The organism is Ochrobactrum sp. C6C9 (assembly GCF_022627935.1).
GTDB lineage: Bacteria > Pseudomonadota > Alphaproteobacteria > Rhizobiales > Rhizobiaceae > Brucella > Brucella teleogrylli.
Genome location: NZ_JABXGB010000012.1, coordinates 57672 through 114048, shown reverse-complemented (window position 1 = coordinate 114048; position 56377 = coordinate 57672). Strand labels below are relative to the sequence as shown.

Below are 56377 nucleotides of genomic sequence, written 5' to 3'. Positions count from 1 at the left end.
CGATCTTGCCCACCAGCACCGTGCAGGCGCCGCAATCGCCTTCGGCGCAGCCTTCCTTGGTGCCGCGCAGCTTGCACGACAGGCGCAGATAATCGAGCAGCGTTTCCGTTGGCGAAACCCGGTCGAGTTCAACCCGTTCGCTGTTGAGAAGAAAGCATATCCTGTTTCTCACAGACTGAACCATAATGCTCAGCTCCCGCGATAGGTCGAATAGGAAAAAGGCGAAACCAGAAGCGGCACATGATAATGCGCCTTTTCATCGGAAACACCAAAGCGCAAAGGCACGACGTCAAGGAACGGCACGCCGTCTTCGTCCTTGCCAAAATATTCGCCGACATGAAACAGGAGCTCATAGGAGCCGCGTTGCAGGTCGCCATTGGCCAGCAGCGGCTCACCGCTGCGCCCGTCCTGATTGGTGCGGATTTCCTTGACGCTGTGCGGCGTGTGATTCTCGATCCGGCGCAATTCGATACGCAATCCCGCAGCAGGCTTGCCGCTGACCGTATCGAGAACATGTGTCGTCAAACGACCTGTTCTGCCCTCATCGCCGTGATGTCCCTGACCCATTTGCACTCCTGACCGCTTGCGTGATTCTCCGGCCATTAACAGCCGAACCGCCGCAAGTTGCTGATTTTACTCGGTTTGCCAGTGCTGTTTTTGCAATGAAAGCACATTTTTATGGCAGACCGGCGGCGTTCCCGCTTTTGTTCCCATCGTGAAGTATTCCGCCTTATGCGGCATTAAGAAAGAGCTTTCTCATTGGATGTCTTTCAAAATTTTGAAGGGGAATTCGGTGCGCAAATCTTTATTATCATGGACCAAATAACAGAACCCAAAGGGATGTTTGGAAGGGGATGTATGGCATGAGCTATCCACGTAATCTGATCGGCTATGGCCGCAACACGCCAGATCCGCGCTGGCCCGGCGGGGCCAATATAGCCGTCCAATTCGTGGTCAATTATGAAGAGGGTGCGGAAAACTGCATTCTCGACGGCGATGCATCCTCCGAATGCCTGCTGTCGGAAATCGTCGGTGCACAGGCCTGGAACGGCCAGCGCAACCTGAACATGGAATCCATCTACGAATACGGTGCGCGTTCCGGTTTCTGGCGTCTGTGGCGCGCCTTCACGCGGCGCAACATGCCCGTCACTGTCTATGGCGTGACGCTGGCCATGGCGCGCAATCCCGAAGCAGTCGCTGCCATGAAGGAAGCCGACTGGGAAATCGCCAGCCACGGCCTGCGCTGGTGGGAATATAAGGACGTGCCGGAAGAAGTGGAGCGCGAGCATATTCGCGAAGCCGTGCGCCTGCACACGGAAGTGACTGGCTCGCGTCCGCTCGGCATTTATCAGGGCAAGCCGTCCGACAACACGCTGAAACTGGTGATGGAAGAAGGCGGCTTCGTCTATTCAGCCGATTCCTATGCGGACGAGCTGCCCTATTGGGTCAAGGGCCCGAAAGGCCCGCATCTGATTGTGCCCTATACGCTCGATGCCAACGACATGCGTTTTGCAACGCCGCAAGGCTTCAATTCCGGTGACCAGTTCTACACCTATCTGAAGGACGCCTTCGACGTGCTCTACCGCGAAGGCGCAGAAGGCGCGCCCAAGATGCTCTCCATCGGCCTGCATTGCCGTCTGGTTGGACGTCCGGGTCGGGCAGCCGCCCTTGAACGTTTCCTCGACTATGTCCAGAGCCACGACAAGGTCTGGGTTGCCAAGCGCATCGACATTGCCAATCACTGGCACGAACACCATAAGCCAAAAGTGGCCGATGTAGTGCCATCCCAAGCCAGCAAAGCCGATTTCGTGGCCCGTTACGGCAGCATTTTCGAGCATTCGCCGTGGATCGCCGAGCGCGCCTATGATGCCGGCTTCGGTGCCGCTGAGGACACGGCCTCCGGTCTTGCCGCTGCGATGACGAGAATCTTCCGCGCCGCCTCGCCCGAGGAGCGGCTTGGCGTTTTGAATGCCCACCCGGATCTCGCCGGCAAGCTGGCGCAGGCCAAACGCCTGACGGCGGAATCCACCGCCGAACAGGCCGGTGCCGGGCTCGATGCACTGACCGATGCGGAAAAGCAGACTTTCACCGAACTGAACGACGCCTATACGCAGAAATTCGGCTTTCCCTTCATCATTGCCGTGAAGGGGCGCAACAAACAGGAAATCCTCGGCACGTTCCAGCGCCGCGTCGCCAATGACCGCGATACGGAATTCGCCACCGCTTGCGCGCAAGTCGAGCGTATCGCCCTTCTCCGGCTGAAAGATATTCTGCCAGAAACGCTTTATTGATCAGGAACAGACAATGACCCGCACTTATTTCGCACCGACCGGTGGGTTGCCACCGCAGACGCAGCTTCTGACCGACCGCGCCATGTTCACGGAAGCCTATGCGGTTATTCCGAAAGGCACGTTCAGCGATATCGTGACGAGCTTCCTGCCTTTCTGGGAAAAGACGCGTCTATGGGTGATAGCCCGCCCTATGTCGGGTTTTGCCGAAACCTTCTCGCAATATATCATGGAAGTGCAGCCCGGCGGCGGCAGCGACCGCGCCGAGCTTGATGACACGGCGCAAGGCGTGTTGTTCGTGGTCGAAGGCGAAGTCACCGTCACCGTCGCGGGCAAGACCCACACGCTGACCGAAGGCGGCTATGCCTATCTGCCGCCGAAAAGCGGCTGGAGCCTGCGCAACACGGCCAGCGCGACCGCGCGTTTCCACTGGGTCCGCAAGGCCTATGACTATGTGGACGGGCTTAATGTGCCGGAGCCGCTCTTCCTCAACGAAAACGACATCGCCCCCTCGCCCATGCCCGACACCAATGGCGTTTGGGCAACGACGCGCTTTGTCGATCCGAACGATCTGCGCCACGACATGCATGTCACCATCGTGACGCTAGAACCGGGCGGCGTGATCCCCTTTGCCGAAACCCATGTCATGGAGCACGGCCTCTATGTGCTGGAAGGCAAGGCGGTCTACCGGCTCAATCAGGACTGGGTGGAAGTGGAAGCCGGTGATTTCATGTGGCTGCGCGCTTTCTGCCCGCAGGCCTGCTATGCAGGCGGTCCGGGCAAGTTCCGCTATCTGCTTTACAAGGATGTGAACCGTCATATGAAACTGTCGCGATAAGCGTAAACCGCAACAGGTATCCGGCCAAAGCTGGCTGGATACCTGCTCACTGCAACGCCCAACCCGCTATTTTCAAGCAAACGTTGCAGTGAAGACTATATTAGACTTCGATAACCTTTTAAGATTATTCGAGCAAACAAGATATTTTGATGGGATTGCAGTTGAACGCCCTCCTGATTTATGCTCAATAAATCTCCAAAGCCGCCTCTTTTGAGCAGCAGGCTTCGGATGATTGTTTTTTAGAGAGAAATATATTTATGAAAAACCATCGCGCGCTCGGCCTTGCTTGCACGCTGTCAGCACTTCTCGCAGCCCCTGCCTTTGCAGCCCCCCTTCCGGGCGGTGCAAACAGCTTGCAGGAAACCTATCAGGACTGGACCGTCTCCTGCCAGACGCAGAAGGACGCGTCCACCTGTGCTATCCGCCAGGAGCAGAACAGCTCTCAGACCGGCCAGCGCGTCTTGACCGTCGAGCTGCGCAATGTGGCGGGCGGAAAGGTCGACGGCGTCATCCTGATGCCGTTCGGCCTTGATATCGGCAAAGGCGCAACCATCAAGGTTGATGAGGCCGCTGGTCCGAATCTGGCATTTTCCACCTGCCTTCCGCAGGGTTGCCTTGCACCGGTCAGCTTCGACCCCAAACAGGTTGCGGCCATCAAGGCGGGTGCCAATATCAACGTGACCGCGACGGCGCTCAGCCCAAGCCAGCCGGTCGCCTTCAAGATTTCCCTGAAGGGTTTCGGCAGCGCGCTTGATCGCATTATTGCTCTGACGAAGTAATCGCAAAAGCGAGAACGCGGATACGGTATGATATCCGCAGCATGCAACTATGCCGCACGACCTTCAGGCCGTGCGGCATTTTTGTTTTATGCCAGTGTTCTGGAAATATGGGCCAGATGCCTGCGCCAGCGCAGGGTCATCATCACCGCAACGATGCCAAGCCCGGCGGCAAGGCCGAGCCAAATGCCCTGACCGCCCATGCCGACCTTGAAGGCGAGCAGCGCGCCAAGCGGCAGGCCGACGCCCCAATAGCCAAGCAGCGCCAGAAACATCGGAACGCGCGTGTCGCGCATGCCGCGCAACATGCCCGCCGCGACCGCTTGCGCGCCATCGACCGTCTGAAACAGGGCGGCCAGCGCAAGAAAGCTGACGGCCAGTTCCATCACGGGCAGATTTTCCGGATCGTGCAGATCGAGAAACACGCCGATGAACAGACGCGGGATCAGGATCATCAGAAGGCCCATGATCATCATGAAGCCGACGCCCAGCGCATAGGCGCTCCAGCCTGCATAGGCGACGGCTTTAGGATTGCCCGCGCCATAAGCGCGCCCCACCCGCACGGTCGCCACCTGCCCGAAACCGAGCGGCACCATGAAGCTCAGCGATGCGATCTGGATCGCCACCGCATGCGCCGCCATGGCGGTCGGGCTGATCCGGCCCATCATGACCACCGCCGCATAGAAGATCGAGGTTTCAAACACGAAGGTCAGCGCCATCGGAAAGCCAATGCGCCACAGCTCGCGCAGACGCGGCCAGTCAGGACGCCAGAAGCGACCGAACAGGTGATAGCGCCGGAAGCGGCGATGACGCAGCGCGATCACCGCCATGCCGAGAAACATCATCAGGCTGGAAAGTGTCGTCGCAATACCTGCGCCATGCAGCTCCATGCGCGGAAAGCCGAAATGACCGAAGATCAGCGTCCATCCGGCAAGCGCGTTGAAGCCGATCGCAGCACCTGCAATCAGCAGCGTCCACATGGGCTTTTCCATCGCCGCGAAGAACGAGCGCAGCACGATGTAGAACAGATAGGGCAACAGCGCCCATTGCAGCGTGTGCATGAAATCGGTCGAGCGTGCGGCAATATCCGGCTGCTGGCCGAGGAACAGGAATATCTCCTCGCAATGCCACAGCACGACCCAGATCGGGATCGAGATGATGATCGCCGTCCAGAAGCCCTGACGGACCGTGCGGCGCACATCGCGCACCGAATGGCGGTTCTTGCCAAGCGCGATGGCGATCATCGGCATGACCGCGGAAACCAGCCCCATCGAGAAGATGACCAGCGTGTGGTAGAAGCTCGTGGCGAGCAACGCCGAGGCGAGCGTATCCTTGCCGAGACGCCCGATGAAGATCACGTCGGTTGCCGTCAATGCGGCTTGCGAAACATTGGTCAGGATCAGCGGCCAGCCGAGCTTCAGCGCCGCCGAAAGTTCCCTGCCCCAGCGTTGAACGCTGTTCTGATTGGGCTCATGAAAGCCCGCATTGGTTGTACTGCTCACATTCCACTCCCCTGAATCATCCGAGGAGCCGTCACTCCGCCGGACAATTCAAAACCTGAAAACCACGCGCCGAGACATCAAAGACTCAGAGACCGGGTCAATCTGAGGAGAGAGTGGCGTCGCGATACGATCATCGACCGTCCCATGCCGGCTAAGAGCCGCGCGTTGCTTTTCAAAACAACGGCGCCCCAGCTTTTCGGGTTGTTCAATTTCAATGGGGAACGTTTTGCATGTTCCTGAAACTGATCCGGAGCCAAGCGGGTTGCGCATCGATCTGCACAATTTAGCAGCACATGGATATCAGACCCGCTTAAAAGAGCAACACATCTTGGGAAGTAAATTCCAACTTCGCGGCATGCCTCGAAACCAGTTTTCAAAACTGTCGCGAATGAGCCATCCATCGTCCGATAAATGATTGACCGGCACAGCGTCTGGATAGGAATATACGTGTTGTATTTTGCGAGGTTCCCATGCGCAGCACCAAGGTCATCCATATCGTCGGCTGTCATGCGGAGGGCGAAGTCGGCGATGTCATCGTCGGTGGTGTCGCGCCGCCTCCGGGCGAAACAGTGTGGGAACAGTCGCGCTTCATCGCCAGCGATGAGACCTTGCGCAATTTCGTGCTGAACGAACCGCGCGGCGGAGTGTTTCGCCATGTCAATCTGCTGGTGCCGCCGAAAGATCCGCGCGCGCAGATGGGCTTCATCATCATGGAACCTGCCGATACGCCGCCTATGTCGGGTTCGAACTCGATCTGCGTTTCAACAGTGCTGCTTGATAGCGGCATCATCCCGATGCAGGAACCGGTAACGCGCATGGTGCTCGAAGCGCCGGGCGGGCTTATCGAGGTGGAAGCGGAGTGTCGCAACGGCAAGGCCGAGCGTATCAGCGTGCGCAACGTGCCGTCTTTCGCTGACCGGCTGGATGCTGCGCTTGAAGTCGAAGGACTAGGCACCCTCACCGTCGATACGGCCTATGGTGGCGACAGCTTTGTCATTATCGATGCGGCTGAGATCGGCATGAAGATCGAGCCGGGTCAGGCGCGGGAACTGGCAGAGATCGGCGTGAGGATCACCAAGGCCGCCAATGAGCAGCTCGGCTTTCGTCACCCGGAAAAGGACTGGAACCACATTTCGTTTTGCCAGATCACCGAGCCGGTCACGCGCGACGGCGATGTGCTGACCGGCGTGAACACGGTAGCTATCCGTCCGGCCAAGCTGGACCGCTCGCCGACCGGGACGGGATGTTCGGCGCGAATGGCTGTGCTGCACGCCAAGGGCCAGATGAAAGTGGGTGAGCGCTTCATCGGCAAATCCGTACTGGGTACGGAATTTCATTGCCGGTTGGACAGAGCGCTGGAACTTGGCGGCAAGCCCGCCATCAGCCCGATCATTTCCGGTCGCGCATGGGTGACCGGCACCGCGCAGCTGATGCTCGATCCGAGCGATCCGTTTCCCGGGGGGTATCGGTTGTCGGACACCTGGCCCCGGGGCGAATAGCCGGATTCGTTCGAATAGAGCGGTACTGGTTTAGCGCCGAGGTCCACAATTCCAGCATGGCAATACGTGGAAAGGACTAGACAGACCTTTGGCCTGCCCGCCGGCCCAGGATGCGCCCATGGCGCCACCCAGAATTCCTGTCAGGACCGATAAGGCTATCACTGTATTTTTCATCGAAGACCTCCTCTGTTGTAAACACAGTGGAGTTGAACACAGATCGGATTCTCCCACATCCCCAACTCTATGCCGCCGAAATTCAGGGTTCCAGAATATCCTCGATCCTTCGAGACGGCCCTACGGGCCTCCTCAGGATGAGGATCGAAGGAGACAGTGCAAAGCATGAAGCACGCAATAAAAAACCCCGCCAAAGCGGGGTTTTTTATTGTGTAAAGCTATAACCTCACGCGAAGTCCAGCGCGCGGTCGCCATTCTCATCCTTGATACGGGATGGCAGGCCGATATGGTTCAGGATGTTGAGGAAAGGCTTCGGGTTCAGCTCTTCCACATTGACCATTTTCTTCACATCCCATTCGCCGGAAGCGATCAGGATTGCGGCAGCCACAGGGGGAACGCCAGCCGTGTAGGAAATGCCCTGCGAACCCACTTCGTTGTAAGCGTCCTTATGATCGGCAACGTTGTAGATGAAGACTTCCTTTTCCTTGCCGTCCTTGGTGCCCTTGACGAAATCGCCAATGCAGGTCTTGCCGGTATAATCCGGCGCCAGCGACGACGGATCGGGCAGCACAGCCTTGACCACCTTGAGCGGCACGACTTCCAGGCCTTCAGCAGTCTTGACCGGCTGTTCGGACAAGAGACCAAGATTGTTCAGCACAGTGAAGACGTTGATGTAGTGATCGCCAAAGCCCATCCAGAAGCGGACATCCGCTTTCGGGTAGTTCTTGGACAGCGAATGCACTTCGTCATGGCCGGTCATGTAAGCCTTGCTCGGGCCGACGACAGGCAGGTCGAAGGTGTGGCCAACTTCGAACATCTTGTTCGACTGCCACGCGCCCTTCTGCCAGGAATAGACCGTGCCGGTGAATTCGCGGAAATTGATTTCCGGATCGAAATTGGTCGAGAACCAGCGACCATGCGAACCGGCATTGATGTCGACGATATCGATCGACGTCACATCATCCAGATAATCGTCAGCGGCCAGACGCGCATAGGCATTGACCACGCCCGGGTCGAAGCCGATGCCGAGAATGGCTGTGATGCCCTTCTCTTCGCACTCCTTGAGGTGCTTCCATTCGTAATTCCCATACCATGGCGGCGTCTCGCAGATCTTCTTCGGATCTTCGTGAATGGCCGTGTCCATATAGGCAACGCCCGTATCGATACAGGCGCGAAGGACCGACATATTGAGGAAGGCCGAGCCGACATTGATGACGATCTGAACACCCGTCTTCTGGATCAGAGCCTTGGTGGCTTCAACTTCCAGAGCATCCAGCGCATGCGCTTCCAGCTTCACCTCGGTCTTGAGGCTCTTCTTTTCATGCACGCTATCGATAATCTTGCGGCATTTCTCAACCGTGCGGGACGCAATATGGATATCGCCCAAAATGTCAGAGTTTTGCGCACATTTATGTGCAACAACCTGTGCCACGCCCCCGGCGCCGATAATGAGAACGTTCTTCTTCATTTTCTGTCGATGCTTCCTCTTCCAGCGGTTTCCCGCCATCTATTGACCGTCCCGATTGCCTTCTCATTCGGAACACATGAGTTCGTTGCAGCCTGAAGCCGCAACCGGATCTTTACGAAAGCGACCCTTCAAAATCCGCGAAGGTGAATTCGCGGACAACATTGACCGTGCCGTCCAATTCGCGCACGGCAATCGCAGGCATTTTCACGCCATTGAACCAGTTTTTCTTGACCATCGTATAACCGGCGGCATCCGCAAAAGAGAGACGGTCGCCAACTTTCAGTTCATGGCCGAAATTGAACTCGCCGAAAACATCGCCCGCCAGGCACGACTTGCCGCAGACCATGTAACGGTGGTTGCCCTCATTCGGCTCCATCTTCGCGGTTTCGCGATAGATCAAAAGATCGAGCATATGGGCTTCGATGGAGCTATCCACGATGGCGAGGTTCTTGCCGTTGAACAGCGTGTCGAGAACCGTCACTTCCAGCGTCGTGGTCTTGGTGATCGAGGCTTCGCCCGGTTCCAGATAGACCTGCACGCCAAACTTTTCCGAAAACGCCTTCAGGCGCGTGCAGAATTCATCGACGGGATAATTCTCGCCGGTGAAATGAATGCCGCCGCCAAGGCTGACCCATTCAACCCGGCGCAGAAGTGAGCCGAACTTGTCTTCGATCTCCGTCAGCATCTTGTCGAACAGACCGAAATCGGAATTTTCGCAATTGTTGTGAATCATGAAGCCAGTCACGCGGTCCATGACCTTCTCGACCTTCGCCACATCCCACTCGCCAAGACGGCTGAACGGACGCGCCGGATCGGCAAGATCGAAGCTCGATGACGACACGCCCGGATTGAGACGCAGGCCGCGCTTGATATGCGCCGCCTTATCGGCAAAGCGATCCAACTGGCCGATGGAATTGAAGATGATCTTGTCGGCATTGGCGATGACTTCATCGATCTCGTGATCGGCATAGGCAACGCTATAGGCGTGGGTTTCGCCGCCGAATTTCTCGTGGCCAAGACGCACTTCGTTGAGCGAGGACGAGGTGGTGCCGTCCATATACTGGCTCATGAAATCAAACACAGACCATGTCGCGAAGCATTTCAGCGCCAGCAAAGCCTTCGCGCCGGACTTCTCGCGCACATAGGCGATCTTTTCCATGTTGCGCTTCAGCTTGGTCTTGTCGATCAGGTAATAAGGCGTCTGGATCATGGCTCTTCGTCTTCGGGTCGTCCAATGGGGAAATCTGGCCTGTCCAGCAAGGCTGGTCGCCACGTTGGGAAGAAGCGTCAGACGCTTCTTCTGGAATTATTCAAAGGCTTATAGGAAGCTTGTGACAGAAACACAAATCCGCCACAGCACCACGGGGAAAAATTTCCCCACAAGCTGTCGCGGATCGCTTCCATCTTGGCTATCAGCCTTCAACGGTTGGCCCTGATATAGAGCTTTTCGCCAGAATTTGAACCCCTTACACGCTTCTCCCTTGTTTTGATTGAAAGTCTTTGTGCGCTGGCCCGGCTTCCTGCGCGTGATTGACCGCTCTATCATCGCCCGAAATATTTCCCTGATAATTAAACAAGCATCTTCTTGACAAATTAAAGGGGCGGGCGTAGCGATTGGCATGCAGTTCGGACAGATGGGCATTTTGGGGCCTCCATGTCCGGTTATTCAGTTGTGTAAGGGAAAAATCATGCAGGACCAAACATCCGCTAGCGGCCAGACCGCCGGTTGGGGAGACCTGTTTGCCGGTAAGAACGCCATCCGGTCGCTCACGCTTGTCGGCGGTGTCGCATTGCACGCCATCAACGTGTTCATCGCCACCACCATCCTGCCCACGGTCGTCGCCGATATTGGCGGCATGGATTATTACGCCTGGAACACGGCGCTGTTCGTGACGGCCTCCATTCTCGGCTCTGCGCTCGTTCCGCGCCTGCTCTCGCAGGCAGGTCCGCGCAGCGCCTATCTGTTGGCGGCAATAATTTTCGCCGCCGGGACGCTCGCCTGCGGTCTCGCGCCATCCATGCCGGTCATGCTGGCCGGGCGTTCGGTGCAGGGCCTTGGCGGCGGCATGATGCTGGCGCTTTCCTATGCGATGATCCGCATCGTTTTCCCTGAAAACCTCTGGCCCCGCGCCATCGGTCTCGTCTCCGGCATGTGGGGCGTTGCAACCCTCGTCGGTCCCGCGATCGGCGGCATATTCGCCGAGCTTGGCATCTGGCGCGCTGCCTTCTGGTCGCTGGCACCGGTGATCGGCATCTTCGCCATTATGGCCATGGTCGTGCTGCCGCGCGCCTCCGGCGATGCAGGCAGCCGCGCACCACTGGCCTGGCCGCAGCTCATTTTGCTGACGGCGGCTGTCCTTGCCGTCTCCGCCGCCAGCATTTCGGTCAATGCCGTCATGAATGCGGCAGGCGTCGCGCTGGCTATCGTGCTGTTGGTCCTGCTCTTCGTGATCGAACGCAATTCGTCACGGCGCATTCTGCCCAAGGGGTCTTTCAGTCTCCGCCGGCTCGGCGCGCTTTATCTGACGCTCGCCTTCCTCAGCGCCTCGGTCACCAGCGCCGAAGTGTTCGTGCCACTGTTCTTTCAGGTGCTGCATAACCAGTCGCCCTTAGTCGCCGGTTATCTGGCCGCCATCATGGGCGGAAGCTGGACGCTCGGTTCCATCGGATCTTCGGGCGTCTCGTCAGGCCGGGTTGACCGGGTGATCATCGCCGCGCCGCTGATGGGCATAGCGGGCATGGTCACGCTCGCCACGCTGGTTCCCGTCGGCAGCGACGGTCAATGGGCAAGCCTGTTGCCAATCTGTCTGGCGCTGGCGGTCATCGGCTTTGGCGTGGGCATGACATGGCCGCATCTTCTGACGCGCATTTTCAAGCGCGCCGATGCGGATGACCAGAATCTAGCGTCGGCATCCGTCACGACTGTCCAGCTTTTCACCACGGCGCTCGGCGCCGCGCTGGCGGGCATGGTCGCCAATATGGCTGGCCTCAGCAATCCCGGCGGCTTTGCAGGCACCGCCAATGCCGCCATGTGGCTGTTTTCCGGCTTTGCCATCATGTCGGCGCTGGCATTCCTGTCCGCGCTGGCTTTGGTGCGCAGCGCAAGACAGCCGCAAGTGGCATCGTGCTGATCAGGAAAGACTGGCCGGGGTAAAAACATAGGCGCAGCGCCGCGCCCCGGCCAGAATATGCTCGGTACGGGCAACCGAAACATCGGGACCCAGAACCGCTTCAAACACCTGAAGCTCGGCCCGGCAAAAGCCCTGACAGGCATCGGCGGCGGCACAGATCGGACAATGGTTCTCGACAAAAAGCCAAGAACCATCCGCCCGCCGCTCGGCATCGGCCATATAGCCCTCGGTCGAGCGAATATCTGCAAGCGCCTTGACGCGCTCGTCGAACTCCATGTCCTTGAGGCGCGCATGATACTGGCGGCGGGTTTCCGTCTCGCGATGCGCAACCAGCGTTTCCAGCGCGTCTTCACCAAGGATGGTGCGCACGGAATGCAGAAGCTGCACGGTCAGATCGGCATGGGTATCGGGAAAGCGCTTATTGCCGGTTTCCGTCAGATCCCAGAACTGCGACGGGCGGCCAACGCCCTGCGAAACGGAATGCGGCGCGACGAGACCTTCCTCGGCCAGCCGCACCAACTGCTGGCGCACCGCCTCGCCGGTGGTGCCGAGATGTTCACCGATTGCGGCAGCCGTCTGCGCACCGCGCATCTTCAGCGCCAGCATCACGCGTTCTGCGGGTGAACGTGCTCCCGAAACGTCCGTATTTAGAAAGTCATTCCTTGACATATTGCCTGTTTTCGATTTAAAGAAGCATTATCTTGTTAAATTAAGCGAACCGCCCGGAATTATCAAGATCGTTCTGTATGAAGGAGTCCAAAATGAGCTTTACCCTGCCTCCGCTTCCCTATGCGACCAACGCTCTTGAAGGCGTCGGCATGGGCACCGAAACGCTTGAGTTGCACCATGGCAAGCACCATCAGGCTTATGTAACGGCGCTCAATGGCTTCGTTGAGAAGAACGATGCGCTCAAGGGCAAGTCGCTTGAGGAAATCGTGCTCTTTGCCAAGGACAAGGCCGATCTCGCTCCGGTCTTCAACAATGCCGGTCAGCATTGGAACCATGATCTATTCTGGCAGAACCTGTCGGCAAATGGCGGACGCCTTCCCGGCGCGCTGGAAAAGAAGATCGTTGAAGACTTTGGCGGCGTCGACCAGTTCAAGGAAGCCTTCAAGACGGCGGCTGTCGGCCAGTTCGGGTCGGGCTGGGCGTGGCTGGTTCTGGCCAATGACGGCAAGCTGAAGGTCACCAAGACGCCAAATGGCTCCAATCCGCTGGCAACCGGCGAAGGCAAGGCGCTATTAGGGCTTGATGTCTGGGAGCATAGCTATTATCTCGATTTCCGTAATCGTCGGCCTGACTATGTAACGAACTTCCTCGACAAGCTGGCCAACTACGAATTCGCGGAAGCCACCCTGAAGGCAGCCTGACGCGCTTATATTGATTGCGATCAAAGCGGCCTGCCTGCTCAGGATGCAAACTCCACGGAGTTGCATCCATGCGGGCGGGCCGCAGCAATGACCGATAAAGACCAAACCAACCGACCCAATCCTGAAGGCGCCGTCCTCCCAAGCGTGGTGCCGGAGAACAACAGAGACAGTTCCGAAGATGAGCAGCAACTTTAATCAGGAAACCGTCACCGATATCCATCACTGGACCGACACGCTGTTTTCCTTCCGCACGACGCGTGATCCGGGCTTCCGCTTCCAGAGCGGCCAGTTCATCATGATGGGCCTCGAAGTGAACGGCAAGCCGCTCACCCGTGCCTATTCCATTGCCTCGAGCCTCTACGAAGACGGGCTGGAATTCTTCTCGATCAAGGTGCCGAACGGTCCGCTGACTTCCAAGCTCCAGCATTTGAAAGTTGGCGACCAGATCATCCTGTCCAAGAAGCCGGTCGGCACGCTGCTCTATGACAATCTCAAGCCCGGCAAGAATCTGTGGCTGCTCTCGACCGGCACCGGCCTTGCGCCATTCCTGTCGATCATCCGCGATCTGGAAGCCTATGAGCGCTATGAGAAGATCATTCTCGTTCATGGCGTGCGTCAGGTGGCGGAACTGGCCTATACGGATTTCATTTCCAACGAATTGCCGCAGGACGAATTCCTCGGCGAGATGGCGGCAAAGCAGCTCATCTATTACCCGACCGTCACCCGCGAGCCTTACAAGAACCGCGGACGCCTCACCGACCTCATTCGCTCGGGCCAGATTTTCACCGATATCGACATGCCGGAACTCAATCTGGAAGACGATCGCGTGATGCTGTGCGGCAGCCCGGAAATGCTGGCTGAAACCAAGCAGCTCCTCGAAGAGCGCGGTTTCAAGGAAGGCAGCCAGAGCGAAGCCGGTCATTTCGTGATCGAAAAGGCTTTTGTCGAAAAATAAGTTTCGCAGCCATGCAGACGAAAAAAGGGAGGCGATTGCCTCCCATTTTCATTTCAGCTCTTCGAAATCGAGCCCGATATCGAGGTTCGGCGCGCTGTGCGTGGTCCAGCCGACCGAAATCAGCTCAACGCCGCTGGCAGCCACCGCCGCCACCGTTTCCGGCGTGATCCCGCCGGACGCTTCCGAAATCGCGCGCCCGTCGATCACCGACACCGCCTCGCGCAATTGCGCAGGCGACATATTGTCGAGCAGCACCGCATCCACGCCGACAGCCATCGCCTCATCAAGCTGTTGCAGCGTATCGACCTCGACTTCGATCTTGACCATGTGACCGGCCCCGGCCTTGGCACGTTCGATGGCCTCACGCACACCGCCAGCAACTGCGATGTGATTGTCCTTGATCAGCACCGCATCATAAAGCGCGAAACGGTGGTTCATGCCGCCGCCTGCCCTCACTGCATATTTCTGCAAGGCGCGCAGCCCCGGTGTTGTCTTGCGCGTGCAGACGATGGAGGCCCTGGTGCCTTGGACCGCCTGCACCAAGCCGGCGGTGGCTGTGGCGATACCGGAGAGGTGACCGAGGAAATTCAGCGCCGTGCGCTCCCCCGCCAGAATGGAACGGGACGAGCCGGAAACGCGGGCAACATCCGCCCCCTTCTCAAGAGACTGACCGTCCCGCGCCAAACGTTCGAATTTGACATCCGGATCGACCAGACGAAACGCCATTTCGGCCACATCCAGCCCGGCAATGACGCCCGGCTGGCGCAGGCTGAAAAGCATGGCCGAACGGTGATCCTCCGGCACCACCGCATTGCTGGTGATATCGCCAGCGAGCCCCAGATCTTCCAGAAGTGCGGCGCGCACCAGCGGTTCGACGACAAGCGGAGACAAGCGCGGCAGGTTCATCATGCAGTCCTTGTAACAGGGTGAGGCGCGGCGATTTCGCAAGCCAGTGCGAAAGCGACCGGAAAGGTGAAAAAGCTGCGGCCTGAATCCGTGCTTTTGGTGGGATAGTCGGTGCGGGCATGGCTGCCGCGCGACTCGCACCGGTCAAATGCCGCAACCGCAGCGACCAGCGCCACGGCTGCGGCATCGTCGGTCTCCGCGAGGGGGAGAAGGGTGGTGATTGCAGAGCGCAAACCTTCTTCATCACGCAGCAGGCCAAGATGGCGGGAAACAATGTGCCGCACGGGTTCAGCGTCCGCGCTCTGCGGCAGGCTGACCGGCACGGGATGCCGCACGGCGACCGCCTCTTCACAGCCAATCGCGCGGGCGGCGCGCAACCCCATGGCGGCGGCTTCAAGCAGTGAATTGCTGGCAAGCCGGTTGGCGCCATGCAGGCCGGTGCAGGCAGCCTCGCCCACAGCCCAGAGACCGGGCAAGCTGGTGCGACCGTCAGCGTCGGTCTTGACGCCGCCCATGTGATAATGCGTGGCGGGTCTGACCGGGATCATATCGCGGGACGGATCGACGCCATGTTGTTTGCAAAGCGTATCGATACCGGGAAACCGGGTTGCAAAACGCGCGCCCAGAGCTGTACGCGCATCGAGATAGACCTTGCGCCCTTGCGCGATCTCGCTGCCGATGGCGCGCGCCACTACATCGCGGGGCGCAAGCTCGCGGCCCGGAATATCCGCCATGAAGCGCTCGCCACGATCATTGACGAGATTGGCGCCCTCCCCGCGCACCGCTTCGCTGATCAGCGGCAGACGCGGCGCGGAAACGGCTAGCGCGGTCGGGTGGAATTGCACAAATTCCATATCGGCCAGCACAGCGCCTGCACGGCCTGCCAGAGCGGCCCCTTGGCCGAGATTGCCGAGCGGCGTGGTCGTTGCGTTATAAAGTCCGCCGATCCCGCCCGTCGCCAGCACCACGGCGCGCGCTGCAACCGGACCGACATTTTCAAGACAAGCGCCGGCGACACGGCCATCCTGCCGGATGAGCCGCAAGGCGCGGGTGTTTTCCATGACGTTGATCGAAGGCGTCGCCAGCACTTTCGCAATCAAGGCGCGCATAATGCCAGCGCCGGTCCCATCGCCATCCACATGCACAATGCGATAGCGACTATGGGCGGCTTCCAGCCCGAGCGAAAATGAACCGTCCGCCGTGCGGTCGAAGTGTACGCCATGGGCTTCCAGCGCGGCAACCACGTCCGCGCCTGCCGCGATAATTTCTGCCGCCACGCCTGCGTCACACAGGCCGTCGCCCGCCGCAATCGTATCGGCCAGATGCAGCGCCGCGCTGTCATCCGCGCCAAGGCTCGCGGCAATGCCGCCTTGTGCCAGCGTGCTGGATCCGGAAAGGCCGAGGGTTCCCGCCGTCACCAGCAACACAGGCTGCGGCGACAAGGTCAGCGCCGTCATCAGACCGGCAAGGCCGCTGCCAATGACGAGGACCGGGGCCGTATTCATACCGCCAGCATCCGCTCGACGGCACGCCGGGCAGGCTCCATCAATGCTGCATCGACGGTCACTTCATGACGGTTGTTTTCCAGCGCGTCGCGAATATTGGCGAGCGTGATCCGCTTCATATGCGGGCAGAGATTGCACGGGCGGATGAACTCCACATCCGGGTGATCGACGGCGACATTGTCGCTCATCGAGCATTCGGTCAAAAGCACGACACGCTGCGGCTTCTTCTCGCCGACATAGTCCGACATGACCGCTGTGGAACCGGCAAAATCGGCGACCGCCACCACTTCCGGCGGGCATTCGGGATGGGCCAGAACCACCACGCCGGGATGGCTTTCACGCAATTCACGGATATCGTCGGGCGTGAACCGCTCATGTACCTCGCAATGGCCATGCCAGGCGAGAATTTCGACATTGGTTTCGCGCGCCACATTCTGCGCCAGAAACTCGTCGGGGATCATCAGCACACGCGGCACGCCAAGCGACTCCACCACTTTCTTGGCATTCCCGGAAGTGCAGCAAATGTCGGACGCCGCCTTCACGGCAGCAGATGTATTGACATAGGTGATGATTGGCACGCCCGGATGCGCCTGCCGCAACAACGCCACATCTTCCGGCGTGATGCTGTCGGCCAGTGAACAGCCCGCGCCCATATCGGGGATCAGCACCGTCTTGCCGGGATTAAGCAGCTTCGCCGTCTCGGCCATGAAATGCACACCCGCCAGCACGATCACATCGGCATCGACCTCCGCAGCCTTGCGGGCCAGCGCCAGACTGTCGCCGACAATATCAGCCACGCAATGGAAGATTTCAGGCGTCTGGTAATTATGCGCAAGGATCACCGCATTGCGTTTTTTCTTCAATTCGAGAATGGCTGCGACATCGTCTTCGAAGCCCAGCCACTCCGCCTTGGGTAGCACCTTGGCCACGCGGTCATAGAGTTGCGAAACGGAAACATGATCGTTCATGGTTGGGCCTCCCGAGCCTACCCATTATACTCAATCTGAGCATTTCATGTTTATGAACTTATACTCGATTCGAGTATATTGTCAATCGCGGGAGATTGGCAGCTTGGCTCCAGCCAGATGGCGCTCGGAAAGGGCGCGTTCCTCGACAATCGAGTAACGGAAACGGAAGAGTTTTGCCGGGCGACCGCCGGTTTCGCTATCGCTTTCGCCGGTTTCCTCGACCAGATCCTGCTGCTCGATCAGGCGGCGGAAATTCTGCTTGTGCAGGCGCAGACCGGCCAGCGCTTCGACCGTGCGCTGCAATTGCAGAAGCGTAAAACTGTCCGGCATCAATTCGAACACCACCGGGCGATATTTGATCTTGGCGCGCAGTCGCGCAATGGCCGTGGCAAGGATGCGGCGATGATCGGCAAACATGGAGCGACCGTTCTCGTCTTCCTTCATCCCAGCTTCCGCCACCAGACCGGCTTCGAACAGCAGTTCATAGCGTTGCAGCACGAGGTCTTCGTTCCAGCGCCCGCCCCACTCGCCATTTTCAAAGCCGAAGGTGAAGGCGATACGCCGCATGCGCTGCGCGGTCAGTTCCGGCGTTTCGGCCCGATAGGCCCAGACAAGGAGCGCATTGTTGAGATGCTCCATGATGGCCGGTTCGCCCTGACGGTGATCTTCCCACGGCAGATAATCATACCAGCCGCGCCAGCCGGCCTGCCCTGCCGCCGCATCGCTCTCACGCACAAGGCCGAGATAGCTGATCGAAATGATGCGTTCGCCCTGTGCGTGACGGTCACGGTCGGCAAAAGTGTAGAGCTGCTCCAGATAACCGACCGGATGTGCGGTTTCCGACTGCACCCAGGCGCGCAGACCGGATTGCAACGAACGATGCTCGCTTTCGAACGGGCCAGAGGGAAGAGCCTGCCCCTGCCGCACGGTCATGACGCGCGGCTGTTCGCTGGTCACGGCGGCCAGCACGGCAATCAGTTCGGTATGGGCAATATCGTCGGTCACGGCAACTCCGGAAAACAGTTCCGACATTGAACGCGATTGACCAACGAATACAAGGCGCTGTGCGTTACCGGCCACAGCTTTCAGCGCCTACGCCTTGCTCTTGGCCCCGAAAACATGCTCCGGCCCCGGAAATGTGCGCGCGCGCACCTCCTCGGCATAGGCTTTTGCGGCATCGGACACCTGCGGCGCCAGTTGCGCAAAGCGCTTCACGAAGCGCGGCGTGAAATCCTGAAACAGCCCCAGCATATCGTCGGAGACGAGTATCTGCCCGTCGCAAGCCGCCGACGCACCGATGCCGACGGTCGGAATGGCAAGGGCACCGGTGATCTCGCGCGCCAGCGGCTCCACCGTGCCTTCAATCACCAGCGCAAACACGCCGGCATCGGCAATGGCCTGCGCGTCACGGCGGATGCGGTCGGCTTCCTCGTCGCCGCGTCCGAGCGAGCGAAAACCGCCGACCGTGTTGACCTGTTGCGGCATCAAACCGACATGGCCGAAGACCGGAATGCCGCGCCGCACCAGAAAATCGACCGTTTCGGCCATTTCTTCGCCGCCTTCGAGCTTGACGCCATCACAGCCAGTTTCCTGCATCACGCGAACGGCGTTGCGAAACGCCTGTTCCTTCGATTCCTGATAGGAACCGAACGGCATATCGACGATGACGCAGGCCGTCTCGGCTCCGCGCATCACCGCCTGCCCATGGGCGACCATCATGTCGAGCGTCACGGCAAGGGTGGAATCCATGCCGTAAAGCACCATGCCGAGCGAATCCCCCACCAGCAGCAGGTCGCAATGCGGATCGAGCAGACGCGCAATCGGTGTCGTATAAGCGGTGAGGCTGACAATCGGGCGCTCGCCCTTCAGGGCTGAAATGGCCTTGGGCGTCAGTCGCTTCTGTTTGACGGGTGCGCTCATGTCAGGCCGCCTGTTCCTGCGCGACATGCGCAATGACACGATTATCGAGGAGCCGCGTCGTGCCAAGCCGCACGAACAGCGCAAGCAGCACCGGACGCCCCTGCACCACCGTCAGGCGCTCCAGCGTTTCGGGGTCGCGCAGCGCCACTACTTCCGGCGTCGCCAGCGGCTCCGTGGCGATATAGGCGCGAATTGCCGCTTCCAGCGCATCGGGATCATCCACACCGGAGCGATAAAGCCGCTCAGCCTCATCAAGCGCCTTCGGCACGATGATGGCGGCAGCACGCTCAGCGGGCGTCAGATAGACATTGCGCGACGAACAGGCGAGCCCGTCATCCTCCCGCACCGTCTCCACGCCGACGACGCGCACCGGAATGGCCATATCCTCCACCATGCGGCGGATGATGACGAGTTGCTGAAAATCCTTTTCGCCGAAATAGGCGGCATCGGGACCGACGATATTGAAGAGCTTGCTCACCACCGTCGCGACCCCGGCGAAGTGGCCGGGACGCGCCTCGCCTTCCATCTGATTGCCGAGCGTCGGCACATCCACCACCGTCTGCATCGGGCGCGGATACATGTCGCTGACGGCTGGTGCGAAGAGGTAATCGACCTCTGCCCCGCGCAACAGAGCCGCATCGCGCTCCAGATCGCGCGGATATTTGTCGAGATCTTCATTCGCGCCAAATTGCAGCGGATTGACGAAGATCGACACGATGGTCAAGTCATTGTCGGCGCGGGAACGATGTACAAGTTCCAGATGGCCTTTGTGAAGATAGCCCATGGTCGGCACGAAGCCGATGCGCTTGCCCGCACGACGCGCAGGCGCCAGAACCTGCCGCAATTCCTCGATGGTGCGGATAATCTGCATACGCGTTCCTCCTCGCGGGCCGATCTTCTGATGGCCGCGAGTCCTACAGCGTCAACTCAAATATGACAACAGCGAAGGCAAGGCGCACCAAGCCGCTTATTGCGTCGGGGTCGCCACCGCTCCCACCGTATTGCCGACAGCGCGACCAAAACGGTCGATCTGCTCGTCATAGGTCTTGCGGGTTTTCGGATCGAACACGGCAATCGGCGCTGTGACCACGAGAGAGGCCGCCGTACCGACGCCTTGCGCCGTGCCGATGGCCACGGCGCCCAGACGATCACCGAGACCGATCTGCGAATCCGTGATGGTCTGGCCTGCAACAAGGCGCTGGCCGATCAGCTGCACGACCTCGGGGCTTGAGGCAAACTTGCCGTGATTGAGGCGATCACCCGATTTGAGCTTGGTAAGATCGATGACGGTAATGCCCGCCTTTTCAAGCCCCGAACGATAAGGCTCTATGGACGGATCGATCTGGCCGAGGCGGTCGATATTACCGGAAATGCGCCGCGACAGTGCAAGCGCGCGGTCGTCACGCGAGGTGAACAGCGTGAAGCGCGGATGGTCCTTGCCCATCGCCAGAAACTGCTTGGCAAACACATCGACGTCGAGATCGGGTGAAGCCAGAATGACATCGGTGATCTTGGCATTCACGCGCCCGTCGCGGATCGCCATCTGGCGCAGCGCTTCAACCGTCAGCCAGCTGCCCATCGAATGGGCCATCACGGTGATGTCCTTCACCTCCGGCTCACGGGCGATGGCGCGAAGGATCTGTTCCAGCGCGTCGCGGGAATAGTTGGTGCTTTCCTTGTCGTAATTATAGTCGAACACGCTGGCGCGCGACGGCCAGGTAAAGATCACCGGCGCAACATCGGCCCCGGAATCATGCACGATCTGGGCAAAGCGGTAGACGGAATCTTCAAACGTGTTGTTGAAGCCGTGCACGAACACCATCACGCGGCGGCTCTTGGTGAGGTGCGGGCGAACCCAACCTGCCTTCTCAACATCGGTCTTGAGCGGTGTTACGCTGACGGTGGCAAAATCGGTCTGCGGATTGGGCGGCAGCTTCTTTGGCCACTGCACTTCGCCGGCCTTGCGGTTCTTTTCCGGCGGGATGGATACGACGATATCATTGATCGAGACAAGCTTGTCGCGCTCGCCGGAGAACAGAATGCCGGGATTGTCAGATGGGCGGCGGGTGGTTGCGACGAGCAGATCAACCTTGGTCGTTCCGGGCGATGTAACCTCGCCCACCGGCACAAGCACGCCTTCAGGACGACTGGCGCAACCTGCGAGCAGCGTCACCAAAACAAGCAATGCAGGCACAGCCCGACGAAACATGCTCTGCAAAACCAAGCTCCCTTTACGCCACCGCTTCGCACCGAAATCAGACCTGATTTCTGAAAGGCCAGACACGCCACGTCAATGAATTCGCGTTTCTTTTACACTGCGAATTTTGCAGGTTAATATATTCTTGACGGGCCAAGCTCTGCCAAGCCCCTTTTATCCACCACCGAACGATCAGGCCACGGCTGCGGCTTATCGGTTACACACTGTTCAGCAACCAGCACTTTTCCGGAACGCCCCAACGGACGATATAGGGACCAACAGCAAACGCAACTCCCTGAACAAAGGAGGCAATTATGGCTTTGGAACTTACCGGACTGCACCACCTGACGGCCATCACCGCCAATGCACCGGCCAACCGGCGCTTCTACACCGATACGCTCGGGCTGCGGCTCGTCAAGAAGACCGTCAATCAGGACGACACCAGCGCCTACCATCTGTTCTATGCCGATGGTCTGGCATCGCCGGGCACCGACATCACCTTCTTCGACTGGCCGGTCGAGCGCGAACGCCGCGGCACCAACAGCGTGGCCCGCACGGGCCTGCGCGTGAATGGCGTCGAAAGCCTCGACTGGTGGCGCAAGCGCCTGAACGAACAGGGCATCGAAGCCGGCGATATTTTTGAAGTGGCCGGTCGCGCCGTACTCGATTTCGAAGACCCGGAAGGCCAGCGTCTGCGGCTGACCGACGATGGCGGCGCGGGCGACGCCCATAGCTGGGACAGAAGCCCCGTACCCGCCGAGAGGCAGATTCGTGGCCTCGGCCCGATAACGCTGAGCGTCCCCGACCTCGCGCCGACCAGGATCGTGCTCGAAAAGCTGATGAACATGAGCGAGACCGGCGACTATGCCTCGCCCGATGGCGAAGGCCATGTGCATGTCTTCTCGATGGGACCGGGCGGCGCGGCTGCCGAACTTCATGTCGCCGTGCAGCCCAACCTGCCGACAGCATGGCAGGGTGCGGGAGCGGTGCACCATGTCGCCTTCCGCACGCCGGATCAGGAAAGCATGCAGGAATGGGTCGAACGCCTGCGGTCGCTCAGGGTGCCGTCCAGCGGTGAAGTCGAGCGTTACTATTTCCGTTCGCTCTATTTCCGCGAACCGAACGGTATCCTGTTCGAAATCGCAACCGACGGTCCGGGCTTTGCCGTCGATGAACCGCTGGAGAGCCTCGGCGAAAGCCTGTCGCTGCCGCCTTTCCTCGAAAGCAAGCGCGCAGCCATCGAAAAAGGCCTCAAGCCGCTGGACTAAGCAAATAAAAAGGGCCGCCGGAGAAATCCGGCGGCCCTTTTTTCGTTTGATCGACGAGGCATTCAGAGTTTCTGCTTCAGCCAATCGCCTGTGAGGCGAATATCGTCGTCGGTCAGGCCATGCCAGCCCTCGATGGCGTGAACATCGATATCGGCACCATCATCCCGCAGCGCCTTTGCCAATGCGCCCGAAGCATCGCCGAACGGATCGGCTGCGCCGTTCAATTGAAGAACGGCAGCGTCGGAGAGATCGGCGTCCGGCTGTTCCTCCAGAACTTCCGAAGGGCGCAGCAGAACCGCCTTGCGCACGATATGCGGATGAAGCCGCATGAAGGCCGCAAGCAGGTTTGCCCCGTTGGAATTGCCGATAAAGGCCAGTCGGTCCGGGTCGATGTCATAGGCCGCAATCGCGCCCTCAACGAAAGCCTCAAAGGCTTCCGCTTCGAACCGGATGTCCTTCTGATCGAACCGCTTCTGATCGAAACGGCGGAACCAGCGCTGAATGCCCTCCTCCGTGCTGCGACCGCGAACACCGATCAGCGTGGCGCGCGGCGCGGCCAGCCGGGCGAGCGGCATGAGATCATTCTCATTGCCGCCCGAACCGTGCAGCAGGATCAGCGTGCTGCCATCCGGATCTTCCGGCAGGTGAACTCGATGGACGAAGGGCAGATCGCGATAGATCACCCGCTCCTCACCCGGCAGGCCGAATTGCGGCATGCGGGCGCGGATTGCCTGGGCCTGTTTCTCATTGCCCGGCGGCACGAACAGAAGCTGCCCCAATGTTTCCACCGGCTCATCCACGGTAAAACCAGGGGCGTCGGTGGCAAATTCGAACAGGGTTCCGCCCGGCTCACGAACATAGAGCGAGGTGAAATATTTGCGGTCATGCACATTGACCTCGCTGGAATTGAGCTTGGACAGCTCCTTTTCCAGCGTCGTCACATCGTCGGTCGTGCGGGCGCGAAACGCCACATGATCGGCAATGCCGGTCCCCGGAATGCCGGGCCAGAAGCCGCTCGCATCGCGCACATCGATGGCGTCACCGGAATCGGAGACCAGCCGGTCGATGGTTTCTTCCTTCCCCTGATGGCGAAAGCCGAAATATCGCTCGATGAATGCGGCGGTCTGTTCGGGCTGCTCCGACAGGATGGTGGCGGAGCGTATCCGGCGAATGGCGAATTCAGCCGGAATGCCCTCACCGGACCACGGGTCATTGGCCGCAAGATCGCTGCCGACCAGCTTGACGATCACGCCATCGGGATCGCGCAGCCGCAAAACCGGCTCGCCAAATTCCTGCACCGGACCCTCGGACGATACGTGATAACGCAACGCGCGCTCCAGCCAGAAGCCGATGGCCGTGCGGTCGATGGAAAGCGCGATTTCGCTGACCTGCCCGTGACCGACCCGGCCCTTGGAGCCGTCTTCCCAGACCAGAAAGGTGATCAGCGAACCGGGCGTGCCGGAGCGGTCGCCATAGAACAGATGCAGCTGCTCGGCATCCTCGAAGCCGCCCGTCCGCTTGACGATACGCAGACCCAGAAAGCCCGCATAGAAATCGACATTCGCCTGCACCTTGTGCGTGATCAGCGTGAGATGATGGATGCCACTGGTCATGATTGCGATCTCCCGTCCTAATAAAGCTGCACGAGAGATAGTACAGCCAGTGCGGATTGCCCATGGGGCTATACGGTGACGGATTGTCAACGGATGGAGCGTTTGGCTTGTGCAGATTTTGGGGAGGCTCACAAAAAGAAAAAGGCCGCGCGGGAGGAGGATGCGCGGCCTGATCTTCGAATACGGCTGGGAGGAGGAGTGCCGTATTCCGGTATCGAGTTCTGGGAGGAGGAGTGAACTCGATGGCCAAGTTCTAACCCGCTGTACTTTATACAACAACGGCCAATAATGCATGTCAGTTATGCAAATTCCGCACTGCTCAAGAAAAAGGCATCTGCGGAAAATGCAAAAGCGCCCGCAAAAACGGGCGCTTCTGAAGGAAGATTTATATTTATAATCAGCGATTTAGAGGAAATGTGCAATCATCGGCGCAGCCAGTACATTCACCAGTCCAACCAGCACCATGACGAGACCGGCGATGGAACCTTCCTCGCTGCCGATCTGGTGGGCCTTTGCCACACCGGCGCCATGCGCTCCCATGCCGAACAGTGCGCCGCGCGCCAGTGCGGAGCGCAGCGGCAGCCAGTTGAGCATCACTTCGCCAAGCGCCGCGCCGAAAACACCGGTCAGCACCACGAAGATGGCAGTCAGGTCCGGCGTGCCGCCAATGTCGCCCGAAACCGTCATGGCGAACGGCGTGCTCATCGAACGCGGCATCAGGCTGAGGCTGATCGCCTCGTTCAAGCCCAGCAGATGCGCCAGCCCCCAGGCCGAAGCCATGGCCGATGAACTGCCGACCAGCACACCAGCCAGCAAAACCGGCCAGTACCGGCGGATGGTCGCGCGCTGCTGATAGATGGGAATGGCGAAGGCAACCGTTGCAGGGCCGAGCAGCGCCACCAGCCAGTGGGTGGCGCCGAAATAGCCGCGATAGTTTTCATCAAGCGCGACAACCAGCCCCATCAGCAGAAGCGGCGTGACGGCCAAAGGCGTCAGCCACCATAGGGGAAAGCGGCGATAAACGCGCTTGGCCGCGAGATAAAGCAGGATCGTGGCCGCCGACCAGAACAGCGTTGCCACGAAGGGGTTACTTGGCAGCATAACGGAGGCTCCAGCGATAGCAGAGGTCTACCGTCAATGCGGTGACGCTCATCACCGTCAGCGTGCCGAGCAGGATGACGGCCATGATCTTGAGGCCAAGCACACCGATCAGTTCGCGATGCTCAAGGATCGCCAGAACGGCGGGCACGAAGAACAGCAGCATTTCCGCCAGAAACCATTCCGCGCCGCGCTTCATGCTGAACAGGCTGACGCGCCCGCTCAACAAAAGCGCCAACACCAGCGCCATGCCGATGATGCCACCCGGCAGGGGCAGGCCAACCACGCGGACGAAAGCTTCACCCGCCAGCCAGAAGCCGACCAGCGTCGCAATCTGCATCATGCGGCTGTGGTGCAGCGCATAGCGGAAGCGGACGGCGAGAGTACGGGCATTTTTGGAGGCGTTCATTGGCTTCTTCCCGGGCGTTGACCCGTTTGAATTCGGTCTCTTGTGAACAACAATATAGGCCGTCATGGCTTATTCTAGAAATGAATTGATTTCATTGCAGCTATTCCGATATAGAATAGCTCATGAACTTGAGGAGCTTTCAGGCATTTGTGGAGGTGGTGCGGCAGGGCGGGTTTTCCGCCGCGGCCAGAGCCATTCACGCGACCCAGTCCACCGTCAGCAAGGCAGTGAAGCAGCTGGAGGAAGAGCTGGGCCTTGCCCTTCTCGACCGCGACGCTTCCCCGCCCCGCCTGACGGCTGCGGGCGAAATCGTCTATCGCCGATCTATCGCCATGCTGGCCGAGAAAGACGATATGCTGGCGGAACTGGGCGAATTGCGCGGCCTGAAACGCGGTCTGCTGCGCCTCGGCCTGCCGCCCATCGGCTCCAGCGTGCTGTTTGCGCCGGTTTTCGCCGCCTATACCAAGCTTCACCCGGATATCGACATTCAGCTGGTCGAGCATGGCAGCCGCCGCCTGGAAGAGCTGTTGCTGGCGGGTGATGTCGAGCTTGCCGCCTCGCTTCTGCCTGTTGAGGACAGTTTCGAGTGGCAGGATGTACGCTGCGAGCCGGTCGTCGCCCTGCTGCCCGCGACCCATGAGGCCGCCAAAGGCGACGGCGTGACGCTGGACCAGATCGCAGGCTTGCCTTTCATTCTTTTTGAAAGCGGCTTTGCACTCAATCATATCATCCTCGATGCCTGCCAGCAGCATGGCTTTGCCCCCAATGTCGCGGTGCGTTCCAGTCAGATCGATTTCATCGTCGAGCTGGTGGCAGCGGGCATGGGCGTCGGCTTCCTGCCCCTGATGATCGCCGAGCAACGCCATCATTCCGGCGTCCGCATTCAGAAAATCACCGATGCGGACATGAACTGGAACATGGCTCTGATCTGGCGCAAAGGCGCGTTTCTGTCCCATGCGGCGCGGGCCTGGCTGACACTTGCAAGCGGTGGAACGTCAAAAACCCCTTGAAGCGCGCGGGTCGTCGCCTATCTCAAATAGATACACCGACTTTACGCGCCATCCGGCGGCGTTCCGTCTTGATGCTTATCAGCTGAGAAGGAGGCTATGATGGAAGGTCAGGTTATATTCTACAAAGGCGACAGGATCCTCTACCGGCACCATATCGAAGTGCAGGACGACGATTATTCCAAGGGCGTCAATGACGCCTTGATCGCCTTCCAGCGCAACTATGCCGGTTTCGATCTTGCGGGCGACGATATTCACGTCCGCTTCAAGAAGCCTGGAGATGTTTAACGGCTAACATTCCACCGCGACTGGAGCCCGCGTCCGGTTTCATGCCGAACGCGATGGGCTCCTTTTGCCCGCATTGTCAGGCTGCGGCGTAAGCGGCTTCGCGCGCCACGCGGCGGATGTCGTTGCGGCTGAGGCCGAGATCGCTCAGTTCGCGGTCGCTGCAGCTTTCAAGCTCGCGCAGGTTTTCGCAATACTGCATCCAGCGATTGAATTGGGTACGAAGATTGATTGGAAGGCTCATGGCGGTATCCCCTTGTTTTTATCTTCCTCCCAAAAATGAGCTTCCGCCTTTCAAACGCGTTTGAGAAGTGCAGATACTGCATGGCTGCATTGTGATTGGGGAAATCCTGCAAATCAGCCAACATTCTTTTTATCTAAATTAGCTAATGCTTTTAAAATATAAAAATTCCGGTTAGACGGGAAGCAGAACGTCTTTCAAGTCGATTCCCGCCGGTAAAAATGAAGAAAACTCTCATTATAGTCGGTAATGCCCCTTTACCCCGCGACCTGTCGCGCGAGGTTGATGCTGCAGATTTCGTGGTGCGTTTCAACGAGCCCAAGCAATCGATCGGCATGAGCGGCACGCGGACCGACCTCCTGATACTGGCCACCTCCAGCAAGCCGATGCAGCGCCGCCTGCGCGATCCGGGCTTCGTGCAAACCCCGACCTTCCGGGCCGCGAAGGAAGTCATGCTCGCCTATCACCCGAGCATCATGCGTCTTTATCACCCCAAGCCGAATATCCTGTCGCGTCTCAAGGGGCGTCGTTCCGACTGGACCGCCGAAACCATCGAAGTCGTGGGCGCTGCGGGCAAGGAAATCCGCATCATGCCGCCGCAGTTCTACATGGCTGGCTGCAAGGAACTGGGCGTCAGCGAGGAGCAGCTGAGCAAAGTTTTTCCCAGCACCGGCTTTTTCGGCATCTGGCACATGCTGGGCAAATGCCCCGCCGAAAGCTGGGACGTGAAGCTGTGCGGTTTCACCTGGGAAGGCTGGAAACGCCACGCATGGGGCGACGAGCGCAGCTGGGTCGAAAGACAAGTGGCTTCCGGGCGCATCAGCATCATCGAATAGCCCGACCTGCTCGGGCCTTCGCCACAAATCTCGTTAAAAGGAGTATTTGAATGACTGAACCGTTACGCATTTTTATTGGCTGGGACTCCCGCGAACCGATCGCCTATGAAGTCGCCAGGGCCTCGGCGCTGAAACATTCTTCCATTCCGCTGGAGATCGTACCGATCAAGTTGCAGGATCTGGTCGATCAGGGCGTCTATACGCGTGACATCGACCCGCTGGCCTCCACGGAATTCACCTATTCGCGGTTCTTCACGCCCTGGCTTGCCGGCTACAAGGGCTGGGCGCTGTTTTGCGATTGCGACTTCCTGTTTCTCGGCGATATTGCCGGGCTGCAGGCCTATAACGACCCGTCGAAGGCGGTTTACTGCGTGCAGCACGACTATCAGCCGAAAGACAGCGTCAAGATGGATGGCAAGGTGCAGACCACCTATCCGCGCAAGAACTGGTCGTCCTGCATGTTGTTCAATTGCGGGCATCCTTCGACGCAGCAGCTGACGCCGGAACTGGTCAACCGCGAAACAGGCGCTTTTCTGCATCGCATGCAATGGGCTGCCGATGATGAAATCGGCGCCTTGCCGACCGAGTATAACTGGCTTGAAGGCTGGAACGAAAAGCCCGAACACGGCCTGCCGAAAGTCGTGCATTACACCAGCGGCGGTCCCTGGTTCAAAGACTGGCAGAATGTCGATTATGCCGATCTGTGGCGCGCCGAAGCCGACCTTGTGGAACCGGGCTGGAAGCCGGTCTGATCGCCGCTCCTTTCCGGCAAAAATCCTGAAGCTTTTTCATCGGCTCCACGCTACATAGAGACCATGAACGAAACGCGTCATGACTCTCCAGCGCAAAGCGGATCGCAAAAGCCCGCCACGCAACAAAAACCAGACGGCCCGAAAAGGGCCGTGAAGGCCTTCATCATCCATCTGAAGCGGGCGAGCGATCGCCAGCCGCAGGTGGCGCAGCTCATCGAAAGCCTGCCCATGCGGGCCGAGGTGATAGACGCCATTGACGGGCGTGTGCTTGATGGAGAAACGATCCAGCGCGTTTATCGCCGCTCGGTGCACAAGCCCCACTACCCCTTCCCCCTCAGCACCAACGAGATTGCCTGCTTTCTGTCGCATCGCAAGGCATGGCAGGCCATCGTCGATCAGAAGATCGACGCCGGTTTTGTGCTGGAAGATGACGTGGAGCTGACGCCGGAATTTGCCGCCGCTTTTCAGGCCGCGTTGCAGCTTGTCGACCATGACAGCTTCATCCGCTTTCCTTTCCGCGAGCGGGAAACAGGCCGCGAAGTGCTGAATATCGATGGCGTGCGCGTGATCCTGCCCGTACCGGTCGGCCTCGGCATGGTCGCCCAGCTTGTCGGGCGCGACGCGGCGAGACGGCTGCTGGCCGCGACCGAAACTTTCGACCGGCCGGTCGACACCACGGCGCAGATGAACTGGGTGACGGGACTGAAGCCGCTTTCCGTCCTGCCCGGCGGCGTGCGCGAGGTGTCGGTGCGTCTGGGCGGCAGCACCATCCAGAAATCCCGATCCCTGCCCGATAAGCTGAAGCGGGAAATCCTGCGACCGCTTTATCGCTGGAAGATCAAAAATCGTTCTCGCAAGAGTTAGCAATTCCATTCAGGAAAAAACTGATTTAATTATTTATTTTTAAAGATTTAGCGACAAAACAATATTTCGCGCGACCGACTGAACATACAAGATCGAGGATTATCGTGTCCGTCCCAATTCTTCTTTATCACCAGATCGATGTTCCGCCCCGGCACAAGGCGCCTTTTCGCAGCATGACCGTGCATCCCGACCGTTTTGGCAACCAGATGGCCTGGCTCAAGCGCCTCGGCTATCAGGGATTGTCGCTGAAGGATGCGCTGCCCTATATCTATGGTGGCAAAGAGGGGAAAGTCGCGGTCATCACCTTCGATGATGGGTTTGACAATGTCTTCCGCAATGCTCTGCCTATCTTGCAGGAACATGGCTTTACCGCCACGAATTATTTCGTCGCGAACCAGATCGGTGGCTTCAATCTCTGGGATCAGAAAATCGGCGTGGCGCGGGCCGATTGCATGGGCGTCGCCGAAATGCGGGAATGGGCGGCCCTCGGTCACGAAGTCGGGTCACATACGCTCGATCACATCAATCTGAGCACCGCAAACGATACGGATGCTGAAGTGCAGATCCGGCAGTCTCGCGAAAAGATCGAGGACTTGCTTGGTCAGGAAGTCATATCATTCGCCTATCCCTATGGCGGCGAGACTGCGAGAACACGCGAGATCGTCGCGCAGGCCGGGTATAAATACGCCACCACCACGGAAAAGCGCCGCGCAAAAGCCACCGACGACCCGTTCGGCATTCCGCGCCTGACGATCCGGCGTAACGATATATGGCTGCAATTCCTGCGGAAGATCGCCCTGTCCTGAGCCGAAACATAACCGGTTTCAGCTTGCCTTGGCCCGCTCCATGCGGGGCGGCTTCGTCAGGTTTTGCAAATCCACCATGAAGCCGCGTTCGACCAGACATTCCGGTCCCGTATAGTGAACCGAGCCGGAATAGACCAGCGACAGGTCGTCGGAAAACCGCTCGTTGCCGACGATGGCCTTGTAGTGTTCCGAGCCGCCTGCATGGCCGCCCTCTTTCGCGATCCGTTGAAACTCCTCGACCGAGCGCGACGAAAAACGATAGTGCAAAAGCGCCCCGGTGACCGGCAGATAATTGCGGAAGCAAGGGCCCGGCCCGTGAATGCTGCCGCGGCGATAATCGGTCTTGCGGTCCACCCAGATCAGCGGAAACTTGGACAGGCGCATGCTGCGCCCGAACAGGCGCTGCCGCGGCCCACCGCGCACGGCAACGCCGAAACGCTCCTGCTTGACCGTATAGCCGTCGCCGTCGAAATGCGACGACACTTCGAAAGGATATTTCGTTCCGTCATCGACAAAAACGCCATCGCGCAAAAGACCGGCTGGATACATGTCGATCATCGGCGCGAGGCAACGCCGGATACCATGTGCTTCCAGTTCCCCGATGAAATCGCGCAAGCTGCGCTGTTCCATACGCGGGAAGACGAAGAACTCGTCGGCATCCACCGAGAGATACCAGCGGCGGCGACCGTAAATATTGAACAGCGCATCGCGCCAGGCGCGCCCGCGATCCGCCTCAGCATAGCGCACGTCGGAAACGAACAGATCGACATCGGCGGCATTGGCGAGAATTTCGGCCGTGCCGTCATCCGACTTGTCGTCCACGACGATGAAACGCGTGACGCCCAGCGCACGATAATAGCGCAGGAACGAATTCAGATAGGCGCCAGCATTGCGCACCACGCAAATCAGCGGCAGATCATTCGGCAGCAGGGCCGCGAAACTTCCAGCCGAGGCGATCAAATTGGCCTTGCCGCGCTTTTTGGGCACCGACAGCCGCGCATGACGCCAGCGCAGCTTGAACCGCTGGGCCGACGAGGCGCGCCAATAGGCGGCCCAATCCGTTTCTTTTGACGCTGGATAGTGCATTGGCGGCAAAACCGACTTCATACGGGGGATGTCTTTCAGGAAGCGCTAATAAACACTATATCGCTATTCATTCCAGGCAATTCCATGTCAGCAAGAATCACGCTGTGTGATGCGACGATACGAATGCGTGAATGAACGTCTCAGCCATTTTGCCCTTCTGGCTGCATTTGCTTGATCCTGATCAATGCTGCTTCAATAAAACGTGGCAAATTGCCCGCGACCACGCCATGGACCTTAACGGCCAAAAGCGCTAGTTAAGGCAAAGACAAGCGCATCGGCCTAAAAATCGGGAGCGATTTTTCGGAAACACGGTGCGTCGAATCAAATAGTTAGAGCGAGTTTTGTGCGCCCTGAAGGACGCGCTGCCCTCTAAGGAGCGCATGATGGATTATCGCCGGTTTTTCGAAGACGCGATTGATCAGTTGCACGCAGAGAAGCGTTACCGCGTTTTCGCCGACCTGGAACGCATCGTCGGACGTTTCCCCCGCGCGATCTGGCGGAACAATGGCACGGCCCGTGAAATCACCGTTTGGTGTTCCAATGATTATCTCGGCATGGGACACCATCCCGATGTGATCAAGGCCATGTGCGACACCGCAAGCAATGCCGGTTCCGGCGCAGGCGGCACGCGCAACATTTCCGGCAACAACCATCCGCTGGTCGAGCTGGAAGCCGAACTGGCCGACCTGCACGGCAAGGAGGCCGGTCTCGTCTTCACCTCCGGCTTCATTTCCAACGAAGCCTCGATTTCGACCATTGCGCGCCTGCTGCCGAACTGCCTGATCCTGTCCGACGAGCTGAACCATGCCTCGATGATCGAAGGCGTGCGCCGCTCGGGCGCGGAGAAGAAGATTTTCCGTCATAACGACGTCGAGCATCTGGAACAGCTTTTGAAGGCCGCCGATCCGGCGCGCGCAAAGCTGATCGTGTTTGAATCCGTCTATTCGATGGATGGCGATATTGCACCGATCGAGAAGATCGCCGATCTGGCCGACAAGTATAACGCCATGACCTATATTGATGAAGTTCATGCGGTTGGCATGTACGGCAAGCGCGGCGGCGGCATCACCGACCGTGATGGTCTGGCGCACCGCATCGACATCATCGAAGGCACGCTCGCCAAGGCTTTCGGCGCGCTGGGCGGCTATATCACCGGCTCACGCGCCATTATCGATGCCGTGCGTTCCTATGCGCCGGGCTTCATCTTCACGACCGCGCTTCCGCCATCGGTGGCAGCGGCTGCAACGGCTTCGATCCGCCATCTCAAAACCTCGCAGATCGAACGCGACGGCCAGCAGCGTCAAGCGCAGCAGGCCAAGGATGTGCTGTCGGCAGCGGGCCTGCCGGTCATGCCGTCGGACACGCATATCGTGCCCGTGCTGGTCGGCGATCCGGAACTGTGCAAGAAGGCCAGCGACCGGCTGCTCGATGTCCACGGCATCTATATCCAGCCGATCAACTATCCGACTGTGCCGCGCGGCACCGAACGCCTGCGCATCACGCCGTCGCCGCTGCATGACGATGCGCTGATCGACGGGCTGAAAGATGCTCTGCTGGAAGTCTGGAACACGCTTGGCATTCCCTTTGCCGAAACCGATGCCCCGCAGACAGCCAGTTCCGACCGCGTCGTGCCGCTGATGGTGTCCAAGGCGGGCGGATAAGATTCTCGTATACAGCTGAATGAAGAAGGCCGGTTTTCACCGGCCTTTGTTTTAGATTAAAGTCGCTCAATCCATTTCACGAGGCGGGCTGCGGCCTCATCAATCTGATGCGGGGCGCGACCGAAACAAAGGCGGAAGAACGCCTCGCCGCCTTGCCCAAAGGCGCTGCCCGGTGCAAGGCCCACATTGGCCCGGTCGATAATATCGATGGCCGCCTTGACCGAATCCGTCACGCCTTCAACGCCGAAGAACAGATAGAACGCGCCTTCCGGCGGGGCCAGGCGCACCTTGCCGGTTGCCTGCAAGGTCGAGCAAAGCCTGTCGCGGGTGGCGCGGGCACGCTCCACCTGCATGGCGATAAAGGGTTCACCCTGATCGAGCGCGGCCACCGCGCCGCGCTGCATGAATGGCGCCACGCCGGAGTTCGAATACTGGATCATGTTTTCGATCACCGGACCGACGGATGGATGCACCGTCATCCAGCCCACGCGCCAGCCGGTCATCGCCCAGTTCTTGGAGAAGGAATTGACGAAGATGATGCGGTCGTCGGGCTCCATGATTTCCATAAAAGACGGGGCGTGACCGCCGCCATAATAGAAATGCGTATAGATCTCGTCGGCGATGATCCAGAGCCCGTGCTTGCGCGCCAGATCAAGGATGTAACGCAGCGTCTCACGGTCGGCGGTCCATCCGGTCGGGTTGGACGGCGTGTTGATGAACAGCGCGCGGGTGCGGGGCGTGATGGCGGCGGCGACCTTCTCCGGGTCGAGCACCCAGCCATTCGCGCCGAATTCCAGTTCCACCGCGACGGGCACCGCACCTGCAAGACCAGCCGCGCCGACGAAATTCGGCCAGGCCGGCGACAGATAGATCGCTTCCTCGCCCGCACCGACCGTCGCCGTCAGCGCCATTTCGATGGCGTGCATGCCCGAGCCGGTGACGTAGAAATTCTCAGGCTTCAAGGCCAGCGGGAAATGACGCGCATGGTAACGGGCCAGCGCCTCGCGCAGTTCGGGAATACCGGCCTGCCATGTATAGAAGGTCTCGCCGTCGGTAATGCTTTTCTGCGCCGCATCGCGGATGAAATCCGGCGTCGGCAGATCGCCTTCGCCCACCCATAACGGAATGAGCCCTTCGCGGCCCCTGCCATGATTGGCAACGGCGACAATGCCGCTTTCTGGCGCTTGCGCTGCTTCACGGCGGAGACTGGCTAAAAGTGTCATGATGATCCTGCGCTACTTGCTCTATGTCTATCGGCCTTAGCAAGACGCGAGCACAAAATCACTCGGCATTTTGTGATGATCCGATCATCGGTATTGATGAATGCCAAAACAAAAACGGAGCCCTTGCAGGCTCCGTCTTGTAACGCAAAGAAAAAATCCCGATCAGGCCTTCTTGGCAAGAAGATCGCGGATTTCGGTCAGCAGCACTTCCTCGCGCGGAGCTTCCGGCTCAGGCTTTGCTTCTTCCTTCTTCTTCATGCGGTTCATGCCCTTGACGACAAGGAACAGCACCCAGGCGATAATCAGGAAATTGATCAGCAGGGTCACGAAGTTACCGTAAGCAACGGTTGCACCGGCTTCACGGGCGGCGGCAAGCGTGGACTTCGGCTCGCCGGCAAGCTGGATGAACATGTTCGAGAAATCGATACCGCCGGTGATCAGACCGATGATCGGCATGATGATATCGTTGACGATGGAATTGACGAGGCCACCGAAGGCGCCGCCGATAATCACACCGATGGCCAGATCGACCATATTGCCCTTGAGAGCGAATTCCCTGAATTCTTTCAACATTCGTCAGTCTCCCTCACGATTGCATTCCACATAACCGGGCCGTCGTTGCTGCGGTGCGTTCGTCAATTAATATGGCGTCAGATCGCTCCGACGGTGAACGATAGGACCGCTCCTGACAGGGGGAGGCTCGAAGAACGGTTCTATCAAACTGTATTTCGCTTAGTTTGTATTCGAAAAACTTCAAAGAAAAGATAAACGCGGATATCGACGGGTAAAACATCCGCTTTTTCATCAATATTCTTGCACGCAGGACATGAAAGTGCTTGCGTCAGACAGACTTGGATAAACTGAAGAGGAATAAAGCCGCCTATGCAAGGCTGGGGAATCATCGGCGCTGCCTTCCTGTACCTGCTGCTGCTTTTTGCTGTTGCCAGTATCGGCGACCGCAGAGCCTCACGCTGGAACAGTGCGCCGCGTCCCTATGTCTATGCGCTGAGCCTTGCGGTCTATTGTACGTCCTGGACCTTCTTCGGCTCTGTCGGCCTGTCCGCACAGCGCGGGCTGGAATTTCTCGGAATCTATATCGGGCCGATCCTGGTGTTCACGCTCGGCAACCGGCTACTGCGCCATATCGTGCGGCTGGCCAAGGCGGAGCGCATCACCTCCATCGCCGATTTTCTGGCGGCGCGGTATGGCAAAAGTTTTGGCGTGGCATCTCTCGCCACCTGTATCGCCGCCGTAGGGTCGATCCCCTATATCGCCTTGCAGCTGAAAGCAGTTGCGGGCAGCGTCGGGCTGGTGATGGACCATTATGGCCGCGCCGTCGCGCCGCCTGCCTTCATCTTCGGCGATATTTCGCTGGCGGTTGCCGCTGTGCTCGCCGTCTTCGCGATCCTGTTTGGCACGCGCCACACCGATGCGACCGAACACCAGAACGGGTTGATCCTCGCCATTGCGGTGGAATCCGTCATCAAACTTTGCGCATTTCTCACCGTGGGGCTCGCCTGCACGTTCTTCCTGTTCGGCTCGCCCTCGCAGCTCATCGACCAGATTTCCCAGTCCACCGATGCGCTGAAAGCCTTCCACTACCAGACCTCCATCGGCACCTGGATCATACAAACCGCCTTGAGTGCTGCGGCCATCATCATGCTGCCGCGCCAGTTCCACGTTACGGTCGTCGAAAGCCGCAGCGAAAAGGAATTGCGCACCGCATCCTGGCTGTTCCCGGTCTATTTGGTGCTGATCAATATCTTCGTGTTTCCGATTGCCCTGATCGGCGTGATGACGCTTGGCACCACGGTCAGTGGCGATCTTTACGTGCTGGCGCTGCCGCTTGCCGCCGAAGCGCACTGGATGGCGCTCATCGCCTTCCTTGGCGGTCTGTCCGCTGCAACGGCGATGGTGATCGTCGCCTGCGTGGCGCTGTCGATCATGATTTCCAACCATCTCGTGCTGCCGCTTTTCATCCGCAGCATGGCCAAGCGTCACCCGGCTGAACAGCCCGACCTGACAAAGGTCATTCTCAATACAAGGCGTGTGACGATCATCGCCATTCTGGCGCTCGCCTTCGCCTATTATCGCTTCACGTCCAACAATATTCACCTTGCCTCTATCGGCTTCGTATCGTTTGCGGCGATTGCGCAATTCGTTCCGGCCTTTATCGGCGGTTTGTTCTGGCGCAATGCCAATGGGCGCGGCGCAATGATGGGGCTGTCGGCGGGCTTTCTCGTATGGGCCTATACGCTGTTGCTGCCCACCATGGCGCCGGAAGATGCCGCCATTTTGCGCGACGGCTTTCTGGGTTTCACCGCGTTGCGCCCGGAAGCGCTGTTTGGCACCGATGCGCTGCCGCTGACCAATGGCGTGATCTGGAGCCTCACCGCCAACACGCTGTTCTATATTCTGGGTTCGCTCTCGCGCGCCTCGACGCCGCTGGAGCGCATTCAGGCCAGCATCTTCCTGCCGCGCTATTTCATCGCGACGCCGACGCTCCGACGGTTCCGCACCACCGTCACCGTGGCGGAACTGAAAGCCACCATGGCGCGCTATCTCGGCTCCGAACGTGTCGAGCGCGCCTTCCTGCGGTTCGAAGGGCATGAACAGCGCAGGCTCGATCCGGGCATGACCGTTGACACGCCCCTGATCCGCCATGCCGAACAATTGCTTGGCACGGCGGTTGGCACCGCTTCGGCACGGCTCGTTCTGTCGCTGCTTCTGCAACGCAACGATGCTTCAGGGCGTGATGCGCGCCAGCTTCTCGATGACGCTTCCGCCGCCCTGCAACAAAATCGCGACCTGTTGCAGATCGCGCTCGACCAGATGGAACAGGGCATTACGGTTTTCGACAAGGATTTTCGGCTGGCCTTCTGGAACCGCCAGTTCCGCACCCTGCTCAACCTGCCTGACGAGGTGATGCAGGTCGGTATCCCGGTCTCGGAAATCGTCGAGCATCTGATCCGCCGCGAAGACATCGCCTTCAATGCGCGCAACAGCATCATCCATTCGCTGACGGCCAGCCGCAAGCCCGCGCGCCTGAAGATGAAATCGACGGCCAAGACGCTGGAAATCCAGTCCAATCCGATGCCGGATGGCGGTATCGTCGCGACCTATACCGACATCACCGCCGCCGTCGAAGCCGATCTGATGCGCCAGAAGGCCGCCGAAATGCTGGAACAGCGCGTGGCCGACCGCACGGCGGAACTGACCCATGTGAACAAGGAACTGGCGCGGGCGCAGGCCGCTGCCGAAGAGGCCAATCTCGGCAAGACGCGCTTTCTCGCCGCCGCGGGCCACGACATTCTGCAACCGCTCAACGCCGCGCGCCTCTATTCCACCGCGCTGTCGGAGAAACTTGGGCGTTCGGAAACCAGCGAATTTGCCCGCAACATCGATTCCTCGCTGGAGGCGGTGGAAGCCATTCTGGGCATGGTGCTGGATATTTCGCGCCTCGACACAGGCGCGCTGAAACCGGAAGTCTCGGTGTTCCGGCTGGACAGGTTGCTGAGCCAGATCGCCACGGATTTCACGCCGCTGGCGCGCAAGAAGGCGCTGAAACTGCGCGTGGTGCCGTCGAGCATCGTGGTGAAAACCGACCGCAACATGCTGCGCCGCCTGATCCAGAATCTCGTTTCCAATTCGATCAAATATAGCCGCAGCGGCGGCATGCTGCTTGGCGTCCGGCGGCGGGGCGCTTTTGTCGAATTGCAGGTGCTGGACACCGGCATCGGCATTGCGCAGCACAAGCTGAAGCTCGTCTTCCGCGAATTCACCCGCCTTGATGAAGGTATGCGCGAGGCGGAAGGGCTGGGACTTGGCCTGTCCATCGTCGACCGCATCGCCCGGCTGCTGGAATTTCCGCTGTCGGTGCGCTCGGTGCAGGGCAAGGGCACAACATTCACCCTGCGCATTCCGGTTTCAAACGAGCCGGTGCCGGTAGAGGAAACCAGAAGCCGTCGTGGCCATGCGCGCGCGCTGGAACTGACAGGCCTCGATGTGCTGTGCATCGACAATGATGCCGACATTCTGTCCGGCATGGAAACGCTTCTTTCGGGCTGGGGCTGCAACGTGACCACGCTGCGCAACGGCGCGGCGCTGAAAGCCTTTTGCGCCAATCGCAGCACCGCGCCGGATGTCATCGTCGCCGATTATCATTTGATCCATGAAAACGGCATCGACATGATCGGCTTCACGCGGGAGCATTTCGAGACGGAAATACCCGCCATCTTGCTGACCGCCGACCGTTCCAAGGAAGTGCGCCAGCGCGCCGAGGATGAAAACATCACCTTGTTGAACAAGCCGCTTCGCCCGGCGGCGTTGCGCTCATTGCTGTCGCATTTTTATCATGCGCGACAGGACGGCAGCCCGTCACAGACGGCTGCGCAATAATCATATCATGTGCTGATAACGTCACTGCCGATGCGCGACAGCAAGATGACAGCCTGAGTGCGGCTATCGACGCCAAGCTTCTGCAACACGGCCGAGACATGCGCCTTGACGGTCGCTTCCGACACGCTCAGCTCATACGCGATCTGCTTGTTGAGAAGACCCTCGGCGAGCATGGTCAGCACGCGGGTCTGCTGCGGTGTGAGCGTGCGCAGGCGCGCAATCAGCCCCTCGATTTCCGGATCCTTCGGGTGATCGAGATCGATGCCTTCCGGCGTCCAGATATCGCCTGCAAGCACGGCGCGAACCGCCTCGCCGATGGTTTCCATGCTGGCAGATTTGGAGATGAAGCCCGATGCGCCAAGCTCCACCGCATGATGGATGGTGGCGGCGTCATCCGTGGCCGATACGATCACCACCGGCAAAGCCGGTTGGAGCGCCTTCAGCGCAACCAGCCCTGACAGGCCTGCACCACCGGGCATGGTCAGATCGAGCAGCAGAAGGTCGATATCGTCGCGTTCGGCAACCAGTTTCCTGACGGCATCGAAATCGCCAACTTCGACAATCTCGACGTTTTCGGATTGTCCCGACAGAACCTGTCTCAATGCGCCGCGAAAAAGCGGGTGATCGTCAGCGATGATAAAGTGCATGTGCCTCGCGCGCCAATTTCAAGTGGTTCCTCCCCGTGCGGTGCATCCAATGCTACCAAACAAGTTTTTATGCCTATTTTTATGCGGAGCAACCAAAAATCACGTTGCTAACGTGTTTTCGCATTTCTCATTGCCGCCATCTGGCCGCATTCTGTGGTAGGGTTGCGCCGGAAATTGAAACACAGGCCCCGCCAGGCACGTGAAGCAGAGGGTGGGAACCAGAAGGCCTTTCATGACGCGCAATATGCTTTATCCCGAGATTGAACCCTTCAAGGAAGAGATGCTGCAGGTGTCCCCGCTGCATCGCATCCATGTCGAGCAGTGCGGCAACCCGGACGGCAAGCCGGTGATCATGATTCATGGCGGCCCCGGCGGTGGCATCACGCCAGCCATGCGTCGCCTGCACGATCCGGAGCGTTATCGCATCATCCTGTTCGACCAGCGCGGTTGCGGTCGGTCCACGCCGCACGCCGAATTGCGTGAAAACACCACCTGGGATCTGGTCGCCGATATGGAGCATATCCGCGCCCATCTCGGCATCGACAAATGGCAGATTTTCGGTGGCTCCTGGGGTTCGACGCTCGGCCTCGCTTATGCTGAAACGCACCCGGAACGCGTGTCGGAAATGGTGCTGCGTGGCATCTTCATGCTGCGCCGGTTCGAAATCGACTGGACATATACCAACGGTGCCAGCATCATTTTTCCAGATCACTTCGAAGCCTTTCAGGAGCATATTCCCGAAGCCGAGCGCGGCGATATGATTGCCGCCTATTACAAGCGCCTGACGGACCGCGATCCGAAAGTTCAGCTGGAAGCCGCCCGTCGCTGGGCGCGCTGGGAAGGCTCAATCATTTCGCTTCTGCCGGACCCATCCCGCGTTGATGCCTTCGGAGCGGATGAATATGCAATCGCCTTTGCGCGCATCGAGTGCCACTATTTCCAGAATCGCGGCTTCCTCGATTCCGACGACCAGCTTTTGCGCAATGTCGAACGCATCCGGCATATTCCGGGCGTCATCGTGCATGGCCGCTACGACATCTGCACGCCCTTCATCAATGCATGGCAGCTGAAGAAGCTGTGGCCGGAAGCCGACCTCAAGATCGTCGAGGATAGCGGCCACGCCGTGACCGAGCCGGGCATCGTTCATGAGCTGATCGAAGCGACCAAGCGCTACGCGGCGTAACGACAGAAACAGAAAAGGCGCCATTTGGCGCCTTTTTTATTATCCATGAGCGATCACGTCCGTCCGCCGGGCGGTGTTGGTGTCGTCTCGGCGGGCTTTTCCGGCTCGCTGTCGAAGCTCTTGGCAATGTCCATGAAGCGGCGCATGAAGCGTTCCATATAGCTCATGGATTGTTCGAACTCCTGTTCGCTCGGCAGGCCCGAAGCGGTATTGCCGCCGCCCTTCTGATCGATGGCCGCCAGCCGGTCTTCCAGCACCTTCACGCGGCCCTGCAAATCCGCCAGATCATTCTCATAAGCCTCGCGGTCTTCCGTGGCCATCTTGCAGATCATCTGGCCCTGCGACTGTTCGGTGCAAACCGAAATCGCGCCGGTCTTGCTATCAAGGCGCACATAGCCGGTTTCAGTCTGTTCCAGACGATAGCGGCCATTTTCCTGCGCCACCGCCCCGGATGCAGCCAGAACCGGTGCGACCAGAGCCACCGCCGCCAGACCGCGCATGACGGGACGTGCGGCGAAAAAGGTGTTTTTGTTCGACATAATCCGATCTCCCTTTGGCTTCCTGTCATCATATGGGAGCTTTGCGACGAAAATCGAACATCACGGTCTTTGATTTTCTGACAATTTCGGTCTAGAGGACAGCCATGACCAAGATCATCTACAAGATCGCCCCGCGCGAACTCTGGGAGCAAGCGGAAAAGGCGGGAAGCTTTTCCGGCGCACCGGTTGATATTGCCGATGGCTATATCCATTTCTCTACTGCAACACAGGTGCGCGAAACCGCTGCGAAGCATTTCGCGAACCAGAACAACTTGGTTCTTGTGAGCGTGGACGCGACCCGTCTTGGTGAAGACCTTAAATATGAGGCCTCGCGCGGTGGTGCGCTTTTCCCTCATCTCTATGCGGACCTGCCGCTTGATGCGGTCGTGGCTGTCGAGCCCTTGCTGCTCGACGACAATGGACTTCATATTTTCCCGGAGCTGAAAGACGAATGAGCGGACTTTTTGAAACTCTCGGCCGACGCGCCCTCTTCTCTTTCGACGCAGAACAGGCGCATGGCCTGTCCATTGCCGGGCTGAAAACCGGCCTCGTAAGCTGCAGCGCACCGAGCGACCCCGCTTTGTCGGTCAAGGTTGCGGGATTGCAGTTTCCCAATCCGCTCGGCATGGCCGCTGGCTATGACAAGAATGCCGAAGTGCCGGATGCGCTTTTGAAGCTCGGCTTCGGCTTCACCGAAATCGGCACCATCACGCCGCGCTCGCAAAGCGGCAATCCGCGTCCGCGCATTTTCCGTATTGTGGATGACAGGGCCGTCATCAATCGCCTTGGCTTCAATAATGAAGGCCACGAGGCGGCTTTCAAGCGCCTGTCGCAGCGCGCAGGCAAGAGCGGCATTGTCGGCGTCAATATCGGTGCCAACAAGGATGCGGAAGATCGCATCGCCGATTACGTGGCGGGCATTCGCCGCTTCTACCAGCTGGCGCGCTATTTCACCGTCAATATTTCCTCGCCCAACACGCCGGGCCTGCGCAATCTCCAGGCGCGCGACAGTCTGCGCGAGCTTTTGAGCCGTGTGCTGGAAGCGCGCAACGAGGAAGGCAGCATGTGCACGCTGAAGCGTCCGGTGTTCCTCAAGATCGCGCCTGATCTGGCCGATGAGGAACTGGACGACATTGCCGCCGAGGCCACCGAGCAGAAACTGGACGGCATCATCGTTTCCAATACCACCCTGTCGCGTACCGGGCTGAAAAGTGCTGAAAACCGCGACGAAACCGGCGGGCTTTCCGGCGCACCGCTGTTCGAACGGTCCACCGTGGTTCTTGCCCGCATGCGCGAGCGTGTGGGGCCTGACATGCCGCTGATCGGCGTTGGTGGTATCGATAGCGCCGAAACCGCCCTGACCAAGATCAAGGCTGGGGCTGATCTGGTACAGCTTTATACGGGCCTCATCTATCGCGGCCCCGGTCTGCCAAGCGACATTCTGCGCGGGCTTTCGGCAGCGGTTAAACGCGAAGGCGTTGCCAATATTGCCGAACTGCGCGACCGCGACACAAAAGACTGGGCAGCGCGTCCGTTGCCTGCGTGATTATTTCGTGAATTCCAGCCGATAGCGGCGTGGCAGCATCGCCAGAAGCGTGATGCCACGTATCGACAGAAACAGATTAAGCGCCAGCCAAAGCCCGTGATTGCCCATCGCGGGCTTTGCCGCGTAAAGCACGGCCATAAAGAAGGCCAGCGACAGGAACATCATGTTGCGCATGTCGCGCGACCATGTAGCCCCGATATAGACACCGTCCATATGAAAGGCGAGCAGCCCGGTGATACCGGTGAGTGCTGCCCATGGCAGATATTTGAGCGCCTCGGCGTGCACATCCTCAGCCTTGGACAAGAGGCTGATGATTGGATCTCCGAAAACCAAAAGCGCGAAGGCGATGATGCTGGCCATCACCAGACCCCACACAAAGGTGAGCTTAGTGCCGCGCACAAAGGCCGGGCTGTAGCGCGCACCGATCGACCGCCCGACGATCTGTTCAGCGGCGGCGGCCATGCCGTCGAGGAAAAAGCCCGCCACGAGGAAGAAATTCATCAGCACGGCATTGGCTGCGAGCGTCACCGGCCCGAGATCGGAACCCGCACGTGTGAAGAAGGCGAAAGCGGTCAGAAGCAGGAAGGAACGGATCATGATATCGCGATTGACCGCGAACATGCGCAGAATGCCTTCCTTCTGGAAAATGCGCTGGCGGCTCGGGCGCTTGGTCGCGTCCTTGCGGAAATGCCGGACCACCAGAAAGAGGCCGACAATCGCCGCGACGGTTTCGCCGGTGACCGTGGCCCAGGCAACGCCTGTCACGCCCCAGCCGAGTTCCAGACCGAGGATAATGCAGAGCACGATATTGATGCCGTTGAGCAGAACCTGAAGGCCGAGGCCAAGCAGGCCCTGTCCGCGTCCGAGAACCAGCCCCAGCACCGAATAATTGATGAGCGCCACCGGCGCGGCCAGCATACGGATCGACACATAGGTCGCCATGGCCTCCTGTGTCGCGCTTGTCGGATGCATGAAGCTGGAGGCCGCGGCCAGAATGAGCGGCAGGCAGAGGATCATCAAGCCGCCCGCGATCACCGCAATAATGATGGCGCGCCAGAAGATTGCCTGTTCTTCGACGGCATCTTCAGCACCCATGGCCTGCGCCACCAGACCAGTAGTGCCGGAGCGCAGGAAATTGAACATGGACAGCAGGAAATCGAACACCAGCGCGCCGATGGCCAGCCCGCCGATCAGTTCGGCCTTGCCCATCTGCCCGACCACGCCCATATCGACGAGCCCCAGCAGCGGCGTCGTGATGGCGGCAAGCGTCATGGGAATGGCGATCAGCATGACCATGCGATGCGTCACATCGAACGGCCTCGTAACGCTTCCAACGCGCTGCGACTGATCCATAACCACTATCCCCGAATTCACACCTGTAATTCGAGAACGTCTACTCTGGAATCGCTCGAAACTACAGAGAATTCGGCCCATAGATTGTCGCAGCCCCTGACAGCTTTATGTCAGGAGTTCTAGAGATCAGAGGCCCAGCATCATTGCCCAATAGATGCGATTGGGTTTGTTTTCCGGCGTGGCCCAGGCCAGGCCATAATGGCTGAAGGTGGGATCGAGCATGTTTTTGCGATGGCCGGGCGACTTCATCCAGGCGTCGAACACGGCTTCGGTATTGGGCTGGCCGGAGGCGACATTTTCAGCCGCAGGACCGCGAATGCCCGCCTGACGCAACCGCGCGACAAAACCATTGCCCCAGCCGACGCTGTGGCCGATCTTGCCATAGCTTGCCATGCGCTTCGCCTGAAAAAGCGCGGCCTGTTCCAGCTTGGAATCGGTCGCCATGAGCGAGAGGCCGTTTGCCTTGCGGATGGTGTTGAACAGCGCGGTGGGATCACCCGCGCTCACCACATTCGTCGCTGCATCCGCTGCGCCGAACGGCAAGACGGAGAGCGAAACCGCGCCCCCGGCGAGAACCAGAAAGCCGCGCCGGGAAAGCATAAATCCTTGTTTTTGCTGCATCGTCCGAATGTATAACCCTGCTTCCAATATCTGCTATTTGCGATAGCTGAGGATACGGAGCAAAATAAAGGCAGGGATGACAACGGCTGCGCCCAAAATGAGATAATCCGCGAAACGGGCGACGGCGGAGAAGCCCATATTCCACAGGCGCAGGAAGAAATCGCGAATGCCCCAGAGAATATCGTAGGGCGTCCAGTGGAACGCGCTCATGACCACGCCAACCACCAGCGAAATCAGCACCAGCTTGACGATGATGCGTGCAGGCGTATCGCCAAGAAAACGGTTTACACCATCAGACATGCAAATCTCCTGCGTCTCAATTTTCCGCCATGCTGACAGATTCATCGCGCAAGACATAAGCGGAGATGATGACATCCGCAAGTTTTGAGCGTCTGCATCTATCTTTGCTTACGATAATCGCGTGGAGCCTTCTGCTTCTGGCGCGAGAAGGACCGGTTCATGCTGCGCGTATCGGTAAAGCCACTCGCGACGGCCACTTCCAGAAGCGATAATCCGGTCTCGGCCAGCAGTTCCTTTGCCTTCTTGACGCGCAGTTCTTCGCGCACTTCGAAGGCTGTGCGTTCCAGCGCCAGCCGGAAGCCGCGCTCCATCTGCCGCACCGAAATGCCGAGCCTGCGCGCCACATCGATCATGGGCACCGGGTCTTCCAGCGTTTCCTCGAAAATGCGGATGGCCTTGCGGATCATCGGCGAGCGCACGCCATTGAAACTAAGCGCTGGCTGTTCGGAGCGTACCAGCTCGTAAGGGATCATGAGGATCGATGCGCTTTTACGCGCCAGTTCCTCGGAAATTTCGTTCTGGATGATGGAAAGCGCCAGCGACGCTGCACCCAATCCACCCGCGCAGGTATAGTGCCGCCCGCTGCGGTGAAACAGGCTGGTCGTATCGGCGGTATAGCCGTCGAACAGATCGAGAAAATCGTCGCGGTGGAACCAGTTCACACAGCAATTGCGGTCTTCGAGCAAGCTGCCCTCGGCAAGCAGGAAAGCGGCGGTGCAAAGCCCCACCACGGTCTTGCCGCGTTTGTCGGCGCGCTTGATGAGATCGATCAATGCCTGCTGGCGCGGACGATACTGGGCAAGCACCCCACCAACGACCGCCACATAATCGCATTCGTCGAGTTCGCCGATGGGAGCTGTCGGCTCGATCACCATGCCGGAACTGGACGCAACCGGATCGCCCGACAGCGTGCAGATTTTCCAGGCGCAGCGGATCTGGCGGCTCTTGTCACGATCATCGGCAGCGAGGCGGAAGGGATCGAGAAACAGGCTGAGCGCCGTCAGCGTAAAACCCGGCAGCGCGACAATGCCAACCGACAGCCTGCGCGGCGACGCATCCGCCGGGGCATCCTGTTTTCGGCTTGTTTCCGGTCCTGTTCCGTTGGCCACGTTCGTCGCTTTCCTCCGCACTTCATCTATCTGCGCGGAGCAGGCTCATACAGTCAACGAAAATGCTTGGAAAGCTTCAACTGCTGCGCCTGATAATTGGAGCCGAGATCGGTGCCGTAAAGCGCCTTCGGACGGTGCAGCATATGCTCATAGACAAGGCGTCCGACGATCTGGCCATGTTCCAGAATGAAGGGCACTTCATGGCTGCGCACTTCGAGAACCGCGCGGCTGCCCGTGCCGCCAGCCGCACTGTGACCAAAGCCCGGATCGAAGAAGCCCGCATAGTGAACGCGGAACTCACCGACCAGCGGATCGAACGGCGTCATCTCTGCGGCGTAGAGCGGCGGCACATGCACGGCTTCTCGCGAGACGAGGATATAGAATTCATCCGGGTCAAGCACGAGTTCGCGTGCGCCGCGATCATAGATAGGCTCCCAGAAATCGAGCACATCATTGGCGGCGCGCTTGTCCACATCGACAACGCCCGTGTGATGTTTGCCGCGATAGCCGATCAACTTGTCCGGGCCGCCGGAAAGATCGACGGAAAGCGCAATGCCGCCGCCGGAGATGTTCGGCATTTCAGCGGCCACCAGCGTCTCGGAATTATGCAGCGCGGCGAGTTCCGCCTCATCGAGCTGGGCGCGGCCCTTGCGGAAACGGATCTGCGACAGGCGCGAGCCGGTGCGCGCAACAATGGGGAATGTGCGCGGGCTGACTTCCAGATAAAGCGGGCCGTTGTAACCGGCAGGCACCTTGTCGAATTCCTGCGCGCCATCGGCAATCACGCGGGTGAAGATGTCGAGACGGCCAGTCGAGCTTTTCGGATTGGCGGATGCCGACAGTTCGGGCGACAGCGCAAGGCTTTCCAAGAGCGGCACGATATAGACGCAGCCGGTTTCGAGAACCGCGCCTGCGGTCAGGTCGATCTCGTGCAGCTTGAGCCGTTCGAGCTTATCTATAACCGGTGTGCCGGGACCCGGCATGAAGGAGGCGCGAACGCGATAGGCCTTTGCGCCAAGGCGGAGATCGAGGCTCGCAGGCTGAATCTGGTCGGTATCCAGCGGGCGCGGCGAAGCCAGCAAACCGCTTTCGAACAGCGCAGCGATATCCGCATCCGCCAGAATTCCCGCATCTCTTAGCGCCATCGACCTCGTACTCCATAGTCTGAGCAATTCTTCAAAAGACCTTTGACCACTCGAAGGCCCAATGCCAACCCTTCACGCCCGGAGAAACGGGGTTTTCCGCAGGAATCGAACCCAATCGTGAGCCAACGAGGCAGGCTTTTCCTCAAAACTCGCTATCGTGGCATTGACGACCTTGCGCAACAGGCATATGGAAAATGTGTTCCGTGGTGATTTGGCCGGCCGGCTTGCAGCCACGTTAAAGAATTCGCTAAAAAGGGCCGCGGTTCGTTACCGGCCTTTTGGGCCGGTTTTTTATTGGCCGCCGAGATGCCACTAAACGCTTTTGGGCGTCCCGGCCGACCAGCTTTTGACAGGTTGGAAAAATGACGACTGAGACTACCCGCAAGTTCCGCCCCGCAACGCAGCTCGTGCACGCCGGTTCGCTCCGCTCCGGTTTCGCCGAAATGTCGGAAGCGATGTTCCTCACGCAGGGTTTCCTTTATCCCGATGCCGAAGCCGCCGAAGCGCGTTTCAAGGGCGAAAATCCGGGTTTCATCTATTCGCGATACGCCAACCCCACCACGGACATGTTCGAAAAGCGCATGTGCGCGCTGGAAGGCGCCGAGGAAGGCCGTGCCACGGCTTCCGGCATGGCTGCCGTCGCCGCTGCCATTCTGTGTCAGGTCAAGGCGGGTGATCATGTGATTTCCGCGCGCGCCGTGTTCGGCTCGTGTCGCTATATCGTCGAGACCCTGCTGCCGCGCTATGGTGTGGAAATCTCGATCATCGACGGCTCGGACATCGCCAACTGGAAAGCCGCTGTTCGTCCGAACACCAAGGTGATGTTCCTCGAAAGCCCGTCGAACCCTACGCTCGAAATCATCGATATCGCCGCCGTGGCCGAAGTGGCCAATGAAGCAGGCGCGAAGCTGATCGTGGACAATGTCTTTGCGACCCCGCTTTACCAGAAGCCGCTGGAGCTTGGCGCGCATATCGTCGTCTATTCGACCACCAAGCATATTGACGGTCAGGGCCGCTGCCTTGGCGGCATCGTGCTGTCCGACCGCGAATGGGTCGAAACCGAGCTTCAGGACTATTATCGCCATACCGGCCCCGGCATGAGCCCGTTCAATGCCTGGATTATGCTGAAGGGTCTGGAAACGCTGTCCGTGCGCGTGCGCCAGATGACGCAGTCGGCGGCTGCCGTTGCCGATGTTCTCGCAGGCAAGCCGGGCGTCAAGCGCGTCCTTTATCCGGGCCGCGCCGACCATCCGCAGGCAGATGTGATCGCCAAGCAGATGACTGGCGGTTCGACCCTGATCGCGCTCGAACTGGAAGGCGGCAAGGAAGCCGCGTTCAAATTCGAAAATGCGTTGCAGGTGTTCAGCATCTCCAACAATCTGGGCGACGCCAAGAGCCTGATCACCCATCCGGCCACCACGACGCACAAGAACCTGAGCGATGAGGCCAAGGCCGAGCTTGGCATTTCCGATGGCGTGCTGCGCATTTCGGTTGGCCTTGAAGATACCGACGATCTTCTGGAAGACGTCGAAGAGGCGCTGAAGGCAGCCGTTCGCTAAATAAAGAAAAGGATGATCCGGCCTGATTCCGTCAGGCCGGGTCATCCGTTTATTTTCTGCATTTTCTTGTGCCGAAGCATCTCCGGATCATGCAAAAGACGGTGTTTCGTCTTAAAAAATGTGACCTTTTCGCTGCAATCCACCACAAGAACGATCCGATTGCAGAAAACCGCCCGCTTTGGCCCTGTCGAGATTGCCGCGCCACGTTGACCTCCAACGCAACTTTGGCGATAGGTGGGCAACAGGCACATGACAAAGGCGGATGCGATGTACAGGGCGGTGACGCAGGGGATCGAAATAACGGTTGAGCCGTTTTATCTGGAAGACGAGTCGGCTCCCGAAGACAACCGCTATGTCTGGGGCTACCGCATCACCATTGCCAATAATTCCTCCGACACGGTGCAGCTGCGCTCGCGCTACTGGCAGATTACCGATGCCAATGGCCGCGTCGAGGAAGTGCGCGGGGCCGGTGTCGTCGGCGAACAGCCGGTGCTCGATCCGGGCGACTCGTTCCAATATTCATCCGGCTGTCCGCTGACCACATCATCCGGCGTCATGGTCGGGCGCTATCAGATGCAGAACCCGACGGGCAATACATTCGAAGTGGATATTCCGGCTTTCTCGCTGGATGTGCCGGAACAGCGCCGCACGCTGAATTAGAGCAGGAAACAAAAAAGGCGGTTCTTCTGAACCGCCTTTTTTGATTACTTGGCGAACTGCGCCGGATCAAACTCGTAATGCGTCGAGCAGAATTCGCAGGACACCGAAATCTTGCCGTTTTCGATGCTGTCCTGAATTTCCTCTGCCGAGAAGCCCGACAGGACGCCCTGGATTTTCTCCCGCGAGCAGGAGCATATATCCGCCACCTTGATGGCGTTGAAGACGCGCACGCCGCGCTCGTGGAACAGGCGATACAGCAGGCGTTCCGAGCCGACCTGCGGATCGGTCAGTTCCGAGCTTTCGATGGTGCCGAGCAGTGACCGCGCCTCATCCCAGGCATCATCCACCGGATGAAACACGGCTTCTTCCTCGTCACCGTCGCCGCCCGGCAGATCGGGAACACGCGCGCGCAATTCCGATTCCGGCAGGAACTGGATGATCAGACCGCCTGCGCGCCATTGCTCGACCGGCTTGCCATCGGCACCCCGTTCGACCAGCTTGGCGACGCTCAGCTTCAGATCGGTCGGGATCTGTTCAGACTGACGGAAATAGGTCGTGGCAATTTCCTCCAGCGTCGAGCCGTCCAGCGCCACAATACCCTGATAGCGCTGCATATAGGCGCCCTGATCCACCGTGAAGGCCAATGTGCCGCGACCGAGCAGCTCTTCAGGCTGCGTCTTGCCTGTGGCGATGGCGTCCTTCAGGCGATCCTCATCGAAACGCGCATAGCCGCGCACCGCATTGGGTGTGCTGAAATCCACCACCAGCATGTCCACCGGACCGTCGGACTGGGTCTGGAAGATGAACTTGCCTTCGAATTTGAGCGAAGTGCCGAGCAGAACGGTCAGAACCGTCGCCTCCGCCAGCAGGCGGGCCACTTCTTCCGGATATTCGTGGCGTTTCAGGATGGCGTCGATGCTCGTGCCAAGCTGAACCGCGCGACCGCGCACATCGAGCCCTTCCACCTGGAAAGGCACGACGGCGTCGTCGCCTGCAAAGCCGAAATCACCCAGATCGAGCTTGGGACCCGAATGGCCGTTTTCGGCTTCGATATAATCGTTGCTGGTATTCTCAGCCACAGAAAACTCCAATCACGCGCCTTGCAGGCACCAGGCCAGAATGGCCTTCTGGGCGTGGAGCCTGTTTTCGGCTTCGTCGAACACGACCGATTGCGGCCCGTCGATCACTTCGTTGGTCACTTCCTCCCCGCGATGTGCGGGCAGGCAATGCATGAAGAGCGCCTTCGGGTCGGCTTTCGCCATCAGCCGCGCATTGACCTGATAGGGCATGAACACATTATGTCCACGGGCACGGTCCTCCTGTCCCATCGAAACCCAGGTGTCGGTCACGATGCAATCCGCACCGCTTGCCGCTTTTTCCGGGTCTGTCGTGGACATGATGTCCGCACCGTTTGCCCTGGCCCAGTCAATGAAGTGCTGGTTTGGCTCGCTGCCTTCCGGCGTCGCGATATTGACGTTGAAGTCAAACCGCGCCGCGGCTTCCACAAGCGAATGCAGGACGTTGTTGCCGTCCCCCATCCAGGCAAAGGTCTTGCCTTTGATCGAGCCGCGATGTTCCTCATATGTAAGTACGTCGGCCATAATCTGACAAGGGTGGGTGTCGTCGGTCAAAGCGTTGATGACCGGAACGGTGGCATATTCGGCCAATTCGAGCATGCGGTCATGCGATGTGGTGCGGATCATGATCGCATCCACATAGCGCGACAGGACCTTTGCCGTATCAGCGATAGTCTCGCTGCGACCGAGCTGCATTTCCGAGCCGGTGAGCATCAGCGTTTCGCCGCCGAGCTGGCGCATGCCGACATCGAACGACACGCGCGTGCGGGTCGATGGCTTTTCGAAAATCATCGCCAGCACCTTGCCGGCATAGGGCTTTTCAATCTCGCCCGCCTTCAGCCGCGCCTTGCGCGCCTTGGCGTCTTCGAGGATGGAACGCAATTCGCTTCCTGAAACAGAAGACAGGTCGAGAAAGTGCTTGATACCGTTATCCTGAGCCATGATTACGCCGTCTTGCTGATCGGATTTACGACAGAAAGCCGTTCCACGGCTGTTTCGATGCGGTTCAGCGCTTCACGGGCTTCTTCCGGCGTCGTGACCAATGGCGGCAGCAGACGCACGACATTGTCGCCAGCGCCGACGCTGAGGAAATGCTCGTCGCGCAGCGCCTGAATGAGCGTGGTGTTCGGCACAACGCATTTGATGCCCATCAAAAGGCCGCGACCGCGCACCTCGGACACCACATTCGGGAACCGGTCGATGATCGACGCAAGGCCCTGCTTCATGACAAGCGCGGTGGCCTGAACATTTTCCAGAAAACCCTCTTCCAGAATGACGTCCAGCACGGCATTGCCGACCGCCATGGCCAGCGGATTGCCGCCATAGGTGGTGCCATGCACACCGGCAACCATGCCCTTGGCGGCTTCAGCCGTTGCAAGGCAGGCGCCAACCGGGAAACCACCGCCGATGCCCTTGGCAACCGCCATGATATCCGGCGTGATGCCCGACCACTCATGGGCGAAAAGCTTGCCGGTACGACCAACGCCGGTCTGCACTTCATCGAGGATCAGGAGCAGGCCCTTTTCGTCGCAGATCTGACGGATAAGGCGCATGAATTCTTCCGGGAAGCCACGCAGACCGCCCTCGCCCTGAATGGGCTCAAGCAGGACAGCGGCGGTTTCATCAGTGATGGCGGCGCGAAGGGCCACCTCGTCGCCGAACGGCACCTGATCGAAGCCTTCGACCTTCGGGCCGAAACCTTCGAGATACTTGGCCTGGCCACCGGCAGCGATGGTCGCAAGCGTGCGGCCATGGAACGCGCCTTCAAAGGTGACAATCCGGAAACGCTCCGGATGACCGTTGGCGAAATGATAGCGACGGGCGGTCTTGATCGCGCATTCCAGCGCTTCAGCACCGGAATTGGTGAAGAAGACCTTGTCGGCGAATGTGTTGTCGACCAGACGCTGGCCGAGCTTTTCCTGTCCGGGAACTTCATAAAGATTGGACAGGTGCCACAGCTTGTCTGCCTGATTTTTTAGGGCTTCGACCAGATGCGGATGGGAATGGCCAAGGGAGTTCACCGCAATGCCAGCCGCAAAATCGAGATAGCGCTCGCCGGTTTCGGTGATCAGCCAGATGCCCTCACCTCGCTCGAAGCGCAGAGCCGCACGATTATAGGTGTCGTAAAGCGGTTGCACGGTCGTAGCGTCGGTCATTGCAATCAGGCCTCCATAAGCCTTTCTAATGCTGCATATCCGCAGAAAGCGGACTGTCAGCCTTGCCATTTTGAGCGATATTCCGGCCCTCTCTCCGGCCAGTTATCACAGGATTTTGGCACGTCGATCATGCGCCCTTCGCATGACGAACCTGCCGAAATAAAAAGCCGCCCACCGGGCGGCATAATTATTCTGGGTGTATATTGGCGCTCGCGAAAAAAATGTCAATCAAACTAAGGCTCGATTATCGCGCTTCTTTACGCATGAGTTGATGCATTTTTTGCCCGTTGTACGGGCGTTGCCCGCACTTTTTCAGCGCGCATGCCGGACTTGTCGCCAACATTTCCGGAAGCGGGCTAGCGCTACCGACATCCCGCCTATATATAGAGCCCAGTTTCCACGGCGCGGCGCGTGCAGCGGCTTCTCTCTCAAAGGTGTTCAAAAATGCACCACGGGACCAAAGAAAAACCGTCTTTGCCACCCAAGTTGGGGAAAACCTTAAAAATGGAATCTGCCTGACAGGGCTATCCCTTGTCATGGAGTCATCCGGTATTGTAGTTTCTCTTTAAAGAAAAAAGCTACATTTCGTGCGGCGGACCTAGTCACCCGGATAGATATGGTGTTTGCGCCTGGAGCAATCCGGGAACACTGGTGGATTCCGGATAACGAAAATGATTGGAGCCCAGGGCGATGAACTGGACAGACGAACGCGTTGAACTACTGAAGAAACTGTGGAGCGAAGGCTTGAGCGCAAGCCAGATCGCAGCACAGCTTGGCGGTGTGAGCCGCAATGCAGTGATCGGCAAAGTGCACCGTCTGAAGCTTTCGGGTCGCGGTAAGACGACGACCGCTGCTCCGCGCAGCAAGAAAGTCAATACGGTTGCAGCAGCACCGCGTCCTGTAACGCAGCATGCGGGCGGCAGCACGCATACGGCCCATACGACGACGATGCGCACCGCAACGGTCACCAAGATGGTAGGCGCAACGGCATTGCAGATGGAATATGCAGCCGAAGTGGTGACGGAAACCGTCGTCAAGCCGGCTTCGAATGTGGTGGTGCCGATTTCGCGTCGCCTCACTTTGTTGCAGCTCTCCGAGCGTACCTGCAAGTGGCCGATCGGCGACCCGCTGAACGAAGATTTCCACTTCTGCGGCAGTGAATCGGGTGAATCCAGCCCTTATTGCAGCTACCACTCCCGCCTGGCTTTCCAGCCGACGGCAGAACGACGCCGGGCACGCTGATCTAAGGGAATAGGTGAGTAAGGGAATAAGGGAGTATGCTTGACGATATCGTCGGCAGCTCCCTTTTTCTTTGCCTGCCACCCTATTCCTTCACATACTGCCCTACTGCCCTACTGCCCTACTGCCTTATTCCCTTATTCCCCTACTCACCTACTCACCTACTCACTTACTCCCCTATTCCCCTCCTCATAGACCCTCAGCGTGCGATCCGCGATGCCGTCCCAGCTGTAATCGCGGGCGATCCAGTCGATGAGTTGCTGCGACTGTTCTGCCGTCAGCGGGTTGTCGCTCTTGCGGCGTAGCGCGGTTTTCAACGCATCGATATCGCCGAGCGGGAAATAGTCGTCGTCTGGCAGTCCGACTTCCAGATTGGCCGTGATGTCGCTGGCCAGCACATTGAGCCCGTAGCCCATCGCCTCCAGAAGCGCGATAGGCATACCTTCATGGCTCGACGGCAGCACGAATAGCCCAGCCTGACTGAAAAGCGCGGAGAGTTCCTCCCCCTGCAATGCCCCGGTCAGGACGACGCCTGGCACGGCCTCGGCACGGGTGCGCACCTCTCCCGCATAGGCGGCCGTATATTCCGCCGAGCCGATCAAGGCGAGTTTCAGCGATGGATCGGAGAGCTTGGCGAATGCCTCGATCAGATCGAGCTGGCGCTTTTCCGGTACGATGCGCGCGACCAGCGCAATATAGCGGCTCGGAACTAGCCCATGCTTTTCCAGCCAGCTTGGATCACGGCTCGGCTCGCGCAGGGTCACGCCATTCGGGATGAAGGTGACGGGAACGTTATAGCGTTGCCCGACCGTTTTCGCGATATCGTTGGAGACGGCGATGCGGGCGTTTGCAAAGCGCATTCCCCATTTTTCGCCAAGCTTCAATGTCGTGCGCGCCAGGCGGCCCCATTTTTGACGGTTATAATCGAAGCCGTGATGGGTCACGACCGTCCGCAAACCGAGCAGACGCGCAAGCGGCGTCACTAGTGCCGGGCCGATAGCGTGGATGTGCAAAATGTCGGGCCGTGTGAAACCCGCGCGCAGCACGCCCAGAAGGGTATGCACGATGGCTTCGAACTTCATCGACGTTGGCGCCCAGATCGGCGTGACTTTCACGCCTTCCCAGACATAGGGCTGTTTGTTGGGGAGATAGGGGCTGCGGCCCACCACTTCGACATCCCAACCCTTGGCGATGTAAAGACGGGCCAATTCTTCGACATGTCGCTCCACGCCGCCCTGCACATTGGGAACGCCGCGCAGGCCGAGCATCATGACACGTCGCTTTTTAGCCCTTTGTTCCATCAAAGCGCTCCCAGTTCCGCGTAAAGTTCCAGTGTCCGGTTCCGATAAGCCTCCGGCGAGAACTCCCGACCGGCCCAGGTGCGGCCAAGACGGCCCATCCTGCGCCGGGCCTGCGGGGGCAGACTGGCGGCTTCGCTCATGACGCGGGCAAGGTCTTCAGCATCGCCGGTTCTGGCCACCATGCCGGTCTCGCCCGGCACGATCATTTCGGGAATACCGCCAATGTCGGCGCCAATCACCGGCACGCCAAGCGCATAGGCCTCCAGAATACTGATCGGCGCATTTTCATACCATTCCGACGGCAGGATCAGCGCCTTGGCCTCGCCAATGAGCCGGTGCAGCCGCTCGCCCGAGACATAACCCGCAAAGGTAATATCGCCGCCGGTTTCAGCCGCCAGCGCCCGCAAACTTTGCTCTTCCGGGCCGGTGCCTGCAATCACCAGTTTCTGGCCGGCAATTGCAGCTGCGCGGATCAGCGTACCAATGCCCTTTTCCGGGGCCAGACGGCCCACATAGGCGAAATAGTCGCTCTCATGCTCGAAGGGTTCGAGATTATCGGTCTGCGCGAAATTCGGGATATAGACCAGCTTTTCCTCCGGCCAGCCCCATTCGATCAGCTTCGAAATATAGAAGCGGCTCGGTACCACGATGCGATCGAGCGTGTTGCGATAAAGGCCGAGCGTGCGATGGATCGCCGTTTCGACCAGAACCAACCCGCTCAACGCCGTCGAATCCTTGATGCATTTATGGACTGCGACATTGTAGATGCGCCCGCCCTTGCAGCGCTCGCAAATCTGGTTATGCGACAGCATCTTATAGGCCGGGCAGGCGAGCTTCAGATCATGCGCGGTCATGACGGTCGGAATACCCGCCGCTTTCAGCACCGGAAAGATCGACGG

General features: G+C 59.1%; 54 protein-coding genes and 1 riboswitch (2 of these 55 only partly in view). Of the genes, 22 read left to right on the top strand and 32 right to left on the bottom strand.

What is annotated here, in order from left to right; all coding sequences use genetic code 11:
• Together xdhA and uraH are read right to left on the bottom strand one after the other, a co-directional pair.
• Positions 1 to 184, bottom strand: the beginning of a protein-coding gene (xdhA, locus tag HWD97_RS11885; protein WP_121537282.1) for a xanthine dehydrogenase small subunit. Its footprint begins 1298 nt before the window's first position; the window shows 184 of its 1482 coding nt (coding positions 1-184); it begins with the start codon at positions 182 to 184; its stop codon lies off the left edge, out of view.
• Between the two features lie 5 nt (positions 185 to 189).
• Positions 190 to 567: a hydroxyisourate hydrolase gene (gene uraH, locus HWD97_RS11880; protein ID WP_121537280.1), complete on the bottom strand. Its 378-nt coding sequence runs from the start codon at positions 565 to 567 to the stop codon at positions 190 to 192.
• A 296-nt stretch (positions 568 to 863) separates the two neighbouring features.
• Between uraH and puuE the strand changes: the two genes are divergently transcribed.
• The 3 genes from puuE to HWD97_RS11865 all read left to right on the top strand — a co-directional run bounded on the left by puuE (position 864) and on the right by HWD97_RS11865 (position 3905).
• On the top strand, positions 864 to 2291 hold the full coding sequence (gene puuE / locus HWD97_RS11875) for an allantoinase PuuE (RefSeq protein ID WP_121537460.1): 1428 nt from the start codon (positions 864 to 866) through the stop codon (positions 2289 to 2291).
• Between the two features lie 13 nt (positions 2292 to 2304).
• Entirely contained in the window at positions 2305 to 3126 is an 822-nt protein-coding gene (locus tag HWD97_RS11870; RefSeq protein WP_121537278.1) for a bifunctional allantoicase/(S)-ureidoglycine aminohydrolase, read from the top strand.
• Positions 3127 to 3383: 257 nt separating this feature from the next.
• Positions 3384 to 3905, top strand: coding sequence for an invasion associated locus B family protein (locus HWD97_RS11865; RefSeq protein ID WP_109368382.1), 522 nt, complete (start codon positions 3384 to 3386; stop codon positions 3903 to 3905).
• An 86-nt stretch (positions 3906 to 3991) separates the two neighbouring features.
• On the opposite strand, the gene HWD97_RS11860 is transcribed toward HWD97_RS11865, so the two are convergent.
• Positions 3992 to 5404 (bottom strand): MATE family efflux transporter, encoded by a 1413-nt coding sequence (locus HWD97_RS11860; RefSeq protein ID WP_109368381.1) that lies wholly within the window; start codon positions 5402 to 5404, stop codon positions 3992 to 3994.
• Positions 5405 to 5874: 470 nt separating this feature from the next.
• On the opposite strand from HWD97_RS11860, the gene HWD97_RS11855 reads away from it, so the two are divergent.
• On the top strand, positions 5875 to 6903 hold the full coding sequence (locus tag HWD97_RS11855; protein WP_109368380.1) for a 4-hydroxyproline epimerase: 1029 nt from the start codon (positions 5875 to 5877) through the stop codon (positions 6901 to 6903).
• A gap of 400 nt (positions 6904 to 7303) precedes the next feature.
• On the opposite strand, the gene HWD97_RS11850 is transcribed toward HWD97_RS11855, so the two are convergent.
• Together HWD97_RS11850 and nspC are read right to left on the bottom strand one after the other, a co-directional pair.
• A complete protein-coding gene (locus tag HWD97_RS11850) occupies positions 7304 to 8545 on the bottom strand; it encodes a saccharopine dehydrogenase family protein (RefSeq protein WP_121537272.1) in 1242 nt (413 codons plus the stop codon).
• Between the two features lie 112 nt (positions 8546 to 8657).
• The gene (gene nspC, locus HWD97_RS11845; protein WP_121537270.1) at positions 8658 to 9755 is read right to left on the bottom strand and encodes a carboxynorspermidine decarboxylase; all 1098 of its coding nucleotides are present in this window, start codon (positions 9753 to 9755) and stop codon (positions 8658 to 8660) included.
• A gap of 478 nt (positions 9756 to 10233) precedes the next feature.
• Between nspC and HWD97_RS11840 the strand changes: the two genes are divergently transcribed.
• Entirely contained in the window at positions 10234 to 11676 is a 1443-nt protein-coding gene (locus HWD97_RS11840) for an MFS transporter (protein WP_121537268.1), read from the top strand.
• On the opposite strand, the gene HWD97_RS11835 is transcribed toward HWD97_RS11840, so the two are convergent.
• Positions 11677 to 12282 carry a metalloregulator ArsR/SmtB family transcription factor gene (locus HWD97_RS11835; RefSeq protein ID WP_121537266.1) on the bottom strand — a complete coding sequence of 202 codons (606 nt, stop codon included), beginning with the start codon at positions 12280 to 12282 and terminating at the stop codon, positions 11677 to 11679.
• 155 nt (positions 12283 to 12437) lie between these two features.
• Here HWD97_RS11835 and HWD97_RS11830 point away from each other — a divergent pair, with 155 nt between their 5' ends.
• Both HWD97_RS11830 and HWD97_RS11825 read left to right on the top strand, forming a co-directional pair.
• Positions 12438 to 13046: a superoxide dismutase gene (locus HWD97_RS11830; protein ID WP_078337946.1), complete on the top strand. Its 609-nt coding sequence runs from the start codon at positions 12438 to 12440 to the stop codon at positions 13044 to 13046.
• A 178-nt stretch (positions 13047 to 13224) separates the two neighbouring features.
• Positions 13225 to 14001 (top strand): ferredoxin--NADP reductase, encoded by a 777-nt coding sequence (locus tag HWD97_RS11825; protein WP_078337945.1) that lies wholly within the window; start codon positions 13225 to 13227, stop codon positions 13999 to 14001.
• 48 nt (positions 14002 to 14049) lie between these two features.
• On the opposite strand, the gene nadC is transcribed toward HWD97_RS11825, so the two are convergent.
• The 7 genes from nadC to HWD97_RS11790 form a co-directional block, all read right to left on the bottom strand.
• The gene (nadC, locus tag HWD97_RS11820; RefSeq protein ID WP_109370169.1) at positions 14050 to 14907 is read right to left on the bottom strand and encodes a carboxylating nicotinate-nucleotide diphosphorylase; all 858 of its coding nucleotides are present in this window, start codon (positions 14905 to 14907) and stop codon (positions 14050 to 14052) included.
• On the bottom strand, positions 14907 to 16412 hold the full coding sequence (locus tag HWD97_RS11815) for an L-aspartate oxidase (RefSeq protein WP_109368374.1): 1506 nt from the start codon (positions 16410 to 16412) through the stop codon (positions 14907 to 14909). The genes nadC and HWD97_RS11815 overlap by 1 nt, the downstream gene beginning before the upstream one ends.
• Entirely contained in the window at positions 16409 to 17380 is a 972-nt protein-coding gene (nadA, locus tag HWD97_RS11810) for a quinolinate synthase NadA (RefSeq protein ID WP_109368373.1), read from the bottom strand. Before nadA ends, HWD97_RS11815 begins: the two co-directional genes overlap by 4 nt.
• A gap of 81 nt (positions 17381 to 17461) precedes the next feature.
• Positions 17462 to 18412, bottom strand: a complete 951-nt coding sequence (locus tag HWD97_RS11805) for a hypothetical protein (RefSeq protein ID WP_109370168.1) — start codon at positions 18410 to 18412, stop codon at positions 17462 to 17464.
• A 60-nt stretch (positions 18413 to 18472) separates the two neighbouring features.
• Positions 18473 to 19300: a 3-methyl-2-oxobutanoate hydroxymethyltransferase gene (panB, locus tag HWD97_RS11800; protein ID WP_109368372.1), complete on the bottom strand. Its 828-nt coding sequence runs from the start codon at positions 19298 to 19300 to the stop codon at positions 18473 to 18475.
• Position 19301: 1 nt separating this feature from the next.
• Positions 19302 to 20171 carry a pantoate--beta-alanine ligase gene (gene panC / locus HWD97_RS11795; protein ID WP_109368371.1) on the bottom strand — a complete coding sequence of 290 codons (870 nt, stop codon included), beginning with the start codon at positions 20169 to 20171 and terminating at the stop codon, positions 19302 to 19304.
• Positions 20172 to 20267: 96 nt separating this feature from the next.
• Positions 20268 to 21509, bottom strand: a complete 1242-nt coding sequence (locus HWD97_RS11790) for an alpha/beta hydrolase (RefSeq protein WP_109368370.1) — start codon at positions 21507 to 21509, stop codon at positions 20268 to 20270.
• 302 nt (positions 21510 to 21811) lie between these two features.
• On the opposite strand from HWD97_RS11790, the gene HWD97_RS11785 reads away from it, so the two are divergent.
• Positions 21812 to 22765, top strand: coding sequence for a ring-cleaving dioxygenase (locus tag HWD97_RS11785; RefSeq protein WP_109368369.1), 954 nt, complete (start codon positions 21812 to 21814; stop codon positions 22763 to 22765).
• Between the two features lie 62 nt (positions 22766 to 22827).
• Here HWD97_RS11785 and HWD97_RS11780 read toward each other — a convergent pair whose 3' ends face one another.
• The 3 genes from HWD97_RS11780 to HWD97_RS11770 form a co-directional block, all read right to left on the bottom strand.
• Positions 22828 to 24378, bottom strand: coding sequence for a VOC family protein (locus HWD97_RS11780; RefSeq protein WP_109368368.1), 1551 nt, complete (start codon positions 24376 to 24378; stop codon positions 22828 to 22830).
• 405 nt (positions 24379 to 24783) lie between these two features.
• The gene (locus tag HWD97_RS11775; protein WP_109368367.1) at positions 24784 to 25479 is read right to left on the bottom strand and encodes an LrgB family protein; all 696 of its coding nucleotides are present in this window, start codon (positions 25477 to 25479) and stop codon (positions 24784 to 24786) included.
• On the bottom strand, positions 25466 to 25885 hold the full coding sequence (locus HWD97_RS11770) for a CidA/LrgA family protein (RefSeq protein WP_109368366.1): 420 nt from the start codon (positions 25883 to 25885) through the stop codon (positions 25466 to 25468). Before HWD97_RS11770 ends, HWD97_RS11775 begins: the two co-directional genes overlap by 14 nt.
• A 122-nt stretch (positions 25886 to 26007) precedes the next feature.
• On the opposite strand from HWD97_RS11770, the gene HWD97_RS11765 reads away from it, so the two are divergent.
• Positions 26008 to 26895: a LysR family transcriptional regulator gene (locus tag HWD97_RS11765; protein WP_109368365.1), complete on the top strand. Its 888-nt coding sequence runs from the start codon at positions 26008 to 26010 to the stop codon at positions 26893 to 26895.
• Positions 26896 to 26994: 99 nt separating this feature from the next.
• On the top strand, positions 26995 to 27180 hold the full coding sequence (locus HWD97_RS11760) for a hypothetical protein (protein ID WP_109370167.1): 186 nt from the start codon (positions 26995 to 26997) through the stop codon (positions 27178 to 27180).
• Between the two features lie 76 nt (positions 27181 to 27256).
• Here the strand turns inward: HWD97_RS11760 and HWD97_RS11755 are convergent, their stop codons facing one another.
• Positions 27257 to 27421 (bottom strand): DUF1127 domain-containing protein, encoded by a 165-nt coding sequence (locus HWD97_RS11755; RefSeq protein ID WP_210261360.1) that lies wholly within the window; start codon positions 27419 to 27421, stop codon positions 27257 to 27259.
• A gap of 218 nt (positions 27422 to 27639) precedes the next feature.
• On the opposite strand from HWD97_RS11755, the gene HWD97_RS11750 reads away from it, so the two are divergent.
• The 4 genes from HWD97_RS11750 (at position 27640) to HWD97_RS11735 (ending at position 30676) form a co-directional block, all read left to right on the top strand.
• Positions 27640 to 28254 (top strand): hypothetical protein, encoded by a 615-nt coding sequence (locus HWD97_RS11750; RefSeq protein WP_109368364.1) that lies wholly within the window; start codon positions 27640 to 27642, stop codon positions 28252 to 28254.
• 50 nt (positions 28255 to 28304) lie between these two features.
• On the top strand, positions 28305 to 29006 hold the full coding sequence (locus HWD97_RS11745; protein ID WP_121537262.1) for a glycosyltransferase: 702 nt from the start codon (positions 28305 to 28307) through the stop codon (positions 29004 to 29006).
• Between the two features lie 63 nt (positions 29007 to 29069).
• On the top strand, positions 29070 to 29870 hold the full coding sequence (locus HWD97_RS11740; RefSeq protein ID WP_121537260.1) for a glycosyltransferase family 25 protein: 801 nt from the start codon (positions 29070 to 29072) through the stop codon (positions 29868 to 29870).
• A gap of 104 nt (positions 29871 to 29974) precedes the next feature.
• Complete coding sequence (locus tag HWD97_RS11735; RefSeq protein ID WP_109368361.1) at positions 29975 to 30676, top strand: polysaccharide deacetylase family protein; 702 nt, start codon at positions 29975 to 29977, stop codon at positions 30674 to 30676.
• Between the two features lie 18 nt (positions 30677 to 30694).
• Here the strand turns inward: HWD97_RS11735 and HWD97_RS11730 are convergent, their stop codons facing one another.
• Positions 30695 to 31783: a glycosyltransferase family 2 protein gene (locus tag HWD97_RS11730; RefSeq protein ID WP_121537258.1), complete on the bottom strand. Its 1089-nt coding sequence runs from the start codon at positions 31781 to 31783 to the stop codon at positions 30695 to 30697.
• A 362-nt stretch (positions 31784 to 32145) separates the two neighbouring features.
• Here HWD97_RS11730 and hemA point away from each other — a divergent pair, with 362 nt between their 5' ends.
• Entirely contained in the window at positions 32146 to 33423 is a 1278-nt protein-coding gene (hemA, locus tag HWD97_RS11725) for a 5-aminolevulinate synthase (protein ID WP_140024543.1), read from the top strand.
• A 56-nt stretch (positions 33424 to 33479) separates the two neighbouring features.
• Here hemA and HWD97_RS11720 read toward each other — a convergent pair whose 3' ends face one another.
• Complete coding sequence (locus tag HWD97_RS11720) at positions 33480 to 34646, bottom strand: pyridoxal phosphate-dependent aminotransferase (protein WP_121537254.1); 1167 nt, start codon at positions 34644 to 34646, stop codon at positions 33480 to 33482.
• Between the two features lie 162 nt (positions 34647 to 34808).
• Positions 34809 to 35219: a large conductance mechanosensitive channel protein MscL gene (gene mscL / locus HWD97_RS11715; protein WP_109368357.1), complete on the bottom strand. Its 411-nt coding sequence runs from the start codon at positions 35217 to 35219 to the stop codon at positions 34809 to 34811.
• A gap of 309 nt (positions 35220 to 35528) precedes the next feature.
• Between mscL and HWD97_RS11710 the strand changes: the two genes are divergently transcribed.
• The gene (locus tag HWD97_RS11710) at positions 35529 to 39044 is read left to right on the top strand and encodes a PAS domain-containing hybrid sensor histidine kinase/response regulator (RefSeq protein WP_121537252.1); all 3516 of its coding nucleotides are present in this window, start codon (positions 35529 to 35531) and stop codon (positions 39042 to 39044) included.
• A 5-nt stretch (positions 39045 to 39049) separates the two neighbouring features.
• On the opposite strand, the gene HWD97_RS11705 is transcribed toward HWD97_RS11710, so the two are convergent.
• Positions 39050 to 39691, bottom strand: coding sequence for a response regulator transcription factor (locus HWD97_RS11705; protein ID WP_109368355.1), 642 nt, complete (start codon positions 39689 to 39691; stop codon positions 39050 to 39052).
• 232 nt (positions 39692 to 39923) lie between these two features.
• On the opposite strand from HWD97_RS11705, the gene pip reads away from it, so the two are divergent.
• Positions 39924 to 40874, top strand: coding sequence for a prolyl aminopeptidase (gene pip / locus HWD97_RS11700; RefSeq protein WP_109368354.1), 951 nt, complete (start codon positions 39924 to 39926; stop codon positions 40872 to 40874).
• A 53-nt stretch (positions 40875 to 40927) separates the two neighbouring features.
• On the opposite strand, the gene HWD97_RS11695 is transcribed toward pip, so the two are convergent.
• On the bottom strand, positions 40928 to 41413 hold the full coding sequence (locus HWD97_RS11695) for a hypothetical protein (RefSeq protein ID WP_109368353.1): 486 nt from the start codon (positions 41411 to 41413) through the stop codon (positions 40928 to 40930).
• Between the two features lie 104 nt (positions 41414 to 41517).
• Here HWD97_RS11695 and HWD97_RS11690 point away from each other — a divergent pair, with 104 nt between their 5' ends.
• Together HWD97_RS11690 and HWD97_RS11685 are read left to right on the top strand one after the other, a co-directional pair.
• Positions 41518 to 41868 carry a DUF952 domain-containing protein gene (locus HWD97_RS11690; RefSeq protein ID WP_121537250.1) on the top strand — a complete coding sequence of 117 codons (351 nt, stop codon included), beginning with the start codon at positions 41518 to 41520 and terminating at the stop codon, positions 41866 to 41868.
• Positions 41865 to 42959, top strand: a complete 1095-nt coding sequence (locus tag HWD97_RS11685) for a quinone-dependent dihydroorotate dehydrogenase (RefSeq protein WP_371835037.1) — start codon at positions 41865 to 41867, stop codon at positions 42957 to 42959. Before HWD97_RS11690 ends, HWD97_RS11685 begins: the two co-directional genes overlap by 4 nt.
• Here the strand turns inward: HWD97_RS11685 and HWD97_RS11680 are convergent, their stop codons facing one another.
• The 5 genes from HWD97_RS11680 to HWD97_RS11660 form a co-directional block, all read right to left on the bottom strand.
• Positions 42960 to 44312 carry an MATE family efflux transporter gene (locus HWD97_RS11680; protein WP_121537246.1) on the bottom strand — a complete coding sequence of 451 codons (1353 nt, stop codon included), beginning with the start codon at positions 44310 to 44312 and terminating at the stop codon, positions 42960 to 42962.
• A 126-nt stretch (positions 44313 to 44438) separates the two neighbouring features.
• Positions 44439 to 44933, bottom strand: a complete 495-nt coding sequence (locus HWD97_RS11675) for a CAP domain-containing protein (RefSeq protein ID WP_109368349.1) — start codon at positions 44931 to 44933, stop codon at positions 44439 to 44441.
• Positions 44934 to 44966: 33 nt separating this feature from the next.
• Entirely contained in the window at positions 44967 to 45233 is a 267-nt protein-coding gene (locus HWD97_RS11670) for a DUF6460 domain-containing protein (RefSeq protein WP_078338112.1), read from the bottom strand.
• 98 nt (positions 45234 to 45331) lie between these two features.
• Positions 45332 to 46342 (bottom strand): GlxA family transcriptional regulator, encoded by a 1011-nt coding sequence (locus tag HWD97_RS11665; protein ID WP_109368348.1) that lies wholly within the window; start codon positions 46340 to 46342, stop codon positions 45332 to 45334.
• A gap of 53 nt (positions 46343 to 46395) precedes the next feature.
• Positions 46396 to 47487, bottom strand: coding sequence for a 2'-deoxycytidine 5'-triphosphate deaminase (locus HWD97_RS11660; protein WP_121537244.1), 1092 nt, complete (start codon positions 47485 to 47487; stop codon positions 46396 to 46398).
• A gap of 193 nt (positions 47488 to 47680) precedes the next feature.
• Positions 47681 to 47760: riboswitch (SAM riboswitch) on the top strand.
• Positions 47761 to 47849: 89 nt separating this feature from the next.
• Here HWD97_RS11660 and HWD97_RS11655 point away from each other — a divergent pair.
• Positions 47850 to 49046, top strand: a complete 1197-nt coding sequence (locus HWD97_RS11655) for an O-succinylhomoserine sulfhydrylase (protein WP_109368346.1) — start codon at positions 47850 to 47852, stop codon at positions 49044 to 49046.
• 267 nt (positions 49047 to 49313) lie between these two features.
• Positions 49314 to 49706 (top strand): Co2+/Mg2+ efflux protein ApaG, encoded by a 393-nt coding sequence (gene apaG / locus HWD97_RS11650; RefSeq protein ID WP_109370166.1) that lies wholly within the window; start codon positions 49314 to 49316, stop codon positions 49704 to 49706.
• Between the two features lie 44 nt (positions 49707 to 49750).
• Here apaG and HWD97_RS11645 read toward each other — a convergent pair whose 3' ends face one another.
• Genes HWD97_RS11645 through HWD97_RS11635 form a run of 3 tightly spaced genes read right to left on the bottom strand, consistent with a single transcriptional unit; the run spans position 49751 to position 52938 of the window.
• Positions 49751 to 50785, bottom strand: coding sequence for an Hsp33 family molecular chaperone (locus HWD97_RS11645; RefSeq protein WP_109370165.1), 1035 nt, complete (start codon positions 50783 to 50785; stop codon positions 49751 to 49753).
• A 12-nt stretch (positions 50786 to 50797) separates the two neighbouring features.
• Complete coding sequence (gene argF, locus HWD97_RS11640) at positions 50798 to 51724, bottom strand: ornithine carbamoyltransferase (RefSeq protein WP_109368345.1); 927 nt, start codon at positions 51722 to 51724, stop codon at positions 50798 to 50800.
• A 2-nt stretch (positions 51725 to 51726) separates the two neighbouring features.
• Entirely contained in the window at positions 51727 to 52938 is a 1212-nt protein-coding gene (locus HWD97_RS11635; protein WP_140024381.1) for an aspartate aminotransferase family protein, read from the bottom strand.
• Positions 52939 to 53628: 690 nt separating this feature from the next.
• Here HWD97_RS11635 and HWD97_RS11630 point away from each other — a divergent pair.
• Positions 53629 to 54180 (top strand): GcrA family cell cycle regulator, encoded by a 552-nt coding sequence (locus tag HWD97_RS11630; protein ID WP_371835036.1) that lies wholly within the window; start codon positions 53629 to 53631, stop codon positions 54178 to 54180.
• 158 nt (positions 54181 to 54338) lie between these two features.
• On the opposite strand, the gene HWD97_RS11625 is transcribed toward HWD97_RS11630, so the two are convergent.
• Both HWD97_RS11625 and HWD97_RS11620 read right to left on the bottom strand, forming a co-directional pair.
• Positions 54339 to 55478 (bottom strand): glycosyltransferase family 4 protein, encoded by a 1140-nt coding sequence (locus HWD97_RS11625; RefSeq protein WP_121537238.1) that lies wholly within the window; start codon positions 55476 to 55478, stop codon positions 54339 to 54341.
• Positions 55478 to 56377, bottom strand: the 3' portion of a protein-coding gene (locus HWD97_RS11620; protein ID WP_121537236.1) for a glycosyltransferase family 4 protein. The gene runs 342 nt beyond the window's last position; only the last 900 of its 1242 coding nucleotides appear in the window; its start codon lies beyond the right edge, outside the window — the gene reads right to left on this strand; the stop codon is at positions 55478 to 55480. Before HWD97_RS11620 ends, HWD97_RS11625 begins: the two co-directional genes overlap by 1 nt.

What these genes read in the sequence shown, in the direction of transcription:
- uraH (WP_121537280.1), bottom strand. Translation starts at nt 567, where the DNA reads ATGGGTCAGGGACATCACGGCGATGAGGGCAGAACAGGTCGTTTGACG.
- puuE (WP_121537460.1), top strand. Translation starts at nt 864, where the DNA reads ATGAGCTATCCACGTAATCTGATCGGCTATGGCCGCAACACGCCAGAT.
- HWD97_RS11870 (WP_121537278.1), top strand. Translation starts at nt 2,305, where the DNA reads ATGACCCGCACTTATTTCGCACCGACCGGTGGGTTGCCACCGCAGACG.
- HWD97_RS11865 (WP_109368382.1), top strand. Translation starts at nt 3,384, where the DNA reads ATGAAAAACCATCGCGCGCTCGGCCTTGCTTGCACGCTGTCAGCACTT.
- HWD97_RS11855 (WP_109368380.1), top strand. Translation starts at nt 5,875, where the DNA reads ATGCGCAGCACCAAGGTCATCCATATCGTCGGCTGTCATGCGGAGGGC.
- HWD97_RS11850 (WP_121537272.1), bottom strand. Translation starts at nt 8,545, where the DNA reads ATGAAGAAGAACGTTCTCATTATCGGCGCCGGGGGCGTGGCACAGGTT.
- nspC (WP_121537270.1), bottom strand. Translation starts at nt 9,755, where the DNA reads ATGATCCAGACGCCTTATTACCTGATCGACAAGACCAAGCTGAAGCGC.
- HWD97_RS11840 (WP_121537268.1), top strand. Translation starts at nt 10,234, where the DNA reads ATGCAGGACCAAACATCCGCTAGCGGCCAGACCGCCGGTTGGGGAGAC.
- HWD97_RS11835 (WP_121537266.1), bottom strand. Translation starts at nt 12,282, where the DNA reads ATGCTGGCGCTGAAGATGCGCGGTGCGCAGACGGCTGCCGCAATCGGT.
- HWD97_RS11830 (WP_078337946.1), top strand. Translation starts at nt 12,438, where the DNA reads ATGAGCTTTACCCTGCCTCCGCTTCCCTATGCGACCAACGCTCTTGAA.
- HWD97_RS11825 (WP_078337945.1), top strand. Translation starts at nt 13,225, where the DNA reads ATGAGCAGCAACTTTAATCAGGAAACCGTCACCGATATCCATCACTGG.
- nadC (WP_109370169.1), bottom strand. Translation starts at nt 14,907, where the DNA reads ATGAACCTGCCGCGCTTGTCTCCGCTTGTCGTCGAACCGCTGGTGCGC.
- HWD97_RS11815 (WP_109368374.1), bottom strand. Translation starts at nt 16,412, where the DNA reads ATGAATACGGCCCCGGTCCTCGTCATTGGCAGCGGCCTTGCCGGTCTG.
- nadA (WP_109368373.1), bottom strand. Translation starts at nt 17,380, where the DNA reads ATGAACGATCATGTTTCCGTTTCGCAACTCTATGACCGCGTGGCCAAG.
- HWD97_RS11805 (WP_109370168.1), bottom strand. Translation starts at nt 18,412, where the DNA reads ATGTCGGAACTGTTTTCCGGAGTTGCCGTGACCGACGATATTGCCCAT.
- panB (WP_109368372.1), bottom strand. Translation starts at nt 19,300, where the DNA reads ATGAGCGCACCCGTCAAACAGAAGCGACTGACGCCCAAGGCCATTTCA.
- panC (WP_109368371.1), bottom strand. Translation starts at nt 20,171, where the DNA reads ATGCAGATTATCCGCACCATCGAGGAATTGCGGCAGGTTCTGGCGCCT.
- HWD97_RS11790 (WP_109368370.1), bottom strand. Translation starts at nt 21,509, where the DNA reads ATGTTTCGTCGGGCTGTGCCTGCATTGCTTGTTTTGGTGACGCTGCTC.
- HWD97_RS11785 (WP_109368369.1), top strand. Translation starts at nt 21,812, where the DNA reads ATGGCTTTGGAACTTACCGGACTGCACCACCTGACGGCCATCACCGCC.
- HWD97_RS11780 (WP_109368368.1), bottom strand. Translation starts at nt 24,378, where the DNA reads ATGACCAGTGGCATCCATCATCTCACGCTGATCACGCACAAGGTGCAG.
- HWD97_RS11775 (WP_109368367.1), bottom strand. Translation starts at nt 25,479, where the DNA reads ATGCTGCCAAGTAACCCCTTCGTGGCAACGCTGTTCTGGTCGGCGGCC.
- HWD97_RS11770 (WP_109368366.1), bottom strand. Translation starts at nt 25,885, where the DNA reads ATGAACGCCTCCAAAAATGCCCGTACTCTCGCCGTCCGCTTCCGCTAT.
- HWD97_RS11765 (WP_109368365.1), top strand. Translation starts at nt 26,008, where the DNA reads ATGAACTTGAGGAGCTTTCAGGCATTTGTGGAGGTGGTGCGGCAGGGC.
- HWD97_RS11760 (WP_109370167.1), top strand. Translation starts at nt 26,995, where the DNA reads ATGGAAGGTCAGGTTATATTCTACAAAGGCGACAGGATCCTCTACCGG.
- HWD97_RS11755 (WP_210261360.1), bottom strand. Translation starts at nt 27,421, where the DNA reads ATGAGCCTTCCAATCAATCTTCGTACCCAATTCAATCGCTGGATGCAG.
- HWD97_RS11750 (WP_109368364.1), top strand. Translation starts at nt 27,640, where the DNA reads ATGAAGAAAACTCTCATTATAGTCGGTAATGCCCCTTTACCCCGCGAC.
- HWD97_RS11745 (WP_121537262.1), top strand. Translation starts at nt 28,305, where the DNA reads ATGACTGAACCGTTACGCATTTTTATTGGCTGGGACTCCCGCGAACCG.
- HWD97_RS11740 (WP_121537260.1), top strand. Translation starts at nt 29,070, where the DNA reads ATGAACGAAACGCGTCATGACTCTCCAGCGCAAAGCGGATCGCAAAAG.
- HWD97_RS11730 (WP_121537258.1), bottom strand. Translation starts at nt 31,783, where the DNA reads ATGAAGTCGGTTTTGCCGCCAATGCACTATCCAGCGTCAAAAGAAACG.
- hemA (WP_140024543.1), top strand. Translation starts at nt 32,146, where the DNA reads ATGGATTATCGCCGGTTTTTCGAAGACGCGATTGATCAGTTGCACGCA.
- HWD97_RS11720 (WP_121537254.1), bottom strand. Translation starts at nt 34,646, where the DNA reads ATGACACTTTTAGCCAGTCTCCGCCGTGAAGCAGCGCAAGCGCCAGAA.
- mscL (WP_109368357.1), bottom strand. Translation starts at nt 35,219, where the DNA reads ATGTTGAAAGAATTCAGGGAATTCGCTCTCAAGGGCAATATGGTCGAT.
- HWD97_RS11710 (WP_121537252.1), top strand. Translation starts at nt 35,529, where the DNA reads ATGCAAGGCTGGGGAATCATCGGCGCTGCCTTCCTGTACCTGCTGCTG.
- HWD97_RS11705 (WP_109368355.1), bottom strand. Translation starts at nt 39,691, where the DNA reads ATGCACTTTATCATCGCTGACGATCACCCGCTTTTTCGCGGCGCATTG.
- pip (WP_109368354.1), top strand. Translation starts at nt 39,924, where the DNA reads ATGACGCGCAATATGCTTTATCCCGAGATTGAACCCTTCAAGGAAGAG.
- HWD97_RS11695 (WP_109368353.1), bottom strand. Translation starts at nt 41,413, where the DNA reads ATGTCGAACAAAAACACCTTTTTCGCCGCACGTCCCGTCATGCGCGGT.
- HWD97_RS11690 (WP_121537250.1), top strand. Translation starts at nt 41,518, where the DNA reads ATGACCAAGATCATCTACAAGATCGCCCCGCGCGAACTCTGGGAGCAA.
- HWD97_RS11685 (WP_371835037.1), top strand. Translation starts at nt 41,865, where the DNA reads ATGAGCGGACTTTTTGAAACTCTCGGCCGACGCGCCCTCTTCTCTTTC.
- HWD97_RS11680 (WP_121537246.1), bottom strand. Translation starts at nt 44,312, where the DNA reads ATGGATCAGTCGCAGCGCGTTGGAAGCGTTACGAGGCCGTTCGATGTG.
- HWD97_RS11675 (WP_109368349.1), bottom strand. Translation starts at nt 44,933, where the DNA reads ATGCAGCAAAAACAAGGATTTATGCTTTCCCGGCGCGGCTTTCTGGTT.
- HWD97_RS11670 (WP_078338112.1), bottom strand. Translation starts at nt 45,233, where the DNA reads ATGTCTGATGGTGTAAACCGTTTTCTTGGCGATACGCCTGCACGCATC.
- HWD97_RS11660 (WP_121537244.1), bottom strand. Translation starts at nt 47,487, where the DNA reads ATGGCGCTAAGAGATGCGGGAATTCTGGCGGATGCGGATATCGCTGCG.
- HWD97_RS11655 (WP_109368346.1), top strand. Translation starts at nt 47,850, where the DNA reads ATGACGACTGAGACTACCCGCAAGTTCCGCCCCGCAACGCAGCTCGTG.
- apaG (WP_109370166.1), top strand. Translation starts at nt 49,314, where the DNA reads ATGTACAGGGCGGTGACGCAGGGGATCGAAATAACGGTTGAGCCGTTT.
- argF (WP_109368345.1), bottom strand. Translation starts at nt 51,724, where the DNA reads ATGGCTCAGGATAACGGTATCAAGCACTTTCTCGACCTGTCTTCTGTT.
- HWD97_RS11635 (WP_140024381.1), bottom strand. Translation starts at nt 52,938, where the DNA reads ATGACCGACGCTACGACCGTGCAACCGCTTTACGACACCTATAATCGT.
- HWD97_RS11630 (WP_371835036.1), top strand. Translation starts at nt 53,629, where the DNA reads ATGAACTGGACAGACGAACGCGTTGAACTACTGAAGAAACTGTGGAGC.
- HWD97_RS11625 (WP_121537238.1), bottom strand. Translation starts at nt 55,478, where the DNA reads ATGGAACAAAGGGCTAAAAAGCGACGTGTCATGATGCTCGGCCTGCGC.